Genomic DNA, 57,671 nt, shown 5'->3' with positions numbered 1-57,671 from the left:
GCCGGCGACGACTTCGGCGGACTCGCTGGTGACGGCCTGACGGCGGGTGGCGTCCAACGCCAGGAAGACGACTCGCATGGGCTCGGTCACCTCACGTACGGGGAAGAGTGGTGTGCGACGGGAGGGCGGAGGGCCGGTCGGGGAACCAGAGGGCGTGATGGACTCGGGCCACGGCGTCATGCCCGCAGCGCTCCTCCAGATGGCGCCGTGCGTGCGGCAGGTCCAGCGCGTGGGGGAAGCGGGAGCTCAGGAGCCGGTACCCCTCGGCGATGGTCTCGGGATCATCGTTCACGTCGATGAGCTGCCCGGCGACGTCCTCGATCCCGGCCAGTACCTCTTGGGGTCCTCCGCTGCGCGTCACCAGAACGGGCATTCCCGCGGCGATCGCCTCGACGACGGTCATGCCGAAGGTCTCGAGGCGGCTGGGGTGCACCAAGAGGTCGTGTTCGCGCATCAGCCGTTGGGTCTCGGCCGGCGTCACCGCTCCGGTGAAGGTGACGGCATCGCTCACTCCCAGTTCCGCGGCCTGTTTCTGCAGCGAGTCGCGAAGTACACCGTCCCCGACCACGGTGAGGGTCAGTTCGGGCTCCTCGGCACGACATCGGGCGAAGGCGTCGAGCAGCAGCGCAACGCCCTTGCGTTCGATGAGAAGGCCGACGTACAGCCAGCGGTGCAGGCGCGTGACAGGTTCGGTGCGCGGAGTGCCGAACGCGATGGCGTTGGGGATGATGCCGATGCGGTCGGCATGCTGCGGGAAGGCCTCCGCGATGGGTTGGCGCACCTTCTCCCCGACGGCGAAGAACCCGGCGCACCGTTCGAGCACTTCGCCGTACAGCTCGCGCCCCTGGGGGTCTTCCAGCACCTTCTCGACGAAGGTCGCGTGCTCGGTGACGAACACCCTGGCGTCGGCCCGTGCGTTCTCCAGTGCGACCCATCCGCCGCGCAGCCCGACGTGGGCGTGGACGACCGGAGCGTCGATCGGTCGGCCGCCCAGGGCGGCCCTCAAGCAGTCACGGTGGGCCACGGCATGCTCAACCCAGTCGCGCGGGCCTCGCCTGTGCCGGTACACGGCGGGCACATAGGTCACCTGGGCGCCACCGACCGTGGGGCGGGGCCGCGCGGCCAGCGGCAGGAGTCGCCGGTGGGCTCGCATGATCTCGCCGTGCCGCCCCTGATCGCGGTTGCCCCAGCCCCACCCGTCGCAGTGGTACACGCTGACGCGGTCGCAGCCTGGAGCCGTCGCCTCCACCATGGCCTCGACGAAGGAGCCGGCAAAAGGCTGTTGGGTGGTCGGATACCAGGGAGTGACGATGGCCACGTCCTTGGTCAGGGGTTCGCGCACTCTTTCGTGTCCTTCGCTGGGCGCCGGCCTTGTCGTGGGCGGATCTCCTCGGTGGCCAACGATTCGTGGTGGGTGGCGGGTTGGGCGGGAGGGTGAATTTCCCACCCAAAGGTGAATAGTTCGACTACCTATACACCTATTTCCAATGGTTTGTTGGTATTTACTGAGAGTCCATGTGGGTACCTCAGCCACCGCACGCGTAGCCGCGTCGAGCGGATTTCGTTGTACCGGTACGCGAGGTCCGACTTCACGGGAGGCGATCTGTGGGACCCGACCAGACGGGCGACGAGCCCAGTCGACGGGGAAAGGTGGTGATGCTCGTCTGCAACGGGATCAAGGGGGACTCCCGCGTGCAGAAGGCTGCCTACTCGGCAGCCGAGGCCGGGTGGGACGTCGTGCTCCTCGGCCGGTCACCGGACAGGAAGATCCACAAGTGGAGTATCGGACAGGCGCGGGCGATGCTCGTCCCGGTGCCGACCCGGCTGGACCGAACCCGTCATCCTCTGCGCGGTTTCGGCATCCGGTACCCGTTCGCGTATCAGCTGGGGCGGCCGGAGGCCGCGTACCGTGCGCAGAAGGTGAAGGCCTGGCGCGTCGACCTCAGCATCAGGCGTGCCTCCCTGACACTCGCTCAGCAGGAGGGCGGCTTCCGCGCACTGTGGGCCCGCCTGCGTCGGATCGGGCTCCTCGCACCACGCGTGGCGGCGAAAGGCATGAGCCGCTGGGTGGCCTTCCGCCATCGGCAGCTCATCAAGCGGGTCAGCTCCCGGCGGCGGTGCGACACACGCCTCGACCGGCTGGTGACGTCCGCGTGCCGCAAGATCCGGGGCAGACGCAGCTGGCGAACGCTCTGGCCGGCGCTCTGGGATTTCGAAATCGCCTACGGCCCAGTGGTCGACAAACTGAAGGCCGATCTGATCCACGCGAATGACTTCCGTGTCATCGGGGTGGGTGCACGCGCCAAGACACGTGCGCTCGCCAAGGGACGCCCGCTGAAACTCGTCTGGGACGCCCACGAGTTCCTGCCGGGGATCAAGCCGTGGGTCGACAACGAGCGCTGGAAACCGGCGCATATCGACCACGAGCGCGAGTACGTCCCCTGCGCCGATGCCGCCGTCACCGTCTCCGACAGCCTCGCCGAGCTGCTGCAGAGGACACACCGACTGGCACGGAAGCCCACCGTGGTGCTCAACGCGCCCAGTATGCGCCCGCCCCAGGAGACCTCGGACGAGCCGCTGCCGTCGCTGCGCGAACAGTGCGAACTCGATCCCGACGTACCGCTGGTCGTGTACAGCGGTGCCGCATCGCCGCAGCGCGGGCTGGCCACCATGGTCGAGGCCCTGCCCCGGCTGCCCTCGGTCCATGCGGCGCTCGTCGTCCCCAATCCGGAGGCGGCAGCCATCCGGAAGCTGCTGGCCCGGGCCGCGGCGCTGGGCGCCGGAGACCGGCTGCATGTGCTGGGTTACGTCGAGCACTGGCAGGTGCCGCACTTCCTGTCGTCCGCGGACGTGGGGGCCATCCCGATCCATCACTGGCCCAACCACGAGCTCGCCCTCATCACCAAGTTCTTCGAGTACTCGCACGCCCGGCTGCCCGTCGTCGTCAGCGATGTGGAGACCATGGCCCGCACGGTGCGTGAGACGGGCCAGGGCGAGGTCTTCCGCGCCGAGGACATCGAGGACTACGCACGGGCCGTACGGGCGGTGCTTGCCGACAGCGCGCGTTACCGGGCCGCGTACGACAAGCCGGGACTGCTGGACGCCTGGACCTGGGAGGCGCAGGCCGAGGTACTGGATCAGGTCTACAGCGAGCTGGTCCCTGACAGGCCACGGTTTCCGCAGCGTGTCCGTACCAACCACACCGAGATGACGGCGCCTCCGATGAGTCGGTGACCACGGCACATCGCAGCGTCTTCGAAGGAGAACAACCATGCAGATCTGTGTCGTGGCGCTCGGCAAGATCGGGCTGCCGCTGGCCGTGCAGTTCGCGGCCGGCGGCCACCATGTCACGGGCGCGGACGTGGACGAACACGTCGTACGCCTCGTCAATGACGGGGTGGAGCCCTTCCCTGGCGAGGCACTCCTCGGCGAGAAGTTGAAGAAGGCGGTCGCCGAGGGGCGGCTGCGGGCCACCACCGACACCACGGCAGCGGTCGCGCAGGCCGAGGCGGTGGTGATCGTCGTCCCGCTCTACGTCGACGCCGAGGGCGTCCCCGACTTCGGCTGGATGGACGCGGCGACACGGGCCGTGGCGCGCGGGCTGCGGCCCGGCACGCTTGTGTCGTACGAGACGACGCTGCCGGTGGGGACGACGCGCCGGCGCTGGGCGCCGATGCTGGAACAGGGCAGCGGACTGACCGCGGGCCGGGACTTCGCCCTGGTCTTCAGCCCCGAACGGGTGCTGACCGGACGCGTGTTCGCGGATCTGCGTCGCTATCCGAAGCTCGTCGGCGGCTTCGACAAGGCGTCCGGCCGTCGAGGCGTGGAGTTCTACGAGTCGGTCCTCGACTTCGACACACGCGAGGACCTGCCGCGGCCCAACGGGGTGTGGGACCTGGGCTCGGCGGAGGCGGCGGAGCTCGCCAAGCTCGCCGAAACCACCTACCGGGACGTGAACATCGGGCTCGCGAACCAGTTCGCACGGTTCGCGGACGGTATCGGCGTCGATGTGGACCTGGTGATCGACGCCTGCAACTCGCAGCCGTTCAGTCACATTCACCGGCCCGGCATCGCCGTCGGCGGCCACTGCATCCCCGTCTATCCCCGGATGTACCTGTGGAACGACCCGGAGGCGACGGTCGTACGGGCAGCCCGCGAGGCCAATGCCGCGATGCCCGAGTACGCGGTGCGGCGCCTCGAGGAGGCGTACGGCGATCTGACCGGCACCGGAGTGCTCGTGCTCGGTGCGGCCTACCGAGGCGGCGTCAAGGAGACGGCGTTCTCGGGGGTGTTCCCGGTCGTCGATGCGCTGCGGGCGCGCGGCGCGCAGCCGTACGTGTCCGATCCGCTGTACTCCGCCGAGGAGCTGACGGCGCTCGGGCTGCCGCCGCACACCGGTCAGCGTGTCACCGCCACCGTCGTCCAGGCCGACCATGAGGAATACCGGGAGCTCGGCACCGATCAGGTCCCCGGAGTGCGGGTCGTGGTCGACGGACGGCGGATCACCGACCCCGGCAGATGGGCCGGGGCCGAGGTGATCGTGCTGGGCTCGCCGTCACAGACGGCCCACCTGGCCTGATGCCCTCTCCGCAGCACGGTCACGGGGAGGGGCGATCCGTCGTGTCAGGCGGCCGGCCTGGGCGCGGGCGGCGGTGGGACCTCCGTGAGGACGCCGTCCTTCTCGGCGTGCAGAACGCCGGTGCGCGGGCACTCCCAGATCCCGGCCGGGCCCGGGAGTTCGCGCAACCGCTCGCCCGCGCGTCCCACCCAGCCGATCGGGCGGGCCGGGACGCCGGCGACGAGCGCGAAGTCCGGTACGTCCCGGGTGACCACGGCACCGGCGGCGACCATCGCCCAGCGGCCGACCCGAACGGGGGCCACGCACACCGAGCGCGCGCCAAGCGACGCGCCCTCGGCGACCGTGACCCCCACGGGCTGCCAGTCGCCACCCCGCTTGAGCTGCCCTTCGGGGTCGACCGAGCGCGGGTTGTGGTCGTTGGTCAGTACGACCGCGGGGCCGACGAAGACGCCGTCGCCCAGCTCAGCGGGCTCGTAGACCAGGGCATGGTTCTGAATCTTGACCCGGTCGCCGATGTGCACGCCGGGTCCGACGTAGGAGCCCCGCCCCACCACGCAGTCCTCGCCGAGCACGGCCTTCTCCCGGATCTGGGCGAGTTCCCACACCGCGGTGCCGGGGCCCAGCACGGCCGTCTCGTCGATCTGTGCGCCGGGAGCGACCCTGACCGGCGCCGGCGGCACCTCACTGTTCTGCTTCATGTGCTGTGGAACGACCGAGCCGCGGGCCGGGTGCGTGGGCGCGTCCGCCGAGGGTGGCTCGGCGAAGCCGTCCGGGTGAAGGGGCCCCGCATGCGGTGACCCGTGTGACCGGTTCCTGTTCTCCTGTTGAAGAGCTCGTCGGCCCTTTTCGGCCCCTCTGTTGCAGCGGGCCTCGGTCGAGCCGGTGAGTTGAGGGATTGCGACCATGAGAGCGCGCTGATGTGGATCTTTTTTGCCTGGTTCTCGCGGGACCGGTGTCAGAGCGACGGCGAGCAGCGGGCCGCGTTGCGTCGCCTCCAGGAGTATCAGACGCCGCTCATTCCTGAAGGCTGGTCACACCACCGGGTGGAGGGCGACGGATGGGGTGTCCATCTCGCTCACGCCGAGCTCAACGGGTGGCGCTGGCCCCTGTTCCACGAGACGGAACATTCGGCAGCTGTTTCGCTCGGTGTTCCGATCGGGGCTCCCGGCGGGTCCACCCCCCACACCATGGCAGGCCGGCTTCTCCAGGGGCAGGAGATCCATACCGAGGTCGTGCCACCGTTCGCCCTGCTGGCTCTGGACCGCAGGTCACCTCGGTTCGCGCTGCAACAGGACTGGCTCGGCATGGCCCGGGTCTTCGAGTACTCCTCGCAGGGTGTCGTCGCCCTCTCCAACCGGCCCACGCTGCTTCCCGCGTTCTTCGGAGACCCCGTACGGCCGGACGAGACGGGTTGGTCGCACTACGTGGCCTCCGGTCACTTCGGCGGGACCTCGTCGCCGGTCCACGGGGTCCGCCTGCTCGCACCCGGAGAACGGCTGACGGGTGCGAAGCGGCCGAACGGGACATGGAACCTGACACATCATCAGCGCACCAGCCTCGACGACTTCGTCGCCGAGGGCGTCGGCCGTCAGGGCGGTGAACACGCGGTGCTGGACGAGGCTGCCGACGGTTTCACACGAGTCGCCGCGAGTGCCGCGGCGCTCCGGGACGGTCCGGTGGCCCTCGGCCTGTCCGGCGGCAAGGACTCCCGTCTGATCGCCGCCGCGCTGATCGCCGCCGGCGTCCTGCCGAAGTTCTCGACCAACATTGATCACCCCACCGAGGGGGACGTCGCGCGGTCGCTCACCGACCTTCTGATGAAGCACCGCGGCATCGAGGTCGAGCACCGCTTCGTCCGGGTCGCGGAATCACGCACCGTGCACACCGAAAGCCTCCCGCACCGGGTGCTGCGGCTGCAGAGCTACTACGACCACCAGTTCCCGTCGAGCTACCTCGAACGCGGTGCTCGTCCCTCACAGTTGACCAAGAAACAGGGTGAGCCCGTGTTCAGCGGGGCGGGGGGCGAGATCGCCACCGCGTACTGGTACCCGAAGACCCTGGACGGCACGCCGACCGCCGCCCGGATGGAACCCCTCGTGACCAAGTGCCTCTCCAAAGAGGTACCCGCAGAGGTGCAGAGCCCGCTGGTCGGGGAACGCCAACGGGAACTGGGCGCGCACATCACCAGAAAGGCCGCCGCTCTCGGCGTCAAGGGTTACCAGATCCTCGACTACGCCTACATGATGGAACGCATGCGCCGCTGGTGCACGTCCGCTTACAGCGTGGGGCTCATCACGCCCTTCACCACAAGGGAGTTCGTGCAGGCCGCCTTCGCCATGAGGGCGACGGACCACCACGACCGGCGCATTCACATGGACCTGCTGAAGCGGCTGGTCCCGGAATGGGCCGATGTGCCCTTCGTCTCGGGCCCGTCGTCGCGTTCCACCGCGGCCCGCATCTGGGACGGCGACGGTGTTCCGGAGATCCGGAAGATGCTCGACCATGCCGGTGGTCCGCTGACACGGCTCATGGAAGCGGACGCCCTTCGTGCGGTCGTCCAGCGCTGCGAGGAAGGCTGCCCCAAACCAGCCGATGCCGCGCCACTGCGCCAGTTCGCGGCCCTGGCCGTCGCGGAGTCGGCCCTCCGGCCGCCCACTCCTACCTCCGCGACCACACCGCCCGCCCCTGCTTCCGCGACCACCCCGCCGGCCTCGGCCTCCGCGGCCTCCCCGAGCACCCCGGCCTCCCCGAGCGCCGCCACATCCTCGCCGAGCTGGCGCGCCAGGCTGCGCGTACCCCGCCGCCGGGGAACGTCGGATGCCGCGGCTCCGGAACGGGGCTGACGCCGACGGCCCGACAACGGAAAACGGTCCACCGAGCTGTCTCGGTGGACCGTTTCTCGTCGGTGTGGAGGGCCGAGCGGACTGGCCCGCCCTCCACGCTTCCCTCCTGGAACTCAGGTCTCTCTGCAACCGGTGACGTCGGCCAGGATCTGGCTGTTGTTCCAGCCGGTGCCCTGGGACGTTCCCTCTCCGTCGTTGGCCCAGTTGAACGAGCCCCCCAGCGGGTCGAGGTGGCGGTACCAGAAGAGTGTGCCCGTGCTGGTCCGGGCGAGCAGAATGCCGGCACCGAAGGAGGCGATCCTGGTGAACCCGGCCCATCCGGTCCCGACCGTTGTCCCACTGCCGCCGTTGGCCCAGGTGGGATTGCCTCCGAGCGGGTCCAGGTGGCGATACCAGCGCAGGTCGCCGGCGGAAGTGACGCCGTACAGGACGCCTTTCCCGCTGGGCGCGATGCGCTGGAAGCCGCCCCAACCGGTGCCGATCAGACGGCCTTGGGACGACACCCAGTTGACCTCGCCGGCCGTGCCCAAGTAGCGGTACCAGTACAGTTTTCCGTCCGGGGCGACCGCATAGATCGTGCCGTCCCCGCCACCCATGACCCGGCTGAACCCCGACCAGCCGGCGCCGATCGTGGCCCCGCTGTTGGGGTGCCAGCTGGGCCCTCCGGTGCCGTTGTAGTTGTTGTCCTTGTACCACCGCAGAGCGCCTGAGCCTGAGATGGTGAAGAGCACTCCGTCACCACCGGAGAAGGTGGTGATGCCGCCCCACGTCGGATCGATCACCGACTGGTACCACGTGGCGCTGCCGGTCAGCGGGCCGCTGTGGCTCCAGCGTCGCAGTTGGCCGTTGCCGTCCACGTGGTAGTTGCTCACGGCCGGCGTTGTACAGGTGGTGGCGGCGTGGGCGGATCCCACGGGAGCCGTCAAGGTGAGGAGCACTGCCGCCAGAGCACAGCTCAAGGCTCTGGAAAGGCGTCTTGTTCCGCTGCTGTTGGACATCCGAACCTCCGAGATGCTGTTGGGGATCGCCGACTCGTCAGGGGCAGACAGGTCCCACCTGGAGGTCGGTGCCGGCGGCACTGGTCAGAATCACCTGGAAGCAATGCTCCAGTTCGCCGAACATGGAGCCGAACAGGTGTTGCCCGTTGAACAGCGGGCCGATGTTCTGCGGAGTGGACGTGAAGCCGTTGTTCAAATCCACGTAGTGAATTTGATAGCTGCCCGGACCGTCCAGCTGCCCTACGTCGTAATTGATGCCCGTCACATCCATGACGGGTTCCGCGGTGGCGCACAGGCTGGCCACCCCGTCCTGATTGCAGACCGTCTCGCCGGCATGGGCGGGCGGGGCAGCCAGCGCGGTGACGAGAAGGGTGAACGCGAGTACAGCGGTTCTTCGCATGCCCATCCTTTTCTGTCCGTGAGGACAACGTTCCTGACTTCAGTACATCATCCAACCGGATGTGTATTCGGCACATACGGGTCCGAGGACCACGCAGTCACCGCCCGACTCCGGGCAGATATGGAGGGTGAAACAGTGCTGGAGTTCACCGTAGAAATAGTCGATGACAGTCTCCCCTGGGCCTACCGAAACCGTGCGCGGGTTCCCTTCGGGACCACCGTCCACATCCACGTACGAGATGGTGAAGCTCGCGGGGGCCTCGCCACTATTGGTGAGGGTGTATTGGAGGGATGTCACGTCCATGGCTGATCGCGCCGTGACACAGGCCTGCGTGCTGCCCAGCATTGCGCAGGAAGTGGGATCCAGCGCGGCCGCTTCCGCGATTGGCTTCGGCTTCGCCTCGGCGGCGGAAGGGGGAAGGCTCAGCGCAGCCGTCGCGGTCACGGCACCAACCAGTACGGTGCGCCTTGAGATCTCCTGCATATTCTCTCCTCGACATGAGCGAACGAACTCCGCCCCCGACCCGACTACGCCACCGCTGCCGTGAAAACGTTGAGCAGCATCCTGCGAATTTCGGGACTTCTGGGCAGGGCGCCGTTGAAACAAATCGAGCTGGCTGTGAAAACCCAGCCGTCATTGGGTTTGGGTACGTAGAGGATTTCCCCTCCACCGTCCACATTGAGCCCCTCGGCGATGAGTACCGCGCCGGGCACCGCACCAATCCGCCGGTCGATTTCCCAGCCGCTTGCCGGTCCGTTGTAGCCGGACGTACCGAAGACGCTCCCCACGCTGAGCCCGGTGCCATCCAGGAACGGGTGATCATTGCGCACCTGGTACGAGGCAAAGGTGAAGTTCGACGGCGGGAAATGTGCCACTCCGAGAATTTGCGATTCAGATTCTCCCGAATCCTTGAAAACATCTCGTACGCCGTCGGATCGCCGAAAGATGACTGCTGTGCCGTCCGGAGTGTACTGCACTCTTTCGAAGATTCCGTTGCCCCCGGTATTGATAATTCGACCGCCTGCGTTCTGGAAGTCGACCACATTATCCCGAGCGGTTTGCGTGAAATACTCCGGATGGCTCAGCAACACCAGCGCGCGATAGTTCGGCAGCCAGGTGTCACCATTCGTGTGCAGGTCGTTGTCGGTATAGCAGTCGAAGGAGACGCCTGCCGAGGTTATCCAGCGGAGCAGCAACAGATCGCTGTACAGCAGATGGTCGAGAAACCCGGTGGCCGACACATAGGTCTCCACCTTGTCGATGCCCATGTTCGGACGCTGCAGGGTGAAGGTGCGCTGCACGCCGATCTGGCCGGGCGTGTACTGGTCGTGCCCGCCCCACAGGTTGTAGGCGTTGTAGGTGTTGGTGGGCAGCAGGACGGCGATCTGCTGCTGCGGTACGGACGGCTTCACCACGAACATGACGTTGTGTTGACCGCCCCACGGCGATTTCAATTGGGAGGCGTAGACGCCCGAGGGCCAGTCCGTTGCCGTGTCCACCGAGAAGGATGTGTCCCAGCCGCACCCATTACTGCGGTATCCGCCCTGCACCAGCTGCAATTGCCCCGACCGGCTGACGGGTGGCGTGACCTGAACGGGGGCATCGGTGGCCGGAGCGAGACGCACCGTGGACGAGGTGTAGGACGAGAAGGTCGACGAGACGTGAATCCCGAGACTGTCACCCTGTTGAGCGGACAGCGAGGTCGGATAGCCCTGCAGCGCCGCCGAGGCCTGCAGAGTGAACCCACGCCCCACCTGGACCGTGGTCCCGCCGTTGTACCAGTGGACGCCGCTGGTGTTGACGGTTTCCGAGTTCTGCAGGCGATTCCACGTGAGCTCGTTGTCGGACCCCGGCACGGTGGCAGTGCTGAGTCTGATCCTGTAAACGGTACCGGAACCGTTGGAGAAGATCTGCTTTTGCGTGCCGCCCAGGATGCCGAGGTTGATGCGCCGCCCGCTGTTCGCCCATTCCGACGACCCATTGGTTCCGATGTATCGATACCAACTGAGCGGGCCACCTCCGCCCTGTACGTAAATAACTCCGTTCGGGTCGGCGAAGAGGGCGGCGAATTTGCTCCACCCATAGCTGATCTTGGAGCCGGATCCCGAGGCCCAGCTGGACGAGCCGTCATTTCCGGTGTACCGGTACCAGAACAGGTTTCCGTCGCCATCCTCCCCGTAGATGACGTTGTTCCACCCGCCCAGGAGACGTGGGAATTTGTTCCATCCGGTACCGATCCGGCTGCCGCTTGCCCCGTGCCACCGTCCGGCACCGGTGTTGATGTCGCTCAGAATGTATCGATACCAGATCAGATCACCGTCCGGGCGCCATGCGAAGATCTGCCCGTCAGCGGCAGCCAGGACGTAACGGAACTGCTGCCACTTGCCGCCGATGAGCCGGCCGGTTCCGGAATTCGCCCAGGAGGCGGTGCCGTCGGTCCAGCCCCTGTGGCGATACCAGTAAAGGTTACCGTCGGACTGGATCCCGTAAATGATCCCATTTCCGCCGGGTACTAGCTGCAGGAACCGCTGTTCCGGGTCGTAAGCCATGTCACCTTGACTGCTGCCCTAGAAGTCCATTGTGAGCCTGAATTGTGCGTGCCCGGTGGCTCGGGTGCAAGAACAGAAACGATCTCGGCGAGTCGAGCTTGCACTTCGAATTCAGAGATTCGAGGGAAAGCCACGCAGGGAAATGAATGATCGGCATTAAGGATTCCACGACAATCGGTCGGCGCCCGACCGCCCGGCCCTGCGAGGGACCGAACCGCGGCTGCGCAGCCATGACTCGGCGGGCCGCTCCACGAGCGCATACAGCAGCCCGGCCAGGGCCTGGCTGGCCAGGGCCAGGACCAGCCACACGACCAGTGAGGGCCAGCCGGGCGCCGTGCGGCCGTACAGGTGCAGAAAAAGCCGTAGCACGAGTTCGTGCACCAGGTACCAGGCGAAGGACCAGCGGCCCAGGCGGAGGAGCCAGGTGCCGCGAAGACCCGTGGGCAGTCCCTGTACGTCGCGATGTGCCGCCGCCGCGATCAGTGCGGCGAAGAGGGGTGCGCTCAGCAGCTGGGAGGCGTTGTAGGGGCCGTACCAGGCGCTGTCGGGGAGGGCCGCGTGCCAGGGGATGAGGGCCGTGTGCCAGGCGAGGACCGCAACGGCGGCTGCGGGAAGCGACAACGGGGGGCGCCCTCCGCGCTTGACCGCGAGTGCGCACACCACTCCGAGCACGAACTGTGCACTGCGTGTCAGCGGCAGATAGTCCAGCAGCCATGACCTGACCGCCGGCGAGACGACCAGGGCACCGCACAGCCAGGCGAGGGGCAGTGCCAGTACGGCCGTCGCTCCCGCTCGGCGCAGGAGCCGGTTGCCGCGGGCCGCCAAAAGTGCGAGCAGGCCGGGGAAAAGGGCGTAGAACCACGCCTCGTCGCTCAGCGACCACGCGGCCGGGTTGCCGCCCTTCGCCAGGGCCGGATGCCATGCCTGCATGAGCGGGAGCGAAGCGGCGACGGCCGTGACGGAGACCTCGGCCGATAGCAGCAGGTACAGCGCCACGGACAGCGCGGTGGTGACGAGATGCAGCGGCCAGATACGGGCGAAGCGCCGCCGGTAGAAGACCGTGACGGGCAACCGGGCTCCCTCGTACGTCCAGGCCAGCACGAACCCGGAGAGCACGAAGAAGAAGGTCACCCCGGTGCGGCCGTACCAGACGAGTGGGGTGAGCCCCGGTACCTCACCGACCTGTCGGCTCAAGTGATAGAGGACCACCAGGAGCGCGGCCCAGAAGCGCAGGCCGGTGAGGGAGGGCAGTGCGTCGCGCGAGGGGACCGTCACGACCGCTGCGTGACCGCCGACAGGGTGCTGCGGTGCGGGCTCTGCAGTGGGACGGACGCCCGGTGGTGTGCCGAGTCGATGACCGCCTCTGCCACCTCGACGGTTCTCAGCCCCTGGTCGAGGGTGACGATGTCCGTGGCCTTGCCCTCCACCGCGTCGCGGAACCGCTCGTGCTCCACGAGCAGCGGCTCGCGCTTGGGAATCGCGTACCGGACCATGTCGCCCTCGGAGACTCCGCGGAAGGCGCGCAGCGCTTCCCACTCGGTGGTCACCGCGCCGTTGGCATGGAAGGTCAGGTCCGCGGTGAGGGTGTCCGCGACGAGGCAGCCGCGCTCGCCGGTCACCGCGGTGAAGCGCTCCTTGAGCGGGCTCAGCCAGTTGACGAGATGGCTGACCAGCGTGCCGTCGCTGAGGTCGCCGACGACGGAGACCATGTCCTCGTGGGGGCGGCCGCTCTTGCAGACGGTGCGCGCCGAGACGGAGGCGTAGTCGCGGTCGGTGACCCAGGACGTGAGGTCGATGTCGTGGGTCGCGAGGTCCTTGACCACACCCACGTCGGCGATGCGATGGGGGAAGGGGCCCTGGCGCCGCGTCACCACCTGGAACACCTCGCCCAGCTCGCCCGCCTCCAGGCGCGCACGCATGCTCTGCAACGCCGGGTTGAAGCGCTCGATGTGCCCGACCCCGGCGATCAGACCGGCCGTGTCGAAGGCGTCGACCAGCCGTCGGGCGGCGGCCGCGGAGTGGGCGAGCGGCTTCTCGATCAGGGCGCACACGCCGTCCGCGGCCAGCGCGAGGCCGATCTCCTCGTGCTGCGCCGTGGGGCAGGCGACCACGGCGTAGTCGAGGCGGAGCGCGAGCAGTTCGGGCAGAGTGGCGAGGACCGGGGCGCCGCGCGCGGCGCCCGCGGGGTCTCCCGCCGGGTCCATGACGCCGACGAGTTCGACGCCGTCGAGCGACGACAGCACCCGGGCGTGGTTGCGTCCCATCGCGCCCAGACCGATGAGCCCCGCGCGCAAGGCCTGCTTGCTCACGGCGCACCTCCGGCGAGGTTCACGGCCTGGGCGACGCGCTCCAGCTCGCCCGGCCCGAGAGTGGGGTGCACCGGCAGGGAGAGAACCTCGGCGGCCGCGCGGTCGGTCTCGGGCAGGGGCGGCCTGCCCGGGTCCTGGTACGGCTTCAGCCGGTGGATCGGCGTCGGGTAGTACACCGCGCTGCCGATGCCCTGCCGGGCCAGCTCCTGCTGCACGTCGTCCCGGCGGCCGTCGGGAACACGGACGGTGTACTGGTGGTAGACGTGTCGGGCGCCGTCGGCCACCTGCGGCACGGGCAGCCCCTCGATACGGGAGTCGAGCACCTTGGCGTTGGCCCGGCGCCGCTCCGTCCACGCGGGCAGTTGCTTCAGCTGTTCACGGCCGACGGCCGCCGCGACGTCGGTCATCCGCATGTTGGCGCCGACGATCTCGTTCTCGTACCGCTGCTCCATGCCCTGGTTCCGCAACAGCCTGAGGGTGCGGGCCAGTTGGGCATCGGCGGTGCTGATCATGCCGCCTTCGAGCGTGTGCATGTTCTTCGTCGGATAGAAGCTGAAGCATCCGGCCTGCCCGAACGTGCCGACCGGCTGCCCGTGCAGCGCGGCGTCGTGCGCCTGGCAGGCATCCTCGATCACGGCGAGGCCGTGGCGGTTGGCGAGCGGCATCAGCCGGTCCATGGCGGCCGGGTGCCCGTACAGGTGCACCGGCATCAGCGCGGCGGTGCGCGGGCCGATGACCGCGGCCGTGGCGAGCGGATCGAGGCAGTAGGTGCCGGGCGTGATGTCGGCGAAGACCGGTTCGGCGCCGACCAGGCGTACCGCGTTGGCGGTGGCGGCGAACGAGAAGGAGGGCACCACCACCTCGTCGCCCGGTCCGATGCCGAGAGCCATGAGGGTCAGTTGCAGCGCGGAGGTTCCGGAGTTGACCGCGACGCAGGAACGCCCCGCGACCAGCTCCGAGAACTCCTCTTCGAAGGCGGCCACTTCGGGCCCCTGGATGACATGGCCGCTGCGCAGAACGCGTACGACGGCTTCGATCTCGGCTTCACCGATCACGGGCCGTGCGGCAGGGATCGACAGGTTGGACCCACACACGGGCAGTCTCCGTTCGAGAGCGAGGGAGTCGGCCTGCCTTTAACCCTCGTTCCGCGTCGGAGGTTTTCGTGATCAGCTCATATTCACCCTTGAGGCGGTATGCGCGTGATGAAGAGATTTGCCATCTATTGCCCGGAACGGCTCAGTCCCCGTAAGGATGCGCCGCCCTCGCGCGGAGACCGCCGGAGACGCCGCCGTACGAGACGCAGGCGACGGGCTTGGCAGCAGGAAAGGGTCGTGGGCGGTGTTCATGGGAGCAGCCCCTTACCTCAACTAAACCTGAGGTCAAGTCGCCGTCCGGGGAATGCACCGGAAACCCCCCGAGGGAGCCGGTCACCCGTTCACACGCGCGCTTCGCTCCGATCGGATTCTTTTTCCACGGACGCCGGTGACCTGCTGAAATGTCGTCGAACACGGCGGCCGGGGCGCTCGCCCGACACCCGTTCACCTCATTTCTGACGTCCCTTCAGGAGGCGTGTAGCGGCCACTGCCACTTACCTACATAGGGCAGGGCGCGACCGAGGCAGCGGCACATGGGGGTGCCGCGGGTCGTGGCCTTTCGGAGGAGCGAGCACGATGCGCACAGCCTGCCTGCTGACCGGTACCGCGCTCGCCGTCGCCGTCGCGGGCCTCGCTGCCGTGCCCGCGCACGGCGCCGACGTGGGAACGGAAGGCCTGGAGGTCTACCCGTCCACGGTCGCGCCCGGCGCCGAGGTCACGGTGAACACGTCGGCGTGCGGCGCGGACAGCTCGATGACGGGGGACGCCGGCGCGGTGGGCGCGGGCGAGTTCACGCTGGAGCCCAGCGAGCACGAGCAGAACGCGGTCGGCTGGCTCCGGGTGCCGCCGTCCGCGCAACCGGGCACGTACGAGATCGCCGCGCGCTGCTCCGACGGCAAGCGGCTGACGGGCGACGTGACGGTCACGCTGGCCTCCGCCCAGGCGAACACCGAGGAAACCGCGAAGGAACGCGGCGAGGAACGCGGCAAGGAGCACGCCGAGGAACTCGCGAAGAAACGCGGCGAGGAACGCAGCAAGGAACACTCCGAGGAACCCGCGAAGAAACCCAGCGAGAAACGCGGCAAGGAACACAGCGAGCAGCCCGCCGAGGAACACTCCGAGCCGACCGCCGAGGAACGCACCGAGGAACCCGCCCAGGAGCAGGTACACCCGAGAGGAAGTGTGAAGACGGGGGTCGGCGGCGCACCCGGTCCCGACCCCGCGCGGACCGCGGCGGGAGTGGCAGCGCTGGCCGTCGCCGCCGCGGGCGGTACCTGGCTCCTGCATCGCCGGGCGAGAGGCGACGGGATCTGACCGGACACCTCGCTGTCCACCGGTACCGCAGTCCCCTCCCCCTTCGGGTCCGACGCCCCTCGCGGCCCGGAGGGGGCAGCGGGACCCAGTTCCTGAGGGCTCCCAAGGCTCGACAGCTCGAAGGCTCGACAGCTCGAAGACGCGACGGCTCGAAGGCGCGATGGCTCGAAGGCTCCTGAAAAAGGGGGGTACATCATGCGGATATCCCGGATGTCCCGCGGGCGCGGCGGCAACCTCGCCATAGCCGCCGTCACCTTCGTCGCCCTCTGCTCGGGCGCATGGCTGCTGGGCAGCGGCACCGAGACGGACGCCCCGCCGCAGCCGTCGGCCGCGCAGGCCCGCTCCGGCACGCAGGAGGATCCGCTCTCGGCGGCAGCGCTCCCGCCCTCCCCGCCCGACCGCATACGCATCCCCTCGATCCGCGTGAACGCTCCCCTCACGGGCCTCGGCCTCACTCCGCAGGGCAGCCTCGACGTACCGCCGGCCGAGAAGAAGAACCTCGCCGGCTGGTACGAGGCCGGCACCACACCCGGCGAGAGGGGCACCGCGATCGTCGCCGGCCATGTCGACAACGCGGACGGACCCGCCGTCTTCTACCGCCTCGGCGCACTGAAGAAGGGCAGCACGATCGAGGTCGAGCGCCGGGACGGCACGGTCGCCCTCTTCGCCGTCGACGCGGTCGAGGTGTACGGCGCCCGCGGCTTCCCGGACCAGCAGGTGTACGGAGCCGCCCGTCGGCCGGAGCTACGGGTGATCACCTGCGGGGGCGGCTACTCGCGGGCCACGGGCTACCTGGGCAACGTGGTGGTGTTCGCGCACCTCACCGGCAGCCGCTGACCGCCACGCCTCCACTGCCGTTCACGCGCTCCACCGTTCACGCCACCCACTGCTCGTACGCCAGATTCGCCACCAGCGCGAACACGACCGTCAGCAGCACGACCCGTACGAACCCGCTGCCCTTCTTGAGCGCGGTGTGCGCTCCCACCGTGCCGCCGACGAGGTTGAAGACGGCCATCAGCGCGGCCAGTTGCCAGTACACCGTGCCCTTCCAGGCGAAGGTCGCGAGGGCGCCCGCGTTGGTGCAGCAGTTGACGATCTTGGCGGTGGCGGAGGCCGTCACCAGGTCGAGGTGGAGGATCGCGGTGAGCGTGAGCACGAGGAACGTACCCGTGCCGGGGCCGATGAGCCCGTCGTAGAAGCCGATGCCGAGGCCGGCGAGCCCGATCGCGGCGAGGACCCGGCGAGGCGAGACGGGCCCGGTCGACGGTGCCGTGCCGAAGGCGGGCCGCAGGATCACGAACGCCCCGACGCCGAGCAGGACGACCATGACGACGGGCTTCAGCACCTCGGTGCTCATCCCGGTGGCGACGAAGGCCCCGGCCGTCGAACCGGCGAGCGCCGCGAGCCCGATCCGCACGGCGGTACTCACGTCCACCGGCGCCTTCCGCGCGTACGTGACCGCCGCGCCCGTCGTCCCGACGATCGCCACGGCCTTGTTGGTACCGAGCGCGTACTGGGCCGCCGGTCCCGAGTTCGGCAGCCCGAGCAGCAGGACGGGGAGCAGCAGAAGCCCGCCTCCGCCCACCACCGCGTCGATCCAGCCGGCCGCGAGGGCTGCGAGACACAGGACGACGATCATGGCCAGCGATATGTCGGGCATGATCATGACCCTATGGACGGATGCGTGTGTCGTCCAAGGAAATAAGTCCGGGGAAACAAAAGGAAATAAAGCGTCAGCCCGCCGTCTCCAAGTACCGCAGCACCGCGAGCACCCGGCGGTGGCCCGTGTCCGACGGGGGCAGGTCGAGCTTGGTGAAGATGTTCGCGATGTGCTTCTCCACGGCCCTTTCGGAGACGGTGAAGGACGTGGCGATCCCGTGGTTCGTGCGGCCCTCGGCCATCAGCGCGAGCACCTCGCGTTCGCGGGGCGTGAGCGTGTCCAGGGCGCCGGCGCGGCGGCTCGCGCCGAAGAGCTGGGCCACGACGTCGGGGTCGAGGGCGGTCCCGCCGGCGGCGATCCGCTCCAGCGCGGCCACGAACTCGCCGATGTCCACGACGCGTTCCTTGAGGAGGTAGCCGACGCCCGCCGGGTTCGTGCCCAGAAGCTGGGCGGCGTACTTCGTCTCCACGTACTGGGAGAAGATCAGAACTCCCGTGCCGGGGTGGTCCGCGCGCAGGCGTACGGCCGCGCGCAGCCCCTCGTCCGTCTGGGTGGGCGGCAGCCGGATGTCGACGACGGCGGCGTCCGGGGCGTGCTCGGCGACCGCCGCGAGGAGCGCGTCCGCGTCGCCGACGGCCGCCGCGACCTCCACGCCCCGCATCCCGAGCAGCTGGACGAGTCCGTCGCGCAGAAGGGCGGAGTCCTCCGCGATGACGACGCGCATGTCACTCCCGTTCGGTGGCGGCCCCGCCGGCCCCGGCCGGATCGACTCGGCAGGGCAGCTCGACGGTGACCACCGTAGGGCCTCCGGACGGGCTGTCGCAGGTGAGTGTGCCGTCGACGGTCCGTATCCGGTTCAGCAGGCCGGTGAGCCCCGAGCCCGCGCCGACCGTCGCGCCGCCGCGTCCGTCGTCTCGGACGTCCAGCCGCAGCAGTCCGTCCCGGGCGGTGACGGTCACCGTCGCGCCGGACGCCCCGCTGTGCTTCGTCGCGTTGGCGAGGAGTTCGGCGGCGCAGAAGTACGCGATGGACTCGACGGCGGGTGCGGGCCGTGCGCCGATGTCCGTGACGACCTCGACCGGCAGGGCGCTGTCCGCCGCCAGCGTGGCGAGGGCGGTGTCCAGTCCCTGGTCCAGTACGGGCGGGTGGATGCCCTTGACGAGGTGGCGGAGGTCGGCGATGGCCTGCTTGGCGTTGCCCTGGGCGGTGTCGACGACGGTGAGCAGCTGTGCGCGGTCGGCTCCGGCCCCGATCAGCTCCCGGATCATCGTCAGATGCATCGCGAGCCCGACGAGCCGGGCCTGCGTGCCGTCGTGCAGGTCGCGCTCGATGCGACGGAGCGTGGCCACCGCGTCGTCGACCGCCTGGGCGCGGGTGTCCTCCAGAGTGCGGATACGGCGGTCGGCCGCGCTCGGGCCGAGCGTGGCGGCCAGCAGCATGCGGTGCGGGACGAGGGCCTGGCGCAGCAGCCAGGGCGCGGCGGCCAGCAGAACGAGTCCTGCCGCTACGGGGATCAGCCACCTTGGCCAGGAGTCGAGCTGGACGCCCGCGACCTCCAGCGACACGTGGTGGGTGGTGCCGTCGCTGTCGCGCACGGTGTGGTGGTTCCACCGCTGGAGCAGGGGGTGCAGGGTGAAGAGGACACCGTAGACGTAGGTGCCCAGGACGGCCGCGTGCCCGAGCGCGGACGTGAAGGGCGTCCCCAGCGCACACCCGACGGCCCGCCACCCGGCCCGTCCGGCAAGCAGAGCGCGACGTCGGCCGAGCACTCCTCTCCCGGTGTGCGCCACCGGCTCCTCGATCGTCAGGCCCAGCAGCCCGCGGGCCAGGGCCCGTTGGACCGCGCCCAGCGCGAGCGCGCCCCGCACGGTCGCCGCGAGCACCCACAGGCCCAGCGTGGTCACGGACAGGGCCCCGCCGACGAGGAGCCCCACGAGCGTGAGCACGAACCCCACGAGCGCGAGCGGGAACACGACCACCGCGTAGAGCAGCGTGGCCAGGGCCCCGGGCGTGAAGGCACGGGTGGGGGCGGTCGCGACGGTGCGGATGCGGCGGCGCATGGCTTCAACCTACGGTCGGGCGAGCAGCGCCGACGCCAGCCGGAGCTGGAGCGAAGCGAGGCCACGGCCCAGCCACGGCATGAGGAGGAGGAAGCCGACCCCGCCGACGAAGGCGTGGAAGGCCCATGCTCCGGCGAGGCTGGGCCCTCCCCACGCCGTGGCCGGGTCACCGCCGCGCAGGGGCCAGCCCAGGTTCATCGGGACGATGGACCAGCCGTAGGCCGTGATCACCAGGACCGCGAGGTTGAGCGGCAGGGCGAGCAGCGCGTGGCCCACATCCCTCAGGGAGCTTCGCCAGGAGCCACGCGAGCCCCGCATACCCCGCGCACCCCGCGCGCCCCGCGCGCCTCCCGAGGGCCCCGGCAGGTCGGCGCCGAGGAAGCGCCGGAGGAGCCCGCGCTGCCAGCGGCCCGCCGGGGCGCCGAGCAGCCCCAGGAGCACGGCGGCCAGTCCGGCCGGCACCGCCAGCACCGCGTACGCGACCCGGCGCCAGGTCCTCGCGGTGAACGGTTCGCGTACGATCTGCCACGTCCGCACGGCGGCGGCGTCCCGGACGTACGGCTTCTGGGTGGTGTCCATGACACGTCCTCCAGGGGTGCGAGCCGCGGTGTGAGCTCGGGTGCGGACCGGGAACGTGACTGAGACAACCCCGGCATCTCAAGGCTTCCGCGGCCCCGCCCGGGGAGCGATCGTGCCTGCACGGAACCCGGAGGTTCGGTTAGCCCCACCGGGCCCCAGCAGGGCGGATCCCAAACCTCCCCATGCCGCCCAAGGCCCCCGTCAGAACCCTCACACTCCCGCCCCCACGGTGCTGAGGGCAGCGTTCCCCGCGGGAAACAGTGGTGATGCGGCCGGGTAACACCGGCACCGCACGCTGCGTTCATGACCTCAAATACGCGTGTGGTGGTGATCGGCGCCGGCCTCGCGGGCGTACGGCTCGCCCGGCGGCTCGGAGAGCTCGGCCTGCCCGCTGTGCTCATCGGCGACGAGGAGCACACCCCGTACAACCGGGTCCTGCTCGCGGAGGTCCTGGCCGGGCGGTACACCCCCGAGGTGATCGCCCTGCCCGCGCCCGCGGAGCTGACCCGCACCCGAGTCACCGGCATCGACCGTGCGGACCGGCGGGTGCACTGCGCGGACGGGAGCGTGATCGCATACGACACGCTGGTCCTGGCGACCGGTTCGAACCCGGTACTTCCGCCGTTGCGGGGCCTTTTCACACCGGGCCGGCACGAGTTGCCGGACGGTGTGCACGCGTTCCGCACGATGGACGACTGCCTCGGCCTGTCCGAGGCGGTACGCCCGGACGCCCGCGCCGTCGTCATCGGCGGCGGGCTCCTCGGCGTCTCGGCCGCCCGTGCGCTCGCCGCGCGCGGCGCCCAGGTCGTCCTCGCCCAGCAGGCAGAGCGCCTGATGGAACGTCAACTGGACCCCTCGGCGTCGAGGTTGGTGCTCCGGCATCTCAAGGACCTCGGCGTCGAGGTGCACACCGAGTGCCGGGTGCGCGACGTGCGCTGCGTCGGCGGCGCGGTCCGCTCGGTCGAGATGGCCGACGGCTACGCCCTCGACGCCGATCTGGTGGTGCTGGCCTGCGGTGTGCATCCGCGCGTGGGCCTCGCCCAGGACGCGGGGCTCACCGTGCACAAGGGCATCGTCGTCGACGACGAACTCCGCACGTCCGACCCGCACATCCGGGCGATCGGCGACTGCGCGCAGCACGCGGGCAACGTCTACGGTCTCGCGGCGCCCGCTCTCGAACAGGCCGACGTCCTCGCGGAGTTGCTCACCCGGAACGACAGCGCCCGCTACACCGGCACCCGCGCCCTCACCCGGCTGACCCTGGCCTCCGGCACCCCGTTCGACCTCGCCTCCTTCGGCGAGCCCACCCCTCGCCCCGGCGACGACGTCATCCAGCTCGCCGACGCGACCCGCGGTACCTACCGCAAGGTCGTCGTCCGCGACGACCGCCTGGTCGGCGGGGTGCTCGTCGGCGAGCTCGGCACCGTCGGCGCGCTCGCCCGCGCCTGGGAGGGAGCAGAGCCGCTCCCCACGGACGGCGCACCACTGCTCCACCTGCTTACCAACGATGGAGGCTCCTGATGTCCACGGACACCCCCACGATCGTGCTAGTCGGCCACGGCATGGTCGGCCAGCGCTTCCTCGAAGCGCTCGCCGAGCGCGGCCTGACCGCCACGCACCGCGTGGTCGTGCTGTGCGAGGAGCCACGCCCCGCGTACGACCGCGTCCAGCTGACCTCGTACTTCTCGGGCCGTACGCCCGAGGAACTGTCCATGACGGACATGGAGTTCATCAAGGACCACGGGATCGAGCTGTACATCGGCGACCCTGCCGAGCACATCGACCGTGAGGCGCGGACGGTGACGGCCCGCTCGGGTCTGACCGTCGCGTACGACACGCTCGTGCTCGCGACCGGCTCGTACCCCTTCGTGCCGCCGGTGCCCGGCAAGGACGCCGAGGGCTGCTTCGTCTACCGCACGATCGAGGACCTCCTCGCCATCGAGGAGTACGCGAAGGCGAAGGCCACCACCGGCGCGGTCGTCGGCGGCGGGCTGCTCGGCCTGGAGGCGGCGGGCGCGCTCAAGGGACTCGGACTGACCACGCACATCGTGGAGTTCGCGCCGCGTCTGATGCCGGTGCAGGTCGACGAGGGCGGCGGCGCCGCGCTCCTTCGCACCATCGAGGACATGGGCCTGTCCGTGCACACCGGCACGGGCACGCAGGAGATCGTCACCGGCGACGACGGCGCGGTGACCGGTATGAAGCTCTCCGACGGCTCCGAACTCGCCACGGATCTCGTGGTGTTCTCGGCCGGGGTGCGCCCCCGTGACGCGCTCGCCCGCGACTGCGGACTGAACGTGGGCGAGCGCGGCGGGATCAGCGTCGACGAGCAGTGCCGCACCTCCGACCCGCACGTCTTCGCGATCGGCGAGTGCGCGCTGGCCTCGGACGGCCGCGTGTACGGCCTGGTCGCGCCGGGCTACGAGATGGCCGAGACGACGGCCGCCACCATCGCCGCCGACGAGGAGGCCGCCTTCACGGGCGCCGACCTGTCGACCAAGCTGAAGCTGCTCGGCGTCGACGTCGCCTCCTTCGGCGACGCGCACGGCGCCACCGAGGACTGCCTCGACGTCGTCTACGCGGACTCCCGCTCCGGCACGTACAAGAAGCTGGTCATCGGCCGGGACGGCGAGCTGCTCGGCGGCATCCTGGTCGGCGACGCGGATGCTTACGGGACGCTGCGCGCGCTCACCGGATCGGTGCCGCCGATCGCCCCGGAGCAGCTCGTCCTGCCGGCCGGCTCGGGCGGCCCGGCCCAGCTCGGCCCGTCCGCGCTGCCGGACGAGGCGATCATCTGCTCCTGCCACAACGTCACCAAGGGCACCATCCGCGGCGCCGTCACCGACCACCAGTGCACGACGGTGCCCGAGGTCAAGAAGTGCACCAAGGCCGGTACGGGCTGCGGCAGTTGCGTCAAGGTCCTCGGCCAGCTCGTCAACGACGAGCTGGAGGCGAACGGCGTCGAGGTCGACCACGGCCTGTGCGGCTGCTTCTCGCAGACCCGCCAGGAGCTGTACGAGATCGTCCTCGCCCTGCGCATCAACACCTACCAGCAGTTGCTGGACCGCTACGGGCGCGAGGGCGCGCGCGGCGGCGACGGCTGCGAGATCTGCAAGCCGGCGGTGGGCTCGATCATCGCCTCGCTCGCACCCACGATCGGCGCGGACGGTTACGTCCTGGACGGCGAGCAGGCCTCGCTCCAGGACACCAACGACCACTTCCTCGCCAACCTCCAGAAGAACGGCTCTTACTCGATCGTGCCGCGCATCCCCGGCGGCGAGATCACTCCCGAGAAGCTCATCGTGATCGGCGAGGTGGCCCGCGACTTCGGTCTCTACACGAAGATCACCGGCGGTCAGCGGATCGACATGTTCGGTGCGCGAGTCGAGCAACTGCCGCTGATCTGGGCGCGGCTGGTCGACGCGGGCTTCGAGTCCGGGCACGCGTACGGAAAGTCCCTGCGTACGGTCAAGTCCTGTGTCGGGCAGACCTGGTGCCGCTACGGCGTCCAGGACTCGGTGCGCATGGCGATCGACCTGGAGCTGCGCTACCGGGGTCTGCGTTCCCCGCACAAGCTGAAGTCGGCGGTCTCCGGGTGCGCCCGCGAGTGCGCCGAGGCCCAGTCCAAGGACTTCGGCGTGATCGCCACGTCCAACGGCTGGAACCTGTACGTGGCCGGCAACGGCGGCGCGACCCCGCGCCACGCGGACCTGCTCGCGCAGGACCTCTCCGACGCCGAACTGATCCGTCTGATCGACCGTTTCCTGATGTTCTACATCCGCACGGCCGACCGGCTGGAGCGCACCTCGACCTGGCTGGAGCGGATCGAGGGCGGCCTGGACCACGTCCGCGATGTCGTCGTGCACGACTCGCTGGGCATCTGCGAGGAGCTGGAGTCCCTGATGACCGCGCATGTCGCGAACTACCGCGACGAGTGGGCCGAGACCATCAACGACCCGGAGAAGCTGTCCCGCTTCGTCTCCTTCGTCAACGCGCCGGACACCCCCGACCCGGTCGTCGGCTTCGTCCCCGAGCGCGACCAGATCAAGCCCGACCTGCCGCTGCTGACCATCGGCACCCGCCCCCTGGAAGGAAGCGCCACGCGATGACCCTCGCACCCGAGACGACGGCTCTGAAGATCCAACTCCAGTTGGAGGACGACTGGTTCACGGTCTGTGACCTGACCGCCCTGATCCCGGGCCGCGGCGTGGCCGCCCTGCTCCCGGACGGTCGCCAGGCCGCCGTCTTCCTGGACCGATCGGGGCGCCTGTACGCCATCGACAACCGCGACCCGTTCAGCGGCGCCGCCGTCCTCTCCCGCGGACTGACCGGCACGCACCAGGGCCGCCCGTTCGTCGCCTCACCCCTGCTCAAGCAGCGCTTCGACCTGGAGTCGGGGCAGTGCCTGGACGACGAGACGGTGACGGTGGCCTCGTACGAGGTGCGCACTTACTGACGTAGGGGCTGACGTACGGGCTGAATACGGGGTGCGGCTCCATGGGCCGCACCCCGAAGTCGTTGCTTGACCGATCGTTTCAGAAAAGCCTAGGCTGCTTCGCATGGCCAGGACCAAGGAATTCGATCCGGACGCCGCGCTCCAGTCCGCCCTGGAGCTGTTCTGGCGGCGCGGCTACGAGGCGACGTCGATGGCCGACCTGGTCGAACACCTCGGCATCGGGCGCGCCAGCATCTACGCGACCTTCGGAAACAAGCACGACCTGTACCTGAAGGCGCTGGACCGGTACGGCGAGACGTCCGACACCGCGCTGCTGCGCGAGCTGTCCCAGCCCGGTCCCGCACTGCCCGCCGTACGGACGCTGGTGCGGCGCTTCGCGGCGGAGGCCGCGGACGAGGTCAGACGCCTGAACGGCTGCTTCGTCACCAACACGGCGGCCGAACTGGGCCCGCACGACACCGCGGCGGCCCGCCGCGTGGAGCTCAGCTGGCAGCACATCGAGATGCCGCTGCACTCGGCGCTCGTACGCGCCCAGGCACAGGGCGAACTCCCGGAGGACCGCGACCCAAGGGCTCTGGCCCGCATGCTGCTGGTGCTCTTGCAGGGGCTGCGGGTGGTCGGCAAGGCGTCGACGGACCCGGCGCGGGTACGGGACGCGGCGGAGCAGGCTCTGACGCTGCTGGACTGACCGAAGCCGTCTCCCGTACGGCCGTTTCGCACGACCTCCCGTCTCGCACGACCTCCTGTCTCGCATGACCTTCTGCCCGAAGCACGCCCTCATATTGAACCGATCGGTCAAGTAAAGGGGAGCTACATGACCCTGGTCGACGGCACCGTGCCGACAGCGGCGCCGACACCGCGATCCACCCGAGCGCCGTTCGCCTTACTCGGCACCCTGCAGGTCACGCTGATCTTCACACTGGCGGCGGTGGCAGTACCACTGCCGCGGATCGGGCATGAATTCGGGCTGCGGCGCGAGGACTTGATCCTGCTCAGCGCCGCGTACGGGCTGACCTTCGCCGGTCTGCTGCTGTTCGGCGGGCGGCTCGCCGACCGCTACGGCGGACGCCGCGCGCTCACCGCCGGCCTGCTGCTGTTCGGTGCCGCGTCGGCCGCCGCCCCGTTCGCCCCCGGATACGCGGCACTGCTCGCGGCCCGTTTCGCGCAGGGCGCGGGAGCGGCCCTGATCGCGCCGGCCGCGATGGCGGTGCTGCGGACGCTGTTCGACTCCCCCACCGCATACGGCAGGGCGATGGCCACCTGGGGCGGACTGTCGATCCTCGGCGCCACGGCGGGCAATCTGCTCTCCGGCGTCATCTCGGCGCTCTGGTCCTGGCGTTGGGCTTTCGCCGTGCCGCTCGCGGTGACGGTGGCGGCGCTCGCGCTGGCGCCCCGGATCCTGTTCCGGCCCGGAACGACCCCGGCACAGGAGCACCCCGGGGTCCCCGATCGCCCCGGTCACTTGGTCCGCCCAGCCCTCGACCTCCCCGGCGCTCTCCTGGCCACGGCCGGTCTCACATCCACGAGTTACGGGCTCGTTCTCACCGACGCCTGGCCGTGGCACTCGGGCCGGGTGCTGGGGCCGCTGGCCGCCGGTGTCGTCCTGCTGGCCGCCTTCCTCGCGGTCGAGCGGCGGACGCACGATCCGCTGCTGCCGCCGCGCTTCCTCCTGGACGGCCGGCGCGCGCTCGGGCTCGTCGCCACCGCGCTCACCGCCGCCGGGACCGCGACCGTCTTCGTGCTGTTCTCGCTCCATCTGCAGGACGGCCGCGACTGGTCGGCGCTGCGGACCTCGGTCGCGTTCACGCCGTTCGCCGTCGCGCTCATCGCGTCGAGCCGGGTGGCCGGGCGGCTCGTCGGGCGGTACGGGGCCGCCGCCGTCACCCGTGCCGGGCTGGTCACGGGAGCGGGGGGACTCACGTCGCTCGCGCTCTTCGGACTGGACACGGGCGTCCCGTACGCGTACGGCGTGCTCCCCGGATTCGTCCTGCTGGCCGCCGGGGCGGCCGCCTCCTTCGCCGGGGCCGCCGTCCTGTCCACCGACCGGGTGCCCGTCGAACGGACCGGGCTCGCGGGCGGAGTGCACAACACGGCGATGGAGACCGGCCCGACCGTCGTCTTCGCTCTGGTGCTCGCCGTCGGCGGCGACGCGGCAAGCCTCGCGGCGATCGCGGCCCTGTTCGGCACGGCCGCCGTGGCCCTGCGCCTCGCGCGCCCCTGATCTCCACCCCCACCCCCACCCCCGGCACCGGCACCGGCACCGGCACCGGCACCGGCCGGGAGCGGGGTTCCCGCACCACAACACCCACCGAGCAACATCCACTGAAGAAAAGGGGTCACACCATGACCGACAGCCGCTTCTCAGGCCGTACCGTCCTCGTCACCGGGGGCGGATCCGGGATCGGGCGGACCATCACGCTCGCCTTCGCCGCCGAAGGGGCCTCCGTCGTCGTGGCGGGGCGCACCCGCGCCTCGCTCGACGAGACCGTCGCCCTCGCCGAAGGCGCGCCGGGCACGGTGGTCGCGCAGGTCGCCGACGTGGCACGGGCCGCCGACGTGGACGCGCTCGTCCGGACGGCCGTCGATCGCTTCGGCTCGCTCGACGTCGCGGTGAACAACGCCGGCGTCTTCCGGGGCGGGCAGCCCGTCACCAACCTCTCCGACGACGACTGGCACACGCTGCTCGACACCAACGTCACCGGTGTGCTCCTCGCCCTGCGGGCCCAGGTCCGCCAGATGAGGACGCAGCCGGACGGCGGCTCCATCGTCAACATCTCGTCCAACCTGGGCGCGCACCGGCAACTGGCCGGCAAGGCCGCGTACGGCGCCTCCAAGGCCGCCGTGGCCGCGCTCACGCGTGGCGCCGCGCTCGACCACATCGCGGACGGCGTCCGCATCAACGTGGTGAGTCCCGGCGCCTCCGCGACCACCATGTCGCTGAAGCCCGGTGAGACCGAGACCGAGCGTGCCGTACGGATGAAGGAGGAGTCGCCGGTGGGTCGCACCTCGTCGACCGAGGAGATCGCCGCGGCCGTGCTGTACCTGGCCTCCGACGCGGCCGCGTCCGTCGTCGGCACCGACCTGGTGATCGACGGCGGAGCGTCGCTGTAGACCGCTCAGCGGGTGGCCTCCAGTGGTCTCGGGGGCCGGTGGTCCGAAGCATGGGTACCGTCGCGGTTGGTGCCGTCCCGGTTCGGAACGCCGTCCCGGTTCGAGGCGCACGGGAGGTGGACCACCGCGTCGAGGCCGCCGTTCGGCGCGGGCCGGAGGGCGGCCTCGCCGCCGCCGGCGTGGGCGAGGCGCTGGACCAGGGCGAGGCCCAGGCCCGTACCGCCCTTGGGGGCGTCGGGGGCGCGCCAGAAGCGGTCGAAGGCGCGGCGGCGCTGCTCCTCGGTCATGCCGGGGCCCTCGTCCATGACATGCAGCTCGACCCGGGTGGGGCCGGACGGGCGGTGGTGCGGGAAGTGGTGGGGGAAGCGGCGTTCGTGGGGGGCGTGGCGGCGCAGGTCGATGGAGACCGTGGTGCCCGGCGGTGACACGCGCAGCGCGTTGGAGAGCAGGTTGTCCAGGATCTGCTCCACCGCTCCGGGCACCGCCAGCACCTGCCCCGCGTAGTCGCCCACCAGCGCGAGCCCCACTCCGTGCTGCTCGAACAGCGGGGTCCAGGCCCGGTGCCGTTCCACGCACACCCGGTCCAGATCCACCGGTTCACGTTCGGCGGCGCTCTCGTCGAGCCGCGCCATCGCGAGCAGCCCCTCGACCATCCGGGCCAGCCGGTCGGTCTCCGTCATCGCGGCGGTGAGGCTGCCCCGGGCGTGCAGGGCGATGTCGGACTCCAGGTTCTCCAGGCGCAGGCGCAGCGCCGCGAGCGGGGTCTTGAGCTGGTGGGAGGCCTCGCCGGCGAAGGCTCGCTGGGAAGCGAGGAGGTGTTCGAGGCGCGCGGCGGTGCGGTTGAAGGTGGCCGCGAGGCTGCGCACCTCCGGCGGCCCGTTGGTGATCGCCACCGGGGTCGCGGAGCCGCCGTCGGCCAGCCGGTGCGTGGCCTCCTCCAACTGCCGGATGGGACGTCCGGTCCACTGGGCGAACGCGAACGCCAGCGCGGCGACGGCGGTGAGGGCCGCGAGCCCGGTGAACGCCAGCAGCAGCCACACCCGGCTGACGCGGTCGGTAACCATGTCCGTGGGCAGCGTGATCCGCACCGCCCCCATGGCGCGCTCGGCACCCTGCGCCTGCCCGCCGTGCACGACCGGGGCCGCGACGGAGAGGTAGCGCACCCCGCCGATGGTGGACGTACGGACGTGGGTGGTGGCCCTGCCGTCGAGCGCGGCGGCCACCTCGGGGTGCGACTCCAGGCCGCGCTCCTCCTCGCTCGACAGCGGGTCGGAGGTGGCCAGCAGATCGCCCTGCGCGTCGAGGATGACGACCTGCCCGCCGATGCGCTCGGCGCAGTGCTCGACCCGCTCGGTCAGCTCGCCCTCCCGTCCGGACGCGACGGACAGCGAGGCGAACGCGGACACCGACTCGGCTTCGTCGTTGGCGGAGTTGACGATCCGCTCCCGCTCGGCCCGTGAGTAGACGATGCCCAGCGGGATCTCCAGGCACAGCAGGACGAAGGCGGCGAGGCTGAGGTAGCTGAGCAGCAGGCGTCGGGTCATCGATACGCCGCCGGCTGGTCGGACGCGGGGTACGCGGTGGGCGGCCGCGTGTGCACCGCCAGCCGGAACCCCACCCCGCGCAGTGTCTGGATCCACGCCGAGTTCCCCAACTTCCGCCGCAGCGTGGCCACATGCACGTCCAGCGTCTTGGTCGGGCCCTCGTAGTGCTCGTCCCACACCCGGTCGAGGATCTGCTGCCGCGAGTACACCGCCCCCGGGTCCTCGGTGAGCAGCGCCAGCAGCTCGAACTCCTTGGGCGTCAACGCCACGGGTGACTCACCGACCCACACCTGCCGCGTCCGCCGGTCAACGACCAGCGGCCCGGTGGCGCCGTCCTCGGCGGTGGCTTCGGGGGGCGGTACGGGGTCGAAGGCGGGGTCGGGGGCCTCGAAGGAACGAGGCGCGTCGAACGAACGGGAGGACTCGGCGGAGCCGGGGGCGTCGAACGAACGTGCCGAATCGAAGGAACCGGTCGTTTCGAAGGAACGGGTGGAATCGAAGGAGCGGGTGGACTCGAAGGAGCGCGAGTCGAAGGAGCCGGTCGAATCGGGGGAGCCGGTCGCGTCGAAGGAACGGGTCGAGTCGAACGAACTGCTCGTGTCGAGGTCCCGGCTGCCGAAGGAGTCGGCCTCGAAGCTCCGCGAGGACTCGAACTGCCGGGTGCCATCGCCGGGTTCGTACGAGGGGGAGGAGGTCGGCCTGGGCGATGCGGCCCCCGAGTCCCTGGTGAACGACTCGCCACCGAACGACTCGCGACCAAACGGCTCGCCGCCGAACGACTCCCCGCCGAAGGACTCCCCGCCCGACGCCCCTCCGGCCCGCGACCAGGAATCCGACGCACCTGAGCTCGGCGCCCCGCTCTCCGACTCCGCCGCGTCGCGGGCCCCGGCCCCGGCCCCGGCGTCCATGGCGCCATGCGACCCCGTACCGGAGACGGCTCCGCCGCCGTACGTTCCCGGGCCCGGAAGACCGGCCCCGAACGATCCCGAGACCGACAGGCCGGCCCCGAGCGACCCGCCCCCGGACTCTCCGGCGCCGAACCCGCTTCTCGCACCCGGGCCGTACGCCTCCGCGTCCGGTAACTGCCCGCCCGGCCCGTTCCGTTGCGTACGGCGGGTCACCGCCCGCACCCGCGCCACGAGTTCGCGCATGCTGAATGGTTTCGCCAGATAGTCGTCGGCGCCCAGTTCGAGGCCCAGGACGCGGTCGGCCTCCTCGCCCCGTGCGCTGAGGATGATGATGGGCACGTCGGAGGTCTGCCGGATGCCGCGGCAGACGTCGATGCCGTCCACGTCCGGCAGGCCCAGGTCGAGCAGGACGACATCGCCGTACGGCCCCCTCAACCCCTCGGTCCCGGTGCCGACATGATTCACCGCCAGCCCGAAGTGCCCCAGACCCTCGGCGAGCGGTTCGGCGATCGTGTGGTCGTCCTCGATGAGCAGCACTCGTACGCTCATGCGTTCCCGTCTCTCCGTGAACCGTCAACAGCAACCACGCATCCGGACAGCACGAATTCCGTTGCCGTGGAGTGGACACGCTACAAGAGCCGTCAATGGTACGTCGCCTAGATCCGGGCAATGTGAGCAGCCGCTCAAAAACCGTCCGGACGAGCCCTGTTGACGTTCTCTTAGTCCCCCTCTGGGGCGCCTGGACAAAGCCTGATCCATTCCTGGCCGCGTTTTAGCGTTCCCCTAACCTTCGTCTGGCAATCGCTGTTCTACGGTGATGAAGACCGGTCGAACCCCACCCCTGAACTACCCCCAGAACCATCCCTGAACCGCATCTGACCTGGTCGATTACCGCGCACAATCTGGCCGTACGCCATGTCGGACACGGTGGGAAAACACCTGCCGGGAGGAACCGTGAAGGCATTGCTGGACCACGCCCGCTCGCTCAAGCGACGGGTCGACTTCGAAAGTGGCGAATACCGGAAACTGGCCGAAGGTCAGTCGCCCGAGGCATTGTTCATTACCTGCTCGGACTCACGGGTCATACCCGCCCTGATCACGGGCGCAGGGCCCGGAGAAATATTCGAGCTGCAGAACGCCGGCAATATCGTTCCGCCATATGGACAGCCTGGCGCCTCGGGCGAGGCGGCCACCATCGAGTACGCACTGGAGGTGCTCGGCGTTCACGACATCATCGTGTGTGGCCATTCCCACTGTGGCGCGATGAGCGCCATCAGGGCCGGCGACGACCTGTCCAGGCTGCCCGGTGTGGACGCCTGGCTGGACCTGGCCCGCCCGCGGCTGGCGCCGGTGCTCGAGGCGACGCCGACCGGCCCGTCCCTGTCGGACGTGGTCCAACTGAACGTCGTCAACCAGCTCGCCGCACTGCGGAGTTACCCGTCGGCACGGCAGCGTCTCGACGAGGGCGGGCTGCGGCTGCACGGTTGGTACTACGAGGTGGACACCGGCCAGGTCCATGAGCTGGACGAGGACGGCCTGTTCCGGGTGCATGCGGCATGAGCGGCACGCACCGGAGGCACGCCAGGGGCCGCGGCGCCGGACCAGACGGCGCGGGCCGCACGGTGAGGGTGGACGCGACAGGACCGCACCAGACCGCACCCGCGTCCCAGGACGCGTGGGCGAAGCCCGGACCGCAGGACGAGTGGGCGGCACCCGCGCACCATCAGGACGAATGGCCGGCATCCCCGGGACCCCCGCGCCACGACGCGTGGGCGACACCGCGGCACCCGTCCGAGCCGCCCCACCCCACAACCCATGCACCCCAGGAGCACAACGACCCCAACCCCCTTCACGACCCCAGGGGCCCCAAGCCGCCCAAGACATCCAAGTCCCCCCTGGCCGCGAACCTCTTGAAGGGCGCGAAGGGCGCCAAGGGTGTGAAGGGCTCGAACTCCTCCAACGCCCCCAAGGCTGACCTGGCCACCGAGATCACGGCATCCCTCGTGGTGTTCCTCGTGGCCCTCCCCCTCTGCATCGGCGTCGCCGTGGCCTCCGGTGTCCCGGCCGAGCTGGGCATCATCTCGGGCGTCATCGGCGGTCTGGTGGTCGGCGCGCAGCGGGGCAGCACCCTCCAGGTCAGCGGCCCGGCCGCCGGTCTCGCCGCCCTGGTCGCCGAGACCGTGATGGATCTCGGCGTGGCCCAACTGGGCGTGATCGTCCTCTTCTCGGGCATCCTGCAGATCATCCTCGGCCTGGTGAAGCTCGGCCGGTTCTTCCAGGCGATCTCCCTGGCGGTCGTCCAGGGCATGCTCGCGGGCATCGGACTGCCGCTGATGTTCAGCCAGGCGTACCCCGCGGCCGACGCCAAGGCTCCCGGCACCCCGCTCGAGAACATGGCCGGCGTCCCGGGCCTGCTCGCCGACACCGTCTCGAACCCGCAGGCGATGATCGCGGCCGGCCTCGGCATCCTCACCGTCGTCCTCAGCTTCATGTGGAAGAAGGTGCCGGGCCCGATCAAGAAGATCCCGGCCGCGCTCGTGGCCGTGGGCATCGGCATCGCGGTCGCCGCCCTGCCCGGCGTGAACGTGAAGACGCTCCAGGTCGGCAACCTGCTGGCGTCCGTCGACGTACCCGGCGCGGAGCAGTTCGCGGGCCTGGCCGACCCTGCCGTGATCACGGCGATCCTCACCTTCACCGTGATCGCGTCCGCGGAGTCGCTGTTCACCGCGGCCGCCGTCGACCGGATGCACGACGGCCCGCGCACCCGCTACAACCCCGAGCTCATCGCCCAGGGCGCCGGCAACACGGTGGCGGGCGTCCTCGGCGCGCTGCCCATCACGGCGGTGGTGGCCCGCAGTTCGGCGAACGTCCAGGCGGGCGCCAAGACCCGTATGTCCCGCACCCTGCACGGCCTGTGGCTGCTGGCCTTCGCGCTGCTGCTGCCGCAGGTCCTGGCGCTGATCCCGATCTCGGTCCTCGCGGGCGTCCTCATCCACAGCGGCTGGAAGCTCTTCGCGCCCGAGGAGTTCCCGAAGATGTGGCGCCAGGACCGGGGCGAGTTCGCGGTCATGTCGATCACCACGCTGGTCATCGTGGCCACGGCCCTGCTGGAAGGCGTCCTGGTCGGCCTCGCCGCGGGCATCATCCTCGCGGCCGTGCGCATGTCGCAGACGGTCATCAAGCAGCACATCGAGGACGACACGGCGAAGGTCGTCATGGCGGGCAATGCCACCTTCCTGCGCCTTCCGCAGGTCATCGAGGCCCTGGAAGGTGCCGCCGAGTCCGGCAAGCCGCGCATCCGCCTCGATCTGAAGGGCGTCACCCACCTGGACCACGCCTGCCGCAACCAGGTCGAGGAGTTCGTCACCCAGCAGCGCGGCAAGGGCCTGCGCGTGGAACTCCTGATGCCGGGCCCGGCGAAGCCGATCGCCACCGACACGAAGGCCCCCACGGCACCGGAGTCGTCGCCCACGTACCGGGCCGACGCTCCCCTGCCCCAGCGCTCAGCCACCACTCCCACGCCGGGCCCCACCGCCGAGTGGTTCTACCTGGACACCCGCCCGATGCCGGAGGAGTACGCGGAGAGCTACACATCCCGCTGACCTGACCTGACCTGACCCTGACTCCGGCACGACCCTGGGGGCGCCCGTACCGAACGGGCGCCCCCAGACGCGTACAACAGACCCGTACAACAGACGCGTACGACCAGCCGCGTACAACCAGGCGGACCGGCCGTCAGGCCCGGAACGGCCCCTTCACCTCGTACGTGATCCCACCCGAGGAACTCCCGCTCGTCCCCCGCTGGCTGGAGAAGTACAGCCGGGTGCCGTCGGGCGAGAACGCCGGGCCCGTGATCTCCGACGACGACTGGCCGTCGATCCGCAGGAACGGGGCAATCACATCGTCCGGGGTGATGACGCAGATCTCCATGTTCCCGCCGTCCTCCGCGACGAACAGGTCGCCGGAGGAGGAGCCCGTGATGTTGTCGACACCGGTCAGCGGGGCCGTGCCGGAGGTCACCAGGGAGTCGTCGTACGCCAACTCGTACGTGTTGTTCGTCAGGTTGAGCTGCCAGACACGGTTGTCGCCCTTCGTCGTGAACCAGACCGTGTCATTGGCGTAGTGGCAGCCCTCGCCGCCGTTGAATTTCTTCGAGCCCGAGACCTGGGTGCGCGTGGTCGTCGGGGAGCCGTCCGGGTCGGGTACGTTCGCCCAGGTGAAGGAGCCCGACGTGGCGGTTCCGGCGACCAGGACCTGCAGTGTGCCGGAGGACAGGTTGCCCCAAGTAGTCGGGACGAAGCGGTAGAGGCAGCCGTTCGACTCGTCCTCCGTCAGGTACACCACCTTGCGCACCGGGTCGGCGGCCGCCGCCTCGTGCTTGAAACGGCCCATCGCATCGCGGCGCACCGAGGCGTTCACACCCCACGGGTCCGTCTCGTAGACGTAGCCGAGCGACACCTCCTCGCAGGACAGCCAGGTGTTCCACGGGGTCTTGCCGCCCGCGCAGTTCTGCCGGGTGTTCGAGAGGATCCGGTACGCGCCGGTGATCGCGCCCGTCGAGGAGAACTTCACCGCGCCCGCGCCGCCGGACGGGTTGATCTCCGAGTTGGAGACGTAGATCCAGCCGCTGCCGTCGGCGTAACAGGCGCCGCCGTCAGGAGCGTTGTGCCAGGTGTACGAGGTGCCGCTGACCGTCTGGCCGGAGCGGGCGATCACACGGCTGGTGAAACCGCTGGGGAGCCTGATGCCGTTGGCGTCGGGCGCGCCGAGCGCGCCGTACGGGCCGCTGCCCGGCTGGGCGGGGGCGGCGTACGCGGCGCCGCGCCAGAGGGTTCCGCCGAGGACGGCCGATGAGCCGCCGATGACGGCCGCACGCAGGAGAGTACGACGTTCCACTGCTGCTCCAGGTGTGTGCCTGAACCGCCCCGCCACCGGTCGGCGGCGGGGTCGTGCGGGCATGGAACCTACGGGCGCGGGGTGGACGTGTCGTGGCCGAGCGGTGACGGGGAGTGGTGCCATCGATGCGCCGTTACCTTGCGCATGTGTGCCTTTCGTGTCGATGCCCCGCGTTCAGGCGTTCAGCCCCTCGTATGCCACCTCTGTCAACCGCTCCGACTCCTCCCAGAGCCGTTCCCCCGCCCTGTCGTTGAGTGTCCAGGGAGCGCGCCACGACTTCGTGGGCGAGCCGCGCCAGCCCAGGAGGGCCGGTCCCGTGAAGGAGTCGGGCCGGACGTCGGGGGCCGTGGCCGCGTACAGCGTGGGAAGGGCGCCGGCGTCCGCGGACTGGGCGAAGTAGCGGTTGCCGATGCGCATGAAGCGTTCGACGGCCCTGCGGCCCTCCGCGTTGGGACCCGCGGTCTGGAGGTTGGTGGCGGCGTAGCCGGGGTGCGCGGCCGCCGCCACGACATCGGAGCCGATGGCGGCGAGCCGACGCGCCAGTTCGTGGGTGAAGAGCAGGTTGGCCGTCTTGGAGCGGGCGTACGCGGTCCAACGCCCGTACCGCCCCTCGCTGTTCAGGTCGTTGATGTCGATGTTGGACACCGAGTGCATCGTGCTGGAGACGGTCACCACGCGCGCCCCGGGAGTGCCGAGCAACACCGGCAGCAGCAGCCCGGTGAGCGCGAAGTGCCCCAGGTGGTTGACCCCGAACTGCGTCTCGAAACCGTCCGCCGTGCGCCCGTACGGCAGCGCCATCACACCCGCGTTGTTGATCAGCAGGTCCAGACGGTCGTGCTCACGCTCGTACGTCTCCGCGAACCGCCGTACGGAGTCCAGCTCTCCCAGGTCCAGCCGCATGAACTCCGGTTCCGTGCCCGGCACTTCGATCGCCAGGCGGTCGGCGGCCTCCGTACCCCGCACCTCGTTGCGGCAGGCCAGCACGACACGCGCGCCACGCCTGGCCAGTTCGCGCGCGGCGGTGTAGCCGATCCCGCTGTTCGACCCGGTGACGACAGCCGTACGGCCCGTCTGGTCCGGGATGTCGCTCGCACTCCAGCCGGCCATGGCTCTGGCTCCCTCCGCGAACGGGTGGCTCTCAGCCTACGAGCTGTCGGCGCGACACAGAGAGAGGGCGGCACGTGCTCGCCGTATTGCCCGTCAGCCGCTGCGACCAACCGTCCTCGCTTTACCGCGGGCCCAGCCCGCAACGACTGCGCCGAGGGCGACGGCGAGAACGTAGACCGTAATGCTGGCTGCGAATCCGCCTGGCAGCCAGCCGAGTAGGCCGGCGTTGCCGTGGTCGACGAGCTGGCGGATCGCGCCCTGTGCCCCCAGGACTAAGAGCGCGACACCAAGGGTCTGCAGAAGGTCGTACTTCACGTGATGCCCTCCGGGGCTCAAAACCTCTTTGGCGGCGTCGGATGCTCCGCGGCAGGAGAGCCCCGGAACCTCCGCGGTCATCGCCGCGCGGTTACAATGCGACTGCACTGTAATACGGTGCGAGCACCGTCGCAATGCGATCGCACTGTGAACGGCGGGAGAGGAGGCGCCATGCCGAAGATCGTGGATCACGAAGAGCGAAGGAAACGCCTGGTCGAAGCAGTCTGGGCGCTGGCAGTCCGAGGCGGCATCGAGCAGGTGACGCTGCGCAAGGTCGCGGATGAAGCGGGCGTCTCCATGGGGCAGGTGCAGCACTACTACCCTTCGATGCAGGCCCTGGTCCGCGACGCGCTCGACCGGGCGGTCCAGGCGGTGAACGCGAGCATCGAGAGTGCCGTCAAGTCGGCCGGCGCGACGAGCCCGGAAGCCCTGCTCCGCGCATGCCTCCACGCCCTTGTCAGCCCTGACGAGGAGAGCATGCGACTCATGCGGTTCTCCCTGGCGGTGGCGGGACGGGCGGTCTCCGACCCGACGATGGCGCGGGTCCTGGCTCCAGGCGACGATGAACTGCTCTCCTTCACCGCCGGGCTCATCACCGCAGCCCGGCAGGAACGGGGCGGCGAGCCACGCGGCGAAGAGCACACCGACGCCGACATCTGCTGGTCACTCGCCACAAGCCTCGGGGTGGACGTCGCCCTCGGATATCGCTCGCCGGATGCCGCCGGAAGCGTGCTGGACCATCACATCGACCAGCTCCTGGGATCAGGGCGGCACGAGACAACGAGCTGATCCGATCGCCACGCTTTCAACGACCGACCCCGACTCGCGCGGCCAGGCACACTACTGCACTCCACCACACAGCAGTTACAGGATGGTCACATCCCCCACACATCTTGCCGCCCGGCATTACGGTCATCCCCTCACGCAACACCTTTGGGGGGACGACATGACCAACCCGTACACACCGCCACCCATGCCGCAGACCGTCCGGCCGGCCCCCAGATGGGCGCGGAAGCGGTACCTGCTCCCCGCGCTCGGGCTGGCCTTCTTCATCGGCGTGGGCGCCGGCACCGGTGGCGAGGGCACGACGGCCGACGCGGAACCGGCGGCAGACAAGGCACGGCCGACGGCGACCGTCACGGCCACGGCGACCGCGACCGTGACAGCGACAGCGACAGCACTCGCGGAGAGCGAGCCCGCGCCCACCGTCACCGCCACGAAGACCGTCAAGGTCACCAGGACCGTCACCGCCCAGCCCGCGGCGGGCGGCGGATCCGACGACAGCGGCAGCGACTCCGGCGGCAGCAGCGTCTACTACGGGAACTGCAGCGAAGTGCGGGCCGCCGGCGCCGCCCCCATCCATCGTGGCGAGCCCGGCTACGCCTCCCACCTGGACCGCGACGGCGACGGCGTCGCCTGCGACATCTGAGCCCGGACACCTGACAGCGGAGGCGTACGACCTACGCCAAAGGGGCGGCGCCTCCGCACAGGCACCGCCCCTTTTCTCTGGGCGCCGGAGCCGCCGCCGTGTCGGTGAGGGTAGTGGTGACCGACGGCGGTTCCGGTGGTGTGCGCCGGGCTAGCGGTGGTCGCTGGGCCCGGCCCGGGTCAGCGGTGGTCGCTGCCCTTCGAGTTGGAGGCCGCGCGGCCGGCCTCCAGGCGGGCCACCGGGATCCGGAACGGGGAGCAGGAGACGTAGTCGAGCCCCACCTCGTGGAAGAAGTGGACCGACTCCGGGTCGCCGCCGTGCTCGCCGCAGACGCCGAGTTTCAGGTCGGGCCGGGTCGCGCGGCCCGCGTCCGCCGCGGACTTCACCAGGGAGCCCACGCCGTCCTTGTCGATCGTCTCGAACGGGGAGACGCCGAAGATGCCCTTCTCCAGGTAGGCGGTGAAGAACGAGGCCTCGACGTCGTCGCGCGAGAAGCCCCAGACCGTCTGCGTGAGGTCGTTCGTGCCGAAGGAGAAGAACTCGGCGGCCTCGGCGATCTGACCGGCGGTCAGCGCGGCGCGCGGCAGCTCGATCATCGTGCCGAGCGCCAGTTTCAGGCGGACGCCCGTGGCCTGCTCCACCTCCGCGATGACCTGCTCCGCCTCGTCGCGCACGATCTCCAGCTCCTGGACGGTGCCCACGAGCGGGATCATGATCTCGGCGCGGGGGTCGCCCTTGGCGTTCTTGCGCTCGGCGGCCGCCTCGGCGATCGCCCGTACCTGCATGGTGAACAGGCCCGGGATCACCAGCCCCAGACGCACACCCCGCAGGCCCAGCATCGGGTTCTGCTCGTGCAGCCGGTGCACGGCCTGGAGCAGACGCAGGTCGTTCTCGTTGGGGTCCTTGCGGGACTCCGCCAGAGCCACGCGTACCGACAGCTCCGTGACGTCCGGCAGGAACTCGTGCAGCGGCGGGTCCAGGAGGCGGACCGTCACCGGCAGTCCGTCCATCGCCTCGAACAGCTCGACGAAGTCCCGCTTCTGCAGCGGAAGCAGCTGCTTCAGGGAGTCCTCGCGCTCGGTTTCGGTGTCGGCGAGGATCAGGCGCTCCACGAGTTCGCGGCGGTCGCCGAGGAACATGTGCTCGGTGCGGCACAGGCCGATGCCCTGAGCTCCGAAGCGACGGGCGCGCAGCGCGTCCTCGGCGTTGTCGGCGTTGGCGCGCACCCGCAGCCGGCGCACCCGGTCCGCGTACGCCATGATCCGGTGGACGGCGGCGACCAGCTCGTCGGCGTCGTCGGCGCCCGCGTGCATCCGGCCCTCGAAGTACTCGACGACCGGGGACGGGACGACCGGGACCTCACCGAGGTACACCTTGCCGCTGGAGCCGTCGATCGACACGACGTCGCCCTCTTCGACGACGGTGCCGTTCACCGTCAGCCGGCGCCGCTTGGTGTCGACTTCGAGCTCCTCGGCACCGCACACGCAGGTCTTGCCCATGCCGCGGGCGACCACGGCGGCGTGCGAGGTCTTGCCGCCGCGCGAGGTCAGGATGCCCTCGGCCGCGATCATGCCGTCGAGGTCGTCCGGGTTCGTCTCGCGGCGGATCAGGATGACCTTCTCCCCCGAACGCGACCACTTGATCGCGGTGTAGGAGTCGAAGACCGCCTTGCCGACCGCCGCGCCCGGGGAGGCGGCGATGCCCCTGCCGATCTGGTGGGCCTCCGCCTCTTCGTCGAAGCGCGGGAACATCAGCTGCGCGAGTTGGGCTCCGGTGACGCGCTGCAGCGCCTCGGCCTCGTCGATGAGTCCCTGGTCGACGAGCTGGGTGGCGATACGGAAGGCGGCCCCGGCCGTCCGCTTGCCGACCCGCGTCTGGAGCATCCACAACTGGCCGCGCTCGATGGTGAATTCGATGTCGCAGAGATCCTTGTAGTGGTTCTCCAAGGTCTCCATGATGTGCATCAGCTGGTCGTACGATTTCTTGTCGATCTTCTCCAGATCGGCGAGCGGCACGGTGTTGCGGATGCCGGCGACCACGTCTTCGCCCTGCGCGTTCTGCAGGTAGTCGCCGTACACGCCCTGGTGGCCGGAGGCCGGGTCACGGGTGAAGGCCACGCCCGTACCGGAGTCCGGGCCGAGGTTGCCGAAGACCATCGAGCAGATGTTGACGGCGGTGCCGAGGTCGTGCGGGATGCGCTCCTGGCGGCGGTACAGCTTCGCGCGGTCGCCGTTCCACGAGTCGAAGACCGCCTTGATGGCGAGGTCCATCTGCTCGCGCGGGTCCTGCGGAAAGTCGCGCCCGGCCTCGGACTTGACGATCTTCTTGAACTTGGTGACGAGCTTCTTCAGGTCGGCCGCTTCCAGCTCGGTGTCGACCGTGACCTTCTTGGACTTCTTCGCCGCCTCCAGCGCGTCCTCGAAGAGGTCGCCGTCGACGCCGAGGACGGTCTTGCCGAACATCTGGATGAGACGGCGGTACGAGTCCCAGGCGAAGCGGTCGTCACCGGACTGCTTGGCCAGCCCCTGCACGGACTTGTCGGAGAGCCCGATGTTCAGGACGGTGTCCATCATGCCCGGCATCGAGAACTTCGCGCCCGAACGGACCGATACGAGCAGGGGGTTGTCGGCCTGCCCGAGCTTCTTGCCCATCTCCTTCTCGAGCGCGTCGAGGTGCGCGCTCACCTCGTCACGCAGTGCCGCCGGCTCCTCGCCGCTGTCGAGGTACGTCTTGCAGGCCTCGGTGGTGATCGTGAAGCCCGGAGGGACGGGAAGGCCCAGGTTGGTCATCTCGGCGAGGTTGGCACCCTTGCCACCAAGGAGGTCTTTGAGGTCCTTGTTGCCCTCGGTGAAGTCGTAAACGAACTTCACGCCCTCGTCGCCGCTCTCAGTTACGTGGGGATCTTTGTTTTCCGACACGGTCTCGACTCCCTCGAGGACGCGGTGGCTGCCCTGACGGCGAGGAACATACCCAGATCGAAGGTACCTCGGTACGTCCACTTGCGCGTCATACGGTTGTAACCACTCGTCCGCCCCCAGATCGAATGTCAAAGGCTGGCAATAAGCCGAGGCGGCGTGTTTTCACTTCCCGAACGAGCAGAGGCCCAGAAACCCCCAGAAGCGCTCACATGAGCGATGCTTTCTACGTTTGAGTTCGAGTCGTGAATGATCAAAGGGTGGCACTGAGTGCCACAGTTTGGAGAAGTGCAGCCGCCCAAGATCCGCTCATCTGAGCGCAACCCTTATCAAGGGTGGCAAGAATCACGCCGTGCGGGGCGGATGGATTTCACTATGCGGACGCGTTCACGGACCGCTTCACAGACGAGACATCACACACCCATCGCCAGCAGCCGCTCCTCGACCCGCTCGGGCGCGTACAGGTGCTCCACAACCAGATCACCCGCCCCCACCAGCCCCGCCCGCTCGCCGAGCCGTGCGGTGACCACGTCCAGATGAGCGGTGGAGCGGGGCAGGGCACGCTGGTAGAGCAGTTCGCGCACGCCCGTCAGAAACGGCGTTCCGGCCAGATCTCCCGCGATCATCAGCACCCCGGGGTTGAGCAGCGTCACCACGGTCGCCAGGACCTCACCCACACACCGCCCGGCCTCTCGCGCGAGCGCGGCCGCCCCCGGGTGCCCCGCGGTCAGCAGATCCCGCACATCGGAGCCGGAGGCCGCCGGCACCCCGGTCTCCGCGAGCCGCCGCGCCACGGCGCCACCGCTGGCGAGGGCGGCCAGACAGCCGTAGGAGCCGCACCTGCACAGCGCGTCGGCGCCCTCCGGCACCCGTATGTGCCCGATGTCCCCGGCGCCTCCGTCGATGCCCCGATAGATCGCGCCGTCGACCACGACGCCCGCCCCGATACCGGTGGAGACCTTGACCAGGACGAAGGCCGAACAGTCCGGGTGACCGGATCGCTGTTCTCCGTACGCCATGAGGTTGGCGTCGTTGTCCACGAGGACCGGCACCGGAGCCGCGCCCGTGTGCTCGGCGAAGGCGCGAGCGAGGCGGACTCTTATGTCATAGCCGTCCCAGCCGGGCATGATCGGAGGCTGGACGACGCGCCCGGTGTCGCTGTCGACCGGGCCGGGCACCGCGAGCCCGATCCCGCACACCTCGTGCGCCGCGCGCCCGGCCTTCTCCAGCAACTCGCCGAACCAGCGGCCGAGTTCACCGAGGACCACGTCCGGCCCGTCCTCGATGAGCATCGGCCCCGTGTGCTCGGCCAGCGGCTCGCCGGTGAGCGAGAGGACCGCGGCGCGCGCGTGCCGGGTGTCGAGGTCGGCGGCGAGTACGACGGCGTGGGCGTCGTCGAACTCAAGTCGGACCGAGGGGCGGCCGCCGAGCGGTGAGTCCACCGGGCCCGCGGCACCCTCGCGCAGCCAGCCCGCACGGAAGAGCCGGTCGAGCCGCTGACCGACCGTGGCCCGGGACAACCCGGTGACCTGCTGCAACGCACCACGCGTGGTGGCGCGCCCGCTCCGCACCAGCTCCAGAAGGTCGCCGGCGCTCGCCTGACTTCCGGTCCTCCCGGCCCGTCCAGCCATTCCGGTCCTCCCGGCGCTTCCGGTCATGGACACCATGGACACCCTCTTGCGTTCCTCAATCCTGCATTACATATTGGGTTTTGCGTGTTAAATAGACGTAACTCTAAGCCAGATACTGCCGAACTGGCCGGACCAGTCTTCGTGGAGACCTGAGTGGACCGCTCGCCCCAGCTCACCGCCCGTCGCGCCGGGACGGCCGTATACGATCCGGCCCGTCCAGGACGTCCCGCCCGTCCCGGCCCTCCCGGAGCGGTCGGAGCCCGGTCGCTGCACCTCAGCGCGGCCCGGGTGCTGCACGACAACTGGACCGGCGCGTCCACGGTGCCTTCGCGTGACCTGTACCCCCACCAGTGGTCCTGGGACTCCGCGTTCATCGCGATCGGGCTGCGCCATCTGTCGCCCCTGCGGGCGCAGGTGGAGCTGGAGACGCTGCTGGGCGCACAGTGGGGCGACGGCCGGATCCCGCACATCGTGTTCAACCCCTCCGTCCCGCTCGACGCGTACTTCCCGAGCCCCGACTTCTGGCGCTCCTCCACCGCGGGGCGCGCCGCGGGCGCCCCGCGCACCGTACAGACGTCCGGCATCGTGCAGCCACCGGTGCACGCGCTGGCCGCGTGGCTGGTCCACCGGGCCGACCCCGGGCTGTCCCGGGCGCGCGGTTTCCTGGCCCGGGTCCACCCGCGCCTGGCCGCCTGGCACCGCTACCTGCTGCACCGCCGTGACCTGGGCGGCGGCGGCCTGGCCTCGGTGGTCCACCCCTGGGAGCAGGGCATGGACAACTCCCCATGCTGGGACGCCCCGCTCTCCCGCATCACACCGGCCCCGGCCCGCTCCTTCCGCCGCGCCGACCTGGACCACGGCGCAGCCGAGGACCGGCCGACGGACCTGGACTACGGGCGGTACGTGCGTCTGGCGACGGACTACCGGGACCAGGGATACGCGGACGGCCGGGGCTCGTTCGCGGTGGAGGACCCTGCCTTCAACGCGCTGCTGATCGCCTCCGAGCACGCGCTCGCCCGCATCGCCGAGGAGCTCGGCGCCACGGGCTCGGCCCGCCACGCGCGCGCCGAGCGGCTGACGGCGGCGCTGGTGGACCGGCTGTGGGATCCGGCGGAGGGGATGTTCTTCTGCCGGGACGTGTACGGCGGCGGGGAGAGCGGGGCTCTCATCCCCGAGCGCAGTGTCTCCGGGCTGATCCCCCTGCTGCTGCCGACCCTGTCCCGCGAAACCGCCACCGCGCTCGTCCGTACGGCGAGCGGGCCGCACTTCGGGCTCGGGGGCCCCGCCCGGCTCGTACCGAGCTACGACCTCACCGGGGAGGCCTTCGATCCGCACCGCTACTGGCGCGGGCCGGCCTGGTTCAACACCAACTGGCTGCTGGAGCGCGGGCTGCGGCTGCACGGGGAGCACGCGCGGGCGGACGCGTTGCGGGCCGCGCTGCTGGACACGGCGGGCGGGTCCGAGTTCGCGGAGTACGTCGACCCGTACACCGGCGAGGCCTGCGGGGCGCTCGGCTTCAGCTGGACCGCCGCGCTCACGCTCGACCTGCTCCACGAGCCACCGGGACCGGGACTGTCCCCGGTGGGCATCGACACGTTCAACACGTTCGGCATGGACGACATGGACGGCATAGGCGGCATCGATGGGTTGGACGGCATGAGGGACAAGGGAGGGAACCGGGCATGACGGACCGGCAGCATCTGCTCGTACGCGGCGGGACGTTCGCGGCCGTGGGAGACAGCGGCGACATCAGCGGGGTGCGCGGCGGCAGTTCCCCGGACGGGCTGTTCGTCCAGGACGCCCGCCACCTCAGCCGCTGGCAGCTCACCGTCGACGGCGCCGTGCCCGAGACCCTCACCCCGGTCGCCGACGGCGACACCGCACGCTGCGTCCTCGTACCGCGCGGCGGCCGTCAGGAGCCGCCCGCGTACACGCTCTTCCGGGAACAGGCCGTCGCGGACGGCGCGTTCGTGGAGGTGCTGCGCGTCACCAGCAACCGCCCCGTACCGACCACGGTCCACATCGCGGTGACCGCGGACGCCGACTTCACGGACCAGTTCGAGCTGCGCTCGGACCACCGTACGTACACCAAGATCGGTGCCACCCGCTCCCGCCAAGTCCTGGACGACGGCGTGGAGTTCGGCTACCAGCGCGGGGAGTGGCACTCCTCGACGACCGTCACCTCCGAGCCGGCGCCGGACGGCGTCGAGGAGACCGGCACGGGCGCCCGCCGCCTGGTCTGGTCCCTGGACCTCGAACCGCACGGTTCGGCCGAGCTGGCACTCCGGGTCGCGGCCCGCCCGCACGGCACCCCGCATCCGGAGATGCCCCTCTCCCCGTCCGCGGTGAACGAGCGGCTCCTGGCGCTGGAGGACGAGTTCGCGCACGGCGTGCCCTTCCCGACGGGCTGGCCGGAGCTGGCCGCGGCCTGCGCGCGGGGCCTGTCCGACCTGGCGGTCCTGCAGGTCCCGGCGACGGGCCCCGACGGTGAGGACCTCCGCGTCCCGGCGGCCGGAGTCCCGTGGTTCCTGACGCTGTTGGGCCGTGACGCCCTCCTCACCTCCCTCTTCGCGCTCCCCTACCGCCCGGAGCTCGCCGCCGCCACCCTGCCCGCGCTCGCCGCGACCCAGGCGACCGAGGCCGGTACGGGCGCGGTGGCCCAGCCGGGCAAGATCGTGCACGAGGTGCGGCACGGCGAGCTGGCGCACTTCGATCAGGTGCCGTACGGGCGTTACTACGGCTCGGTCGACGCGACCCCGCTGTTCCTGGTCGTCCTCGGCGCGTACGTCGAGCAGACCGGTGATGTGGACCTGGCCCGCCGCCTGGAGCCCCACGCCCGCGCGGCGGTCGGCTGGATGCTGGATCACGGCGGCCTCACCTCGCGCGGCTACCTGGTCTACCGTGCGGACGAGGGCGGCCTCGCCAACCAGAACTGGAAGGACTCCCCCGGCTCCATCTGCTCGGCCGACGGCAGCCGCGCCACCGGCCCGGTGACGGCCGCGGGTGCGCAAGGGTACGCGTACGACGCCCTGCGCCGCACCGCGCAGCTGGCCCGCACGGTGTGGGCGGACGAGGTCTACGCGGCCCTCCTCGAACAGGCCGCGAGCGATTTGCGCGACCGCTTCCAGCGGGACTTCTGGATGGCGGACCGCTCCTTCCCGGCGCTGGCGCTGGACGGTGACGGCAACCACGTGGACGCCCTCGCCTCCGACGCGGGCCATCTGCTCTGGTCGGGCCTGCTGGACAAGGAGTTCGGTGAACTGGTCGGCCGCCGCCTCCTCGAACCGGACTTCTTCTCGGGCTGGGGCGTCCGCACGATTGCCTCCGGCCAGCCCGCGTACCATCCGCTGTCGTACCACCGGGGGTCTGTCTGGCCCCACGACAACGCGCTGATCGCGCTGGGGTTGGCGCGGTACGGGCTCCACGACGAGGCGCGCACGGTGGCCCATGCGCTCGTCGACGCCGCGACGGCTGCCGGGCATCGGCTCCCGGAGGTTCTCGCGGGCTACGGCCGCGATTCCCATCGGGAGCCGGTGCCTTATCCGCACGCTTGCGTGCGGGAGTCCCGCTCTGCGGCGGCTCCTTTGGCGTTGCTTACGGCTGTGGGTGGGGCCTGAGAGCTCGGGGCTACATGTCGGTGCGCGGCTGCGGGCCGTTCGTGGCTGGTCGCGCAGTTCCCCGCGCCCCTGACGGGGCGCGGGTACGGGCGCGGAGCCAAGTTAACCCCCGGACGTGTCCAGCTCCGCCTCTTCGCTGATCCCCGCGCAGTCGTACGGGTCCTTGAGCCAGCCGTCCGGGAGGACCACTCGGTTGTTGCCCGAAGTCCGGCCGCGCGGGCCGTCCGCGTCCGTCGGCCACGGTTGGTCGAGGTCCAACTCGTCCAGCCCGGCCCGGAGTTCGGCCAGCGAGGAGGTGATCGCGAGGCGCTTGCGCATCTCCGAGCCGACCGCGAACCCCTTCAGGTACCAGGCCACGTGCTTGCGGAAGTCGATGACGCCGCGTGCCTCGTCACCGATCCACTCGCCCAGCAGGGTCGCGTGCCGGACCATGACGGCCGCCACCTCACGGAGCGTGGGGCGGGCGGTGGCCTCCGTACGTCCTTCGAACGCCGCCACCAGATCCGCGAACAGCCAGGGGCGGCCGAGGCAGCCACGTCCCACGACCACCCCGTCGCACCCGGTCTCGCGCACCATCCGCACCGCGTCCCCGGCCGACCAGATGTCTCCGTTGCCGAGCACCGGAATCTCGGGCACGTGCTCCCTGAGGCGGGCGATCGCGTCCCAGTCCGCCGTGCCGCCGTAGTGCTGCGCGGCCGTCCTGCCGTGCAGCGCGATCGCCGTCACGCCCTCCTCGACGGCGATCCGTCCGGCGTCCAGGTACGTGATGTGGTCGTCGTCGATGCCCTTGCGCATCTTCATCGTGACCGGGAGGTCGCCCGCCCCGCTCACCGCCTCGCGCAGGATCGCCCGCAGCAGGTGCCGCTTGTACGGGAGCGCCGACCCGCCGCCCTTGCGCGTCACCTTGGGCACCGGGCAACCGAAGTTGAGGTCGATGTGGTCGGCGAGATCCTCCTCGGCGATCATGCGGACGGCCTTGCCGACGGTCGCCGGATCGACGCCGTACAGCTGGATCGACCGCGGCGTCTCCGAGGCGTCGAAGTGGATCAGCTGCATGGTCTTCTCGTTGCGCTCGACCAGCGCCCGCGTGGTGATCATCTCGCTGACGAACAAGCCCTTGCCACCACTGGCTGCATTCTTCGGGGGATAACCCCCGAGCCCCCAGCCGTCGCCTCCGGCGAATTCCCGGCACAGCGTGCGGAAGGGCGCGTTCGTGATCCCGGCCATGGGCGCGAGCACGACGGGCGGCTGCACCGTGTGCGGACCGATCGACAGCGTGGAGTTCACCGGAGTTGTGGACGTGGGCATTCCCCCATTGTCACGCATGCCGACGAGCACGAGCCACAGTCGTTAGTTAGCAACACTATGGAGTTGGCGTACGATGGGGCAATGCCCGAGCTGAGCCACCGCCGACGCATACTCGTGCTCGCGATCTGCTGCATGAGCCTGCTGATCGTGAGCCTCGACAACACCGTCCTGAATGTCGCCCTGCCCTCGATGCAGAACGAACTGCACGCGAGCGTGGCCGGCCTTCAGTGGACGATCGACGCGTACACGCTGGTGCTCGCCTCGCTGCTGATGCTCGCGGGTTCGACGGCCGACCGCATCGGCCGCAAACGGGTCTTCATGGCAGGCCTGGTCGTCTTCACGATCGGCTCGGCCCTGTGCTCTCTCGCTCCGAACCTCGAATCGCTCATCGCGTTCCGCATGGTGCAGGCGGTGGGCGGTTCGATGCTCAACCCCGTCGCGATGTCGATCATCACCAACACCTTCACCGACCCGCGCGAGCGCGCCCGCGCGATCGGCCTCTGGGGCGGTGTCGTCGGCATATCGATGGCCGCCGGTCCTCTGGTCGGCGGCCTCCTCGTGGACTCGGTCGGCTGGCGTTCGATCTTCTGGCTCAACCTCCCGGTGGGCCTGGCCGCGCTCCTCCTCACCTTCCGGTACGTCCCCGAGTCGCGTGCGCCGAAGGCCCGCCGCCCGGACCCGGTGGGCCAGCTCCTGGTGATCGCGCTGCTCGGCTCCCTCACGTACGCGATCATCGAGGCGCCCACCTCGGGCGCCCTCAAGGTCGCCGCCTTCGCCGCCCTGGCCATGGCCGCCCTGCTGAGCCTGCTGTGGTACGAACCCCGCCGCGCCGAACCGCTCATCGACCTGCGTTTCTTCCGCTCGGCGCCCTTCAGCGGAGCCACGGTCGTCGCGGTCAGCGCGTTCGCGGCGCTCGGCGGCTTCCTCTTCCTCTCCACGCTCTATCTGCAGAACGTACGGGGCCTGACCGCCCTCGAGACGGGCGTATGGATGCTCCCCATGGCGGCCATGACGTTCGTCTGCGGCCCGCTGTCCGGCCGACTGGTCGGCAGCCGCGGCCCCCGCCTCTCACTCCTCGTGGCCGGGGTGGCGATGACCGCGAGCGGTGTGCTCTTCGCCGCCTTCGAGGCCGAGACCGCGAACGTCACGCTCGCCATCGGGTACGTCCTCTTCGGCCTCGGCTTCGGCTTCGTCAACGCGCCCATCACCAACACCGCCGTCTCCGGCATGCCCCGCGCCCAGGCCGGTGTCGCCGCCGCCGTCGCCTCCACCAGCCGGCAGATCGGCCAGACCCTGGGTGTCGCCGTGATCGGCGCGGTACTGGCCTCGGGAGTGGGCTCCTCCGCGTACCGGGACGTCTTCGTGTCGGCCGCCCGCCCCGGCTGGTGGATCATCGCGGCCTGCGGCCTCGCGGTCCTCGTCGTGGGCGCGCTCAGCAGCGGCCCCTGGGCCCGCCGCACCGCCGAACGCACGGCCGAGCGGCTGGAGTCGGCGGAGATCAAGGAGGCGGCGGGCGTCTAGGGCCCGTGTCGCCCGTCACCAACGTCCCGGGACAACGTCCCGGGACAACGTCCCGGGACAACGTCCCGGGACAACACATCTAGACCCGCGCGAGAGCGATCGCGTGCAGCTTCTCCATGCGCTCGCGGGACTCCTCGTCGGCCGGTGGGTACGTCACGATGCGCGGGCCGGACTCCGGGCCCAGCCACAGGTCGGTGTGGTCGACGGTGAGCAGGCCGACATGAGCGTTGACGAACTCCTTGCGTTTGCCGCTCGCGGTGACGACCTCGTGCCGCTCCCAGACCTCCCGGAACTGCGGGGAATCGGTCCGCAGCCGCTTGAGCAGCATCTTCCAGGCGGGCTCGGCGAGATGACCGGCCATCGCGGCACGGAACTTGGCGGCCATGATCCGCAGGACCTCGTCCGGCTGCACGAGTGAGGACCGCCATGCCTCGTTGGTGCAGGACAGGATCAGGCAGTTGCGGTCCTCGGGCGGTACGGCCTCGAGGTCGCACAGCAACAGCCCGTAGGTGCGGTTGTACGCGAGGATGTCGTACCGGCTGTTCTGCACGCAGGCCGGCACCGGCTCCAACTGTTCGAGAAGGGTACGCAGCGCGGGCGTGATCGATGGGCAGCTCGCGGCGGGCGAGGGGTCCACGGCTCCGGCCAGCTGGAAGAGGTGGGCGCGCTCACTGCCGTCGAGCATCAGCGTGCGGGCGAGGGCGTCGAGTACCTGCACGGAGACCTGGATGTCCCGGGCCTGCTCCAGCCAGGTGTACCAGGTGACGCCGACCGCGGAGAGCTGCGCCACCTCCTCGCGGCGCAGCCCCGGCGTGCGCCGACGGCGGCCACGCGGCAGGCCGACCTGCTCGGGGGTGATGTGCTCGCGACGGTGGCGCAGGAAGGCGGCGAGCTCGTGCCGCCGCACCACCGCCTCCTTCTCCTCGCCGGCCTCCCGTATCTCCGCTTCGTGGGCGACCATGCTCGTGACGCTCGTCATGCCTCCAGCGTGCCGTCCCGCCAAGCCTGTTGCCAGGTACTGCTGCTACCAGGATAAGAAGACTCTGGTACCCGTCTGGGAGTTGTCCGAGGCTCTGACATGTGACCGACACCAGAACCGTGGACCGCAAGGCCACCCGCTCCCCGACCGCCCCACCCGTGCTCGGCGGTATCGGGCTGTTCACCGTGCTGCTCGGCGCGGCACTCCCCCTCATCGACTTCTTCATCGTCAACGTCGCCCTGCCGACGATCGAACGGGACCTGTCCGCGAGCGAGGCGGTCCTGGAACTCGTCATCGCCGGGTACGGAGTCTCGTACGCCGTTCTCCTGGTCCTGGGCGGACGGCTCGGCGACATGTTCGGCCGGCGCCGCCTCTTCCTCGCCGGTATGGCGGCCTTCGGGCTGACCTCGCTGGCGTGCGGCCTGGCGCCGACCGCCTGGACGCTGGTGGCGGCGCGCGTCGCACAGGGCGCGGCGGCCGCGGTGATGCTCCCCCAGGTCCTCGCCACCATCCAGTCGGCGACCCAAGGGCCGCGCCGCGCCAGGGCGATGGGCCTGTACGGCGCGACAGCCGGGCTCTCCATGGTCGCCGGCCAGATCCTCGGCGGCGTCCTGATCGCGGCGAACATCGCGGGCACGGAATGGCGCTCGGTGTTCCTGGTGAACGTGCCGGTGGTGCTGGTCGGCCTGGTCCTCGCCGCACGTGCTGTCCCCGAGACCCGCTCGCAGCACCCGGAGCCGGTGGACGGCCCCGGCACGGTGCTGCTCGCCGTGTCGCTGCTGACGTTGCTGGTACCCCTGACCGAGGGCCGGGCTGCGGGCTGGCCGCTGTGGACGTGGCCGGCGCTGGCGGCGTTCCCCTTCGCCGCGGCCGCCTTCTACCTCGTCGAGCGCCGGGCGGACCGCCAGGGCCGTACGCCCCTGGTCCCGCCGAGCCTGTTCGCGCTGACGTCCCTGCGGCGGGGGCTCGCGATGATCCTGCCGTTCTCGATCGGCTTCAGCGGTTTCATGTTCGTGATCGCGGTGGCGCTGCAGCAAGGTGCGGGACTCGGGCCGGTCACGGCCGGGCTCGCGCTGGCGCCGATGGCGGTGAGCTTCTTCGTCGTCTCCCTCTGTGGTGCGCGGCTCGTCACCCGGTACGGCACGCGCGTCGTGACCGTCGGTGGCCTCGTCCAGGCGGTCGGTGTGGCCCTTATCGTCCTCGCGGCCCAGCGCTCCTGGCCGGACCTGGGCGTGGCGGAACTGCTGCCGGGCGCGGCCGTCGCCGGTGCGGGTCAGGCGCTCCAACTCCCCATCGTCTTCCGCGTCATCCTCTCCGAGGTCCCGCCCGCCCGGGCCGGAGTCGGCAGCGGCGTCATGATCACCGCCCAGCAGTCGGCCCTGGCGCTGGGCGTCGCCACTCTCGGCTCCCTCTTCCTCGCCCTGATCCCCGGCATGGGCATGCGCGACGCCCTGGTCACAACGCTCCTGGTGCAGCTGGCGGGTATCGCCCTGACCACGCTGCTGAGCCTGCGTCTGCCCCGCACGATCAACTGACCCACCAACCTCATGAGCCCAAGTCTCCTCACAAGTTTCCCTGTTGATGTTGGTCTTGCTGCACACTCCTTGCTGCGAGCCACCCGACACGAGGAGGCGTCATGCTGCAGATCAACAAGAGCAAGGTAAGCCGCTGGGACCAACACGGCCGCGAGCACATCGTCCGCGTGCAGCGCTCCGGCGTGCAGCGCACCATCAGATGCGACACATGCGGCTGGCGGCAGAGCGCCCAGTTCCTCCCCTGGCTGAAGGCGGAGGAGCACCTGGCGGAGGAGCACCAGGCGACCGTGGATCCGACCGATGGATGACGGAGCCGTCGTCACCGGAGCCGCGGCGCCCGGGCCGACATGGCCGCGATGGTGAACCGGCCGCCGCGACAACGCCTGCGCGGCGGCCGGAGAGCGATCTGAGCCGGACTCAGCCCTGGCGCGGCGGCAGCGCCAGATCCATGACCGTTCGACGGCTGTCGAAGGTTCCGCCGAGGGTCACCGAACCGCTCAGCAGGTCCACCCGGTACAGCCGCTGTGCGCCACCGACGCGCAGGACGGCGTACCCGGTGTTCGTGCCGGACCGTGCCGACGTGTGGATGTCGAAGCCCGCGTTCGGCCCGGCGTCGACCCCCAACTTGCCGGTGGGGGCGAGGTTCCCGGCGTTGGCCGGGGACTGGACGGAGATCTGGTCGAGGGCCGTGTCGAGGTCGAAGAGGGTGGTGGCGGTCGCCGCGGAGAGGTCGTTGTTCGTGTACGCGGCTCCGGTCACCCCCCGGGCCGTGGCGCCGACCGTGGCGGGCGGGACCGGCGGATTGGTGAGCGTGCCGTCGACCGCGGTGGTGCCGGCCGCGGGAGCCCCGGCCGGGTCGTCGATGTTGTGGCGGAGGTTCTGGCCTGTGTCGCTGATGATCCGCAGCCGGTTGGCGGCCGGGTTGAAGTCGACACCGAAGGAGCTGCCCTGCAGGGCCGCGCTCAGCTGGGACACCTTGGTGGCCTTGGCGCCGATCTCGCGGAGGGTGTAGATGCCGCCGCGGTCGCCGACGCCGTAGAGCTTGTTGTTCTGTACGCGGTAGTCGATGCCGACCAGCTTGCGGTCGCCCTTGAGGCCGCTCACCTTGCCGAGCGGGAGCGTGCGGCCCGGCTGATCCGTGCGGAAGCGGACGAGCCGCTGGTCCTCGGTGAGCCCTATGGCACTGAGCCGGTCGCCCGCCGCCCGCGACAGCCCCGCTCCGGCTCCGCCCTTGGCCTCGATCGCCGAGGCCGAAGGAGCCGAAGCAGCCGAAGAGGACGAAGAGGGTGAAGAGGCCGATCCGGTCCGCTGCTCGCCGTCACTCGCCGCGACATAGCCGACGGTTCCGATGGCGAGCGCCATGGTGGCCACGCCGATAACTGCTTGCTTGCGCATGTTGCCCCCGTGAGGTTTCCGCGCCCCGCCCCCTGCGGGCCGCGTATGACCTCCCCTTCGGAGCGGTTTGCGCCCTGGATTGCGAAAACCCCGGTTCTGTTACGTTCATTACGGACGTAACAGAACCGGGGTATTGCAAAGGGGCCGCGCCCCACTGAGGGGCGCGGCCCCTGGGGCGCGGGGAACTGCGCGACCAGCCACGCTCAACCCGCAGCCACACAACCGGACCAGCCAGGCAGACGCCCGTCCCGCGGAGCGACTAGCAGCCGATGAGCCGCCCGGCCAGGTAGCCCTCGATCTGGTCGAGGGAAACCCGCTCCTGCTTCATCGAGTCCCGCTCGCGCACGGTCACCGCGTCGTCGTCCAGCGTGTCGAAGTCGACGGTCACGCAGTACGGCGTACCGATCTCGTCCTGGCGCCGGTAGCGGCGGCCGATCGCGCCGGCGTCGTCGAACTCGATGTTCCAGTGCTGGCGCAGCGCCGACGCCAGGCCCTTGGCCTTCGGGGACAGCTCCGGGTTCCGGGACAGCGGCAGCACGGCGACCTTGACCGGCGCGAGGCGCGGGTCGAGGCGCAGCACCGTGCGCTTCTCCATCTTGCCCTTGGCGTTGGGCGCCTCGTCCTCGACGTAGGCGTCCAGCAGGAACGCGAGCATCGCGCGGCCGACACCGGCCGCGGGCTCGATGACGTACGGAGTCCAGCGCTCGCCGGCCTCCTGGTCGAAGTAGGAGAGGTCCTGGCCGGAGGCCTTCGAGTGGGCGCCGAGGTCGTAGTCGGTCCGGTTCGCGACGCCCTCCAGCTCACCCCACTCGTTGCCGCCGAACTGGAAGCGGTACTCGATGTCGGCGGTGCGCTTGGAGTAGTGGGAGAGCTTCTCCTGCGGGTGCTCGAACCAGCGCATGTTCTCCTCGCGCATGCCCAGGCCCGTGTACCAGTTCCAGCGCTGCTCCATCCAGTACTCGTGCCACTTCTCGTCCTCGCCCGGCTTGACGAAGAACTCCATCTCCATCTGCTCGAACTCGCGGGTACGGAAGATGAAGTTGCCCGGAGTGATCTCGTTCCGGAAGGACTTGCCCATCTGCGCGATGCCGAACGGCGGCTTGCGGCGCGAAGTCTGCTGCACCTGGGCGAAGTTGGTGAAGATACCCTGCGCGGTCTCGGGGCGCAGGTACGCGATGGAGCCGCTGTCCTGCGTGGGGCCGAGATGCGTGGAGAGGAGGCCGGAGAACTGCTTGGGCTCGGTGAACTGGCCCTTGTTGCCGCAGTGCGGGCAGTTGACGTCGGCCAGGCCGTTCTCGGGCAGCCTGCCGTGCTTGGCCTCGTACGCCTCCTCCAGGTGGTCCGCGCGGAAGCGCTTGTGACAGGAGGTGCACTCGGTGAGCGGGTCGGTGAAGGTGGCGACGTGACCGGAGGCCACCCACACCTCCGTCGCCAGGATCACGGACGAGTCGATACCGACGACGTCCTCGCGCGACGTCACCATGTAGCGCCACCATTGGCGCTTGAGGTTCTCCTTGAGCTCGACACCCAGCGGCCCGTAGTCCCAGGCGGCACGCTGACCGCCGTAGATCTCACTGCACGGGTAGACGAAGCCACGGCGCTTGCTCAGGCTGACGATGGTGTCGATCTTGTCGGCGGCCACGGTGCTCTCTTCATTACGACGACGGCGACGAAGCGATTGCTTCAGGAGCGAATGCTTCAGATTACCGGCGGTCCCTCCCCCCGGATCAAATCGGTTCGGGGGGAGGGGGCTGGTACGGGACAACCCAGGCGCTTGTTGACAATCGTTTCCAGTTTTGTTGAAAATGGGTGTCATGAACGTACGACGGCGCCTCGCCGCTTCTCGAATAGACACCGCAGGTACCGCGGCGGTCGCGGCGGCCAGCGCCCTCGCCCTCCTCGCCCTCTCCGCCTGCTCCTCCGACTCGTCCGCCGCGAGCGGCAACAGCAGCGGGAAGCTCGACGTCGTGGCGTCGTTCTATCCGATGCAGTACCTCGCGGAGCAGATAGGCGGCGACGACGTCAGTGTGACCACACTGACCGAGCCCGGCCAGGAGCCGCACGACCTGGAGATCAGCGCCAAACAGACCGCGCAGCTCCAGGAGGCGGACGCGGTCCTCTACCTGAAGAACCTGCAGCCCACCGTCGACGAGGCCGTGGCTCAGTCCGAGGTCGGGACGAAGATCGACGCGGCCACGCTGACCAGCCTGGAGGAGCACGGCAACGAGGTCGGCGGCCACGCGGCCGAGCACGACGCGCACGAGGGCGAGGAAGAGCACGGCAAGGACCCGCACCTCTGGCTGGACCCGGTGAAGTACGCCGAGGTCGCCGAGGGCGTCGGCAAGGCCTTCGAGAAGGCCGACCCGGACCACGCCGCGACGTACAAGAAGAACACCGCGGCGCTGGTGAAGAAGCTGAACGACCTCGACACGCAGTACAAGGACGGGCTCAGGAACACGAAGACGAAGGTCTTCATCACCACGCACGCCGCCTTCGGCTACCTCGCCGAGCGCTACGGCCTCACCGAGGAGGCCATCAACGGCCTGGACCCGGAGAGCGAGCCCAGTGCCGGCCGCGTCAAGGACCTTGAGAAGATGGCGAAGGCCGACGGCGTCTCCACGGTCTTCTACGAGACCCTCGTCAGCGACAAGACCGCGAAGACCATCGCCAAGGACGCGAACCTCAGGACGGATGTGCTCGACCCGATCGAGGGCATCACCGAGAAGTCCAGGGGCGACGACTACATCGCGGTCATGGAGTCCAACCTCAAGGCGCTGCAGTCGGCACTCGGCGCCAAATGACCACCCAGCGGAGGACGTCGGCATGAAGCCAGAGCCCGCCACGACCGAGCCCGCGACGGCCGAGCCCGGCACGGCAGAGTCCCGCTCGGCCGAGTCCCGCACGGCCGAGTCCGCCGTGGCCGAGCCCGGCACGGCCACGCGCGGTACGACGGAGCCCGCCGTGGCCCACCTCGCCACGAGCGAGCCCGGCGCGAGGGAGCCCGTCATATCCCTGCGTGGTGTGACGGCCGAGCTCGGCTCGCGTCCCGTTCTGCGGGGCATCGACCTCACCGTGCGCCGCGGTGAGGTCGTCGCGCTGCTCGGTGCCAACGGCTCCGGCAAGTCCACGGCCGTCCGCACGGTCATCGGCCAGGTCCCGGTCACCGGCGGCGAGATCGAACTCTTCGGCACGCCCCGGCGCCGTTTCCGCGACTGGGCGCGCGTGGGATACGTACCGCAGCGCACGACCGCCGCCGGCGGGGTGCCCGCGACGGTGACCGAGGTGGTGTCGTCGGGGCGGCTGTCCCGCGCCCGCTTCGGGATCCTGCGCAAGGCCGACCGCGAGGCGGTCCGCCAAGCCATCGAACTGGTCGGCATGGCGGACCGCGCCAAGGACTCCGTGGACGCCCTCTCCGGCGGCCAGCACCAGCGCGTACTCATCGCACGCGCCCTCGCCGCCCAGCCGGAACTCCTGATCATGGACGAGCCGATGGCGGGCGTGGACCTCGCCAGCCAGGAGGTACTCGCCGAGACCCTGCGGGGGCAGGTCGCGCAGGGCACTTCCGTCCTCCTCGTCCTGCACGAACTGGGCCCCCTGGAGCCGCTGATCGACCGTGCGGTCGTCCTGCGCGACGGTTGCGTACTGCACGACGGCCCGCCCCCGGCCGCCGTGGGCCAGCACGCGCTGCCCGGCCACGATCACGTACACCCACACGCGGCTCACGACGCCGAACCCCTCCGGACGGGACTGCTGAGCTGATGGACATCCTCGACTACGCCTTCATGCAGCGGGCCCTGCTCGCCGCCGTACTCGTCGGCATCACCGCGCCCGCCGTCGGCATCTACCTCGTACAGCGCCGCCAGGCCCTGATGGGCGACGGCATCGGGCACGTGGCGATGACGGGAGTGGGCCTCGGCTTCCTCCTCTCCACCTCCCCCGTGTGGATGGCGACGGCCGTCTCGGTCCTCGGCGCGGTCCTCATGGAGCTGATCCGCTGGTACGGCAGGACGCGCGGCGACATCGCGCTCGCGATGCTGTTCTACGGTGGAATGGCGGGCGGCGTGATGCTCATCAACCTCGCGCCGGGCGGCTCGAACGCGAACCTGACGTCGTACCTGTTCGGGTCGTTGTCGACGGTGTCGGAGTCGGACGTGACGGCGATCTGCCTGCTCGCGGCCTTCGTCGTCCTTGTCACCCTCGGCCTGCGCCGGCAGCTGTTCGCGGTCAGCCAGGACGAGGAGTTCGCGCGGGTGACCGGTCTGCCGGTCCGGGCCCTCAACCTGCTCACGGCGGTCACGGCGGCCGTCACGGTGACCGTCGCCATGCGGGTGGTCGGCCTGCTCCTGGTCTCGGCGCTGATGGTGGTGCCAGTCGCGGCGGCGCAGCAGCTGAGCCGCAGCTTCGCGGCCACCTTCGCCATCGCGATGGCACTCGGGGTGAGCGTGGCGATCGGCGGCACGGTGACGTCGTACTACCAGGACGTGCCGCCCGGGGCGACGATCGTTCTGCTGACCATCGGGGCGTTCATCGTGCTGACCGCGCTGGCCGCGCCGCTGAACCGGCGCCGGGCGCGGGCCGCCGCGCGGGCGGCGGCCGGGGATGTGGCCGGGGACGCGGCC

47 protein-coding genes and 2 pseudogenes (1 of these 49 running past the window's edge) are annotated in these 57,671 nt (G+C 70.1%); 23 read left to right on the top strand and 26 right to left on the bottom strand.

Going from position 1 to position 57,671, the window contains the following annotated elements:
- Together FE633_RS08875 and FE633_RS08870 are read right to left on the bottom strand one after the other, a co-directional pair.
- Positions 1-78, bottom strand: the 5' portion of a protein-coding gene (locus tag FE633_RS08875; protein ID WP_138044556.1) for a hypothetical protein. 438 nt of this gene lie to the left of the window's left edge; only the first 78 of its 516 coding nucleotides appear in the window; the start codon lies at positions 76-78; its stop codon lies beyond the left edge, outside the window.
- Between the two features lie 13 nt (positions 79-91).
- Positions 92-1,342: a glycosyltransferase gene (locus FE633_RS08870; RefSeq protein ID WP_246113516.1), complete on the bottom strand. Its 1,251-nt coding sequence runs from the start codon at positions 1,340-1,342 to the stop codon at positions 92-94.
- Positions 1,343-1,605: 263 nt separating this feature from the next.
- Between FE633_RS08870 and FE633_RS08865 the strand changes: the two genes are divergently transcribed.
- Positions 1,606-3,234, top strand: coding sequence for a glycosyltransferase family 4 protein (locus FE633_RS08865; protein ID WP_246113515.1), 1,629 nt, complete (start codon positions 1,606-1,608; stop codon positions 3,232-3,234).
- 37 nt (positions 3,235-3,271) lie between these two features.
- A complete protein-coding gene (locus FE633_RS08860; protein WP_138044555.1) occupies positions 3,272-4,579 on the top strand; it encodes a nucleotide sugar dehydrogenase in 1,308 nt (435 codons plus the stop codon).
- 44 nt (positions 4,580-4,623) lie between these two features.
- Here the strand turns inward: FE633_RS08860 and FE633_RS08855 are convergent, their stop codons facing one another.
- Entirely contained in the window at positions 4,624-5,277 is a 654-nt protein-coding gene (locus FE633_RS08855; RefSeq protein WP_138044554.1) for an acyltransferase, read from the bottom strand.
- Between the two features lie 489 nt (positions 5,278-5,766).
- Here FE633_RS08855 and FE633_RS08850 point away from each other — a divergent pair, with 489 nt between their 5' ends.
- Positions 5,767-7,422: an asparagine synthase-related protein gene (locus FE633_RS08850; RefSeq protein WP_171059865.1), complete on the top strand. Its 1,656-nt coding sequence runs from the start codon at positions 5,767-5,769 to the stop codon at positions 7,420-7,422.
- A gap of 113 nt (positions 7,423-7,535) precedes the next feature.
- On the opposite strand, the gene FE633_RS08845 is transcribed toward FE633_RS08850, so the two are convergent.
- The 7 genes from FE633_RS08845 to FE633_RS08815 all read right to left on the bottom strand — a co-directional run bounded on the left by FE633_RS08845 (position 7,536) and on the right by FE633_RS08815 (position 14,772).
- Positions 7,536-8,294 (bottom strand): tachylectin-related carbohydrate-binding protein, encoded by a 759-nt coding sequence (locus FE633_RS08845; protein ID WP_171059864.1) that lies wholly within the window; start codon positions 8,292-8,294, stop codon positions 7,536-7,538.
- Positions 8,295-8,457: 163 nt separating this feature from the next.
- Entirely contained in the window at positions 8,458-8,820 is a 363-nt protein-coding gene (locus FE633_RS08840; RefSeq protein ID WP_138044551.1) for a hypothetical protein, read from the bottom strand.
- A 39-nt stretch (positions 8,821-8,859) separates the two neighbouring features.
- The gene (locus tag FE633_RS08835) at positions 8,860-9,303 is read right to left on the bottom strand and encodes a hypothetical protein (RefSeq protein WP_138044550.1); all 444 of its coding nucleotides are present in this window, start codon (positions 9,301-9,303) and stop codon (positions 8,860-8,862) included.
- Positions 9,304-9,347: 44 nt separating this feature from the next.
- Positions 9,348-11,369, bottom strand: coding sequence for a N,N-dimethylformamidase beta subunit family domain-containing protein (locus FE633_RS08830; protein WP_138044549.1), 2,022 nt, complete (start codon positions 11,367-11,369; stop codon positions 9,348-9,350).
- Positions 11,370-11,525: 156 nt separating this feature from the next.
- Positions 11,526-12,644, bottom strand: a complete 1,119-nt coding sequence (locus FE633_RS08825) for an acyltransferase family protein (protein ID WP_138044548.1) — start codon at positions 12,642-12,644, stop codon at positions 11,526-11,528.
- Entirely contained in the window at positions 12,641-13,678 is a 1,038-nt protein-coding gene (locus FE633_RS08820; protein WP_138044547.1) for a Gfo/Idh/MocA family protein, read from the bottom strand. Before FE633_RS08820 ends, FE633_RS08825 begins: the two co-directional genes overlap by 4 nt.
- A complete protein-coding gene (locus FE633_RS08815; RefSeq protein ID WP_212747188.1) occupies positions 13,675-14,772 on the bottom strand; it encodes a DegT/DnrJ/EryC1/StrS family aminotransferase in 1,098 nt (365 codons plus the stop codon). The genes FE633_RS08820 and FE633_RS08815 overlap by 4 nt, the downstream gene beginning before the upstream one ends.
- Positions 14,773-15,348: 576 nt before the next feature.
- Between FE633_RS08815 and FE633_RS08810 the strand changes: the two genes are divergently transcribed.
- Both FE633_RS08810 and FE633_RS08805 read left to right on the top strand, forming a co-directional pair.
- Entirely contained in the window at positions 15,349-16,086 is a 738-nt protein-coding gene (locus FE633_RS08810) for a hypothetical protein (RefSeq protein ID WP_138044545.1), read from the top strand.
- 195 nt (positions 16,087-16,281) lie between these two features.
- Positions 16,282-16,923: a class F sortase gene (locus tag FE633_RS08805; protein WP_246113514.1), complete on the top strand. Its 642-nt coding sequence runs from the start codon at positions 16,282-16,284 to the stop codon at positions 16,921-16,923.
- Positions 16,924-16,960: 37 nt separating this feature from the next.
- Here FE633_RS08805 and FE633_RS08800 read toward each other — a convergent pair whose 3' ends face one another.
- The 4 genes from FE633_RS08800 to FE633_RS08785 all read right to left on the bottom strand — a co-directional run bounded on the left by FE633_RS08800 (position 16,961) and on the right by FE633_RS08785 (position 20,385).
- Positions 16,961-17,746 carry a sulfite exporter TauE/SafE family protein gene (locus FE633_RS08800; RefSeq protein WP_138044544.1) on the bottom strand — a complete coding sequence of 262 codons (786 nt, stop codon included), beginning with the start codon at positions 17,744-17,746 and terminating at the stop codon, positions 16,961-16,963.
- Between the two features lie 73 nt (positions 17,747-17,819).
- The gene (locus tag FE633_RS08795; RefSeq protein WP_138044543.1) at positions 17,820-18,470 is read right to left on the bottom strand and encodes a LuxR C-terminal-related transcriptional regulator; all 651 of its coding nucleotides are present in this window, start codon (positions 18,468-18,470) and stop codon (positions 17,820-17,822) included.
- 1 nt (position 18,471) lies between these two features.
- Complete coding sequence (locus FE633_RS08790; RefSeq protein ID WP_138044542.1) at positions 18,472-19,806, bottom strand: sensor histidine kinase; 1,335 nt, start codon at positions 19,804-19,806, stop codon at positions 18,472-18,474.
- Between the two features lie 9 nt (positions 19,807-19,815).
- Complete coding sequence (locus tag FE633_RS08785; protein ID WP_138044541.1) at positions 19,816-20,385, bottom strand: sensor domain-containing protein; 570 nt, start codon at positions 20,383-20,385, stop codon at positions 19,816-19,818.
- A 303-nt stretch (positions 20,386-20,688) separates the two neighbouring features.
- Here FE633_RS08785 and FE633_RS08780 point away from each other — a divergent pair, with 303 nt between their 5' ends.
- The 6 genes from FE633_RS08780 to FE633_RS08755 all read left to right on the top strand — a co-directional run bounded on the left by FE633_RS08780 (position 20,689) and on the right by FE633_RS08755 (position 27,952).
- Positions 20,689-21,906, top strand: coding sequence for an NAD(P)/FAD-dependent oxidoreductase (locus FE633_RS08780; protein ID WP_138044540.1), 1,218 nt, complete (start codon positions 20,689-20,691; stop codon positions 21,904-21,906).
- Entirely contained in the window at positions 21,906-24,494 is a 2,589-nt protein-coding gene (gene nirB, locus FE633_RS08775) for a nitrite reductase large subunit NirB (protein WP_138044539.1), read from the top strand. Before FE633_RS08780 ends, nirB begins: the two co-directional genes overlap by 1 nt.
- Positions 24,491-24,841, top strand: a complete 351-nt coding sequence (gene nirD, locus FE633_RS08770; protein WP_138044538.1) for a nitrite reductase small subunit NirD — start codon at positions 24,491-24,493, stop codon at positions 24,839-24,841. The genes nirB and nirD overlap by 4 nt, the downstream gene beginning before the upstream one ends.
- Before the next feature lie 103 nt (positions 24,842-24,944).
- On the top strand, positions 24,945-25,529 hold the full coding sequence (locus FE633_RS08765) for a TetR/AcrR family transcriptional regulator (RefSeq protein ID WP_138044537.1): 585 nt from the start codon (positions 24,945-24,947) through the stop codon (positions 25,527-25,529).
- A 126-nt stretch (positions 25,530-25,655) separates the two neighbouring features.
- Positions 25,656-27,062: an MFS transporter gene (locus FE633_RS08760; protein ID WP_138044536.1), complete on the top strand. Its 1,407-nt coding sequence runs from the start codon at positions 25,656-25,658 to the stop codon at positions 27,060-27,062.
- A gap of 122 nt (positions 27,063-27,184) precedes the next feature.
- A complete protein-coding gene (locus FE633_RS08755; RefSeq protein WP_138044535.1) occupies positions 27,185-27,952 on the top strand; it encodes an SDR family NAD(P)-dependent oxidoreductase in 768 nt (255 codons plus the stop codon).
- 5 nt (positions 27,953-27,957) lie between these two features.
- Here FE633_RS08755 and FE633_RS08750 read toward each other — a convergent pair whose 3' ends face one another.
- The 3 genes and pseudogenes from FE633_RS08750 to FE633_RS08740 form a co-directional block, all read right to left on the bottom strand.
- Positions 27,958-29,496, bottom strand: coding sequence for a sensor histidine kinase (locus FE633_RS08750; protein ID WP_138044534.1), 1,539 nt, complete (start codon positions 29,494-29,496; stop codon positions 27,958-27,960).
- Positions 29,493-29,822, bottom strand: a pseudogene (locus tag FE633_RS08745) (winged helix-turn-helix domain-containing protein); the annotation flags it as partial. The pseudogene FE633_RS08745 and the gene FE633_RS08750, both read right to left, overlap by 4 nt.
- A gap of 774 nt (positions 29,823-30,596) precedes the next feature.
- A pseudogene (locus FE633_RS08740) lies at positions 30,597-30,953 on the bottom strand (response regulator transcription factor); the annotation flags it as partial.
- Between the two features lie 405 nt (positions 30,954-31,358).
- Between FE633_RS08740 and FE633_RS08735 the strand changes: the two are divergent.
- Both FE633_RS08735 and FE633_RS08730 read left to right on the top strand, forming a co-directional pair.
- Complete coding sequence (locus FE633_RS08735) at positions 31,359-31,964, top strand: carbonic anhydrase (protein WP_138044690.1); 606 nt, start codon at positions 31,359-31,361, stop codon at positions 31,962-31,964.
- Positions 31,961-34,006, top strand: a complete 2,046-nt coding sequence (locus tag FE633_RS08730) for a SulP family inorganic anion transporter (RefSeq protein WP_246113513.1) — start codon at positions 31,961-31,963, stop codon at positions 34,004-34,006. Before FE633_RS08735 ends, FE633_RS08730 begins: the two co-directional genes overlap by 4 nt.
- A gap of 133 nt (positions 34,007-34,139) precedes the next feature.
- Here FE633_RS08730 and FE633_RS08725 read toward each other — a convergent pair whose 3' ends face one another.
- The 3 genes from FE633_RS08725 to FE633_RS08715 all read right to left on the bottom strand — a co-directional run bounded on the left by FE633_RS08725 (position 34,140) and on the right by FE633_RS08715 (position 36,803).
- Entirely contained in the window at positions 34,140-35,300 is a 1,161-nt protein-coding gene (locus FE633_RS08725; protein WP_138044533.1) for an alkaline phosphatase PhoX, read from the bottom strand.
- A gap of 174 nt (positions 35,301-35,474) precedes the next feature.
- A complete protein-coding gene (locus FE633_RS08720) occupies positions 35,475-36,407 on the bottom strand; it encodes an oxidoreductase (RefSeq protein WP_138044532.1) in 933 nt (310 codons plus the stop codon).
- 93 nt (positions 36,408-36,500) lie between these two features.
- Entirely contained in the window at positions 36,501-36,803 is a 303-nt protein-coding gene (locus FE633_RS08715) for a hypothetical protein (RefSeq protein ID WP_246113512.1), read from the bottom strand.
- 90 nt (positions 36,804-36,893) lie between these two features.
- Between FE633_RS08715 and FE633_RS08710 the strand changes: the two genes are divergently transcribed.
- Entirely contained in the window at positions 36,894-37,511 is a 618-nt protein-coding gene (locus FE633_RS08710; RefSeq protein WP_138044531.1) for a TetR/AcrR family transcriptional regulator, read from the top strand.
- Positions 37,512-37,668: 157 nt separating this feature from the next.
- A complete protein-coding gene (locus FE633_RS08705; protein ID WP_138044530.1) occupies positions 37,669-38,151 on the top strand; it encodes an excalibur calcium-binding domain-containing protein in 483 nt (160 codons plus the stop codon).
- Positions 38,152-38,330: 179 nt separating this feature from the next.
- Here FE633_RS08705 and ppdK read toward each other — a convergent pair whose 3' ends face one another.
- Positions 38,331-41,069: a pyruvate, phosphate dikinase gene (ppdK, locus tag FE633_RS08700; protein ID WP_138044529.1), complete on the bottom strand. Its 2,739-nt coding sequence runs from the start codon at positions 41,067-41,069 to the stop codon at positions 38,331-38,333.
- A 410-nt stretch (positions 41,070-41,479) separates the two neighbouring features.
- Complete coding sequence (locus FE633_RS08695) at positions 41,480-42,697, bottom strand: ROK family protein (protein WP_138044528.1); 1,218 nt, start codon at positions 42,695-42,697, stop codon at positions 41,480-41,482.
- Positions 42,698-42,850: 153 nt separating this feature from the next.
- On the opposite strand from FE633_RS08695, the gene FE633_RS08690 reads away from it, so the two are divergent.
- Together FE633_RS08690 and FE633_RS08685 are read left to right on the top strand one after the other, a co-directional pair.
- Positions 42,851-44,383, top strand: coding sequence for an MGH1-like glycoside hydrolase domain-containing protein (locus FE633_RS08690; protein WP_246113511.1), 1,533 nt, complete (start codon positions 42,851-42,853; stop codon positions 44,381-44,383).
- Positions 44,380-46,314 (top strand): amylo-alpha-1,6-glucosidase, encoded by a 1,935-nt coding sequence (locus tag FE633_RS08685; RefSeq protein ID WP_138044527.1) that lies wholly within the window; start codon positions 44,380-44,382, stop codon positions 46,312-46,314. The genes FE633_RS08690 and FE633_RS08685 overlap by 4 nt, the downstream gene beginning before the upstream one ends.
- Before the next feature lie 102 nt (positions 46,315-46,416).
- Here the strand turns inward: FE633_RS08685 and dusB are convergent, their stop codons facing one another.
- Positions 46,417-47,622, bottom strand: coding sequence for a tRNA dihydrouridine synthase DusB (gene dusB, locus FE633_RS08680; RefSeq protein WP_138044526.1), 1,206 nt, complete (start codon positions 47,620-47,622; stop codon positions 46,417-46,419).
- Between the two features lie 81 nt (positions 47,623-47,703).
- Here dusB and FE633_RS08675 point away from each other — a divergent pair, with 81 nt between their 5' ends.
- Entirely contained in the window at positions 47,704-49,143 is a 1,440-nt protein-coding gene (locus FE633_RS08675; protein ID WP_138044525.1) for an MFS transporter, read from the top strand.
- A 79-nt stretch (positions 49,144-49,222) separates the two neighbouring features.
- Here FE633_RS08675 and FE633_RS08670 read toward each other — a convergent pair whose 3' ends face one another.
- Positions 49,223-50,104: a helix-turn-helix transcriptional regulator gene (locus FE633_RS08670; RefSeq protein WP_138044687.1), complete on the bottom strand. Its 882-nt coding sequence runs from the start codon at positions 50,102-50,104 to the stop codon at positions 49,223-49,225.
- Positions 50,105-50,223: 119 nt separating this feature from the next.
- On the opposite strand from FE633_RS08670, the gene FE633_RS08665 reads away from it, so the two are divergent.
- Complete coding sequence (locus tag FE633_RS08665) at positions 50,224-51,657, top strand: MFS transporter (RefSeq protein WP_138044524.1); 1,434 nt, start codon at positions 50,224-50,226, stop codon at positions 51,655-51,657.
- 101 nt (positions 51,658-51,758) lie between these two features.
- On the top strand, positions 51,759-51,965 hold the full coding sequence (locus FE633_RS08660; RefSeq protein WP_138044523.1) for a hypothetical protein: 207 nt from the start codon (positions 51,759-51,761) through the stop codon (positions 51,963-51,965).
- A gap of 109 nt (positions 51,966-52,074) precedes the next feature.
- Here the strand turns inward: FE633_RS08660 and FE633_RS08655 are convergent, their stop codons facing one another.
- Positions 52,075-53,052 carry a DUF4394 domain-containing protein gene (locus FE633_RS08655; protein WP_138044522.1) on the bottom strand — a complete coding sequence of 326 codons (978 nt, stop codon included), beginning with the start codon at positions 53,050-53,052 and terminating at the stop codon, positions 52,075-52,077.
- 259 nt (positions 53,053-53,311) lie between these two features.
- Positions 53,312-54,694: a glycine--tRNA ligase gene (locus FE633_RS08650; protein WP_138044521.1), complete on the bottom strand. Its 1,383-nt coding sequence runs from the start codon at positions 54,692-54,694 to the stop codon at positions 53,312-53,314.
- A gap of 172 nt (positions 54,695-54,866) precedes the next feature.
- Between FE633_RS08650 and FE633_RS08645 the strand changes: the two genes are divergently transcribed.
- The 3 genes from FE633_RS08645 to FE633_RS08635 form a co-directional block, all read left to right on the top strand.
- On the top strand, positions 54,867-55,853 hold the full coding sequence (locus FE633_RS08645) for a metal ABC transporter solute-binding protein, Zn/Mn family (protein WP_138044520.1): 987 nt from the start codon (positions 54,867-54,869) through the stop codon (positions 55,851-55,853).
- A gap of 22 nt (positions 55,854-55,875) precedes the next feature.
- Complete coding sequence (locus FE633_RS08640; RefSeq protein WP_246113510.1) at positions 55,876-56,811, top strand: metal ABC transporter ATP-binding protein; 936 nt, start codon at positions 55,876-55,878, stop codon at positions 56,809-56,811.
- Positions 56,811-57,671, top strand: an 861-nt coding sequence (locus tag FE633_RS08635; protein ID WP_138044519.1) for a metal ABC transporter permease, incomplete at its 3' end; no start/stop codon positions are given. The genes FE633_RS08640 and FE633_RS08635, both read left to right, overlap by 1 nt.

Origin of the sequence: Streptomyces montanus (genome assembly GCF_005786655.1) — a bacterium.
Taxonomy (GTDB): Bacteria; Actinomycetota; Actinomycetes; order Streptomycetales; family Streptomycetaceae; genus Streptomyces; species Streptomyces sporangiiformans.
The sequence above is the reverse complement of the archived record's forward strand: the minus strand, read 5'-3'. Positions and strand labels throughout refer to the sequence as shown.

Excerpts from the sequence above, each read along its gene's own strand:
- FE633_RS08860 (WP_138044555.1), top strand. The coding sequence starts at position 3,272 with ATGCAGATCTGTGTCGTGGCGCTCGGCAAGATCGGGCTGCCGCTGGCC.
- FE633_RS08855 (WP_138044554.1), bottom strand. The coding sequence starts at position 5,277 with ATGAAGCAGAACAGTGAGGTGCCGCCGGCGCCGGTCAGGGTCGCTCCC.
- FE633_RS08850 (WP_171059865.1), top strand. The coding sequence starts at position 5,767 with ATGGCAGGCCGGCTTCTCCAGGGGCAGGAGATCCATACCGAGGTCGTG.
- FE633_RS08840 (WP_138044551.1), bottom strand. The coding sequence starts at position 8,820 with ATGCGAAGAACCGCTGTACTCGCGTTCACCCTTCTCGTCACCGCGCTG.
- FE633_RS08835 (WP_138044550.1), bottom strand. The coding sequence starts at position 9,303 with ATGCAGGAGATCTCAAGGCGCACCGTACTGGTTGGTGCCGTGACCGCG.
- FE633_RS08830 (WP_138044549.1), bottom strand. The coding sequence starts at position 11,369 with ATGGCTTACGACCCGGAACAGCGGTTCCTGCAGCTAGTACCCGGCGGA.
- FE633_RS08810 (WP_138044545.1), top strand. The coding sequence starts at position 15,349 with ATGCGCACAGCCTGCCTGCTGACCGGTACCGCGCTCGCCGTCGCCGTC.
- FE633_RS08805 (WP_246113514.1), top strand. The coding sequence starts at position 16,282 with ATGCGGATATCCCGGATGTCCCGCGGGCGCGGCGGCAACCTCGCCATA.
- FE633_RS08800 (WP_138044544.1), bottom strand. The coding sequence starts at position 17,746 with ATGCCCGACATATCGCTGGCCATGATCGTCGTCCTGTGTCTCGCAGCC.
- FE633_RS08795 (WP_138044543.1), bottom strand. The coding sequence starts at position 18,470 with ATGCGCGTCGTCATCGCGGAGGACTCCGCCCTTCTGCGCGACGGACTC.
- FE633_RS08790 (WP_138044542.1), bottom strand. The coding sequence starts at position 19,806 with ATGCGCCGCCGCATCCGCACCGTCGCGACCGCCCCCACCCGTGCCTTC.
- FE633_RS08785 (WP_138044541.1), bottom strand. The coding sequence starts at position 20,385 with ATGGACACCACCCAGAAGCCGTACGTCCGGGACGCCGCCGCCGTGCGG.
- FE633_RS08780 (WP_138044540.1), top strand. The coding sequence starts at position 20,689 with ATGACCTCAAATACGCGTGTGGTGGTGATCGGCGCCGGCCTCGCGGGC.
- nirB (WP_138044539.1), top strand. The coding sequence starts at position 21,906 with ATGTCCACGGACACCCCCACGATCGTGCTAGTCGGCCACGGCATGGTC.
- nirD (WP_138044538.1), top strand. The coding sequence starts at position 24,491 with ATGACCCTCGCACCCGAGACGACGGCTCTGAAGATCCAACTCCAGTTG.
- FE633_RS08765 (WP_138044537.1), top strand. The coding sequence starts at position 24,945 with ATGGCCAGGACCAAGGAATTCGATCCGGACGCCGCGCTCCAGTCCGCC.
- FE633_RS08760 (WP_138044536.1), top strand. The coding sequence starts at position 25,656 with ATGACCCTGGTCGACGGCACCGTGCCGACAGCGGCGCCGACACCGCGA.
- FE633_RS08755 (WP_138044535.1), top strand. The coding sequence starts at position 27,185 with ATGACCGACAGCCGCTTCTCAGGCCGTACCGTCCTCGTCACCGGGGGC.
- FE633_RS08750 (WP_138044534.1), bottom strand. The coding sequence starts at position 29,496 with ATGACCCGACGCCTGCTGCTCAGCTACCTCAGCCTCGCCGCCTTCGTC.
- FE633_RS08730 (WP_246113513.1), top strand. The coding sequence starts at position 31,961 with ATGAGCGGCACGCACCGGAGGCACGCCAGGGGCCGCGGCGCCGGACCA.
- FE633_RS08720 (WP_138044532.1), bottom strand. The coding sequence starts at position 36,407 with ATGGCCGGCTGGAGTGCGAGCGACATCCCGGACCAGACGGGCCGTACG.
- FE633_RS08715 (WP_246113512.1), bottom strand. The coding sequence starts at position 36,803 with ATGACCGCGGAGGTTCCGGGGCTCTCCTGCCGCGGAGCATCCGACGCC.
- FE633_RS08710 (WP_138044531.1), top strand. The coding sequence starts at position 36,894 with ATGCCGAAGATCGTGGATCACGAAGAGCGAAGGAAACGCCTGGTCGAA.
- FE633_RS08705 (WP_138044530.1), top strand. The coding sequence starts at position 37,669 with ATGACCAACCCGTACACACCGCCACCCATGCCGCAGACCGTCCGGCCG.
- FE633_RS08695 (WP_138044528.1), bottom strand. The coding sequence starts at position 42,697 with ATGGCTGGACGGGCCGGGAGGACCGGAAGTCAGGCGAGCGCCGGCGAC.
- FE633_RS08685 (WP_138044527.1), top strand. The coding sequence starts at position 44,380 with ATGACGGACCGGCAGCATCTGCTCGTACGCGGCGGGACGTTCGCGGCC.
- dusB (WP_138044526.1), bottom strand. The coding sequence starts at position 47,622 with ATGCCCACGTCCACAACTCCGGTGAACTCCACGCTGTCGATCGGTCCG.
- FE633_RS08675 (WP_138044525.1), top strand. The coding sequence starts at position 47,704 with ATGCCCGAGCTGAGCCACCGCCGACGCATACTCGTGCTCGCGATCTGC.
- FE633_RS08670 (WP_138044687.1), bottom strand. The coding sequence starts at position 50,104 with ATGGTCGCCCACGAAGCGGAGATACGGGAGGCCGGCGAGGAGAAGGAG.
- FE633_RS08660 (WP_138044523.1), top strand. The coding sequence starts at position 51,759 with ATGCTGCAGATCAACAAGAGCAAGGTAAGCCGCTGGGACCAACACGGC.
- FE633_RS08655 (WP_138044522.1), bottom strand. The coding sequence starts at position 53,052 with ATGCGCAAGCAAGCAGTTATCGGCGTGGCCACCATGGCGCTCGCCATC.
- FE633_RS08645 (WP_138044520.1), top strand. The coding sequence starts at position 54,867 with ATGAACGTACGACGGCGCCTCGCCGCTTCTCGAATAGACACCGCAGGT.
- FE633_RS08640 (WP_246113510.1), top strand. The coding sequence starts at position 55,876 with ATGAAGCCAGAGCCCGCCACGACCGAGCCCGCGACGGCCGAGCCCGGC.